Raw genomic sequence first — 57671 nt, 5'->3', positions numbered from 1 at the left:
TAAAAGAGGATTCTTAGGAATCCTCTTTTTTTTGACCATATTTAAACTATCCTCATAGAGAAATAGTATAATTCAGTATATATTTTGTTTTATTAAATGAAGAGATTCAATAGTTGTTTCATTTTTTATATTTTAGCTTTTTTATAAACAGTATAGACAAGTTCCTATTAAAAGGGGAGACTAAGGAACTATGAAATATCAGATATTACCAATTTTCATATCGCCATAAGATACATGGGTGCGTGTGAAAATATAATTTTTACGAAAAGTATTAGATATTAAAAGGGTCGAGATACCTTTTAATAATCGGTCAATTATAAACTACGTATGAAAGAATAGTGAAAAATATGTTGGATATTTGCGTGTTTTACTTGCGTTAAGTTATAAAAATAGCGTAAACTATAGAGAGTATCTACTATTTATGATATTGAGGTAATCCTGTGAATTTACAAATACGAATTTGGATATCCAATGTTGTGCTGTTTGTTGTACCTATTTTAATAGCAATTATTTTATTTTTGCTATATTTTACAGGTTTGCGCATATTGGCCAATGCCGGTTACTATTTGCGTATTGAGCAGGAACAACAGTTTAAAAGTGTTAGTCGAATAACTGAAACCATTACCTTTTATGGGTTAGAAAATGATCTAATTAATAGCTTGGTTAAGCCTAGCTATAGCTTACTTGATCCAAAGGAAGTATATGTTGAAGTACTTGATCAAGGAAGTATGGTGTATAACTACGGTAATCCACAAATCTATAGTGCTTCTGCCATTGTTGGTCTTATTGATGTTAACCCTGAATTACAGGGCATCGTATATCAATCCAATAATACTTTCGTTTACGAAATGAGAAAGTACGATGGACGTCATTCCTATGTATACCATATTGCGATTAGGCGTGCTACTCATGGTAGTGATAGCTTAATGGAATCCGTATCTTTCTATATTATCGTAGTTTCCATATTGCTCTTTATTGTTACATTTTTTGCTATTAACCGATTTGTTACACGATTTATCATGATTCACGTTAAGAACATGACAAAGTCGTTAGAAATGGCAAATCGTCAGATTGAAATGGAACAGGAGCAACAAAAAGAGTTACTCGCTGGTATATCCCATGATATACGAACTCCGTTGACGGCTATTAAAGCGTATGCTGAAGGCGTTCGTGACGGTATTGCACCAATGGAAGAGCAACAAAAAAGATACATGGGGATTATTTTGAAACGGGCCAATGATTTAGATTCTATGTTAGAGGAACTATTCCTCATAACAACATTGAATTATAAAAAAGAATCTCGTCCATCTGAGCGAATTGAATTAGGTCAGTTTGTACGTGACTTTGTAGAAGATCATTTAGCTCCGTATCAATCGAAGGGGCTTGAGATTAAGGCCCGTATAGCTACGGAAACACCTTTTATCAATGCTAACCCACAATTGTTACAACGTGTTTTGCAGAATGTGTTGAACAATAGTGCTAAGTATAAAATGACCGATATTGGTCATTGCGTCATAGATGTAACGAGTGATGATGATTTTGTATACTGTGTCATCAGTGATGATGGACCAGGTGTACCGCCAGAATCTCTAGAGCGTCTGATGCGACCATTCTATCGTGTAGATTCGTCTCGTACGAATCCTCAAGAAGGTAGTGGCCTAGGATTGTCGATTATCCGTCGAATTATGGAAATCTTTGAAGGCCGAGTTATGATTGAAAATGTAAGGCCACATGGTCTACGTATTATATTAGAGTTTCCTAAGCAAGGAGAAGAATCATGAGTGAACATATCTTAATTATTGAAGACGATTTGGATATTGCCAATATTGAGCGTGATTATTTAATGGTGGCGGGCTATGATGTAACGATTATGACTAATGGTACAGATGGCATTGAAGCAGCATTAAATACTCCTGTAGACCTTATTATCCTTGATGTTATGTTGCCAGAAATGGATGGCTTTGAAGTTTGTCGTCAAATTCGTGACAAAGTTCGTGTGCCAATCGTTATGGTAACTGCGCGTCTTGATGATATCGACAAAATCCGTGGCTTAGGCGTAGGCGCTGATGATTATATTGAAAAGCCATTCTCTCCATCTGTATTGATTGCGAAGATCAAAGCTATGTTGGCGCAATATAAACGTTTAACAGAGCGCGATGCAATGGAAACAAACGCTATTCAATCCGGTGAAATCCGTCTCGACCCTAAAATGATGAAAGTATGGGTGAATGAAAAAGAAGTTCATCTCAAAAAGAAAGAATTCCAATTGTTGGAGTTCTTGATGCGTAACCGTGATATTGTATTTAGCAAAGAAGAATTGTATTCTCGTGTATGGGGACTTGACTCCTATGGTGATTATGCAACTGTAGCAGTTCATATTAATCGTTTACGTGAAGAAATTGAGGATAATCCATCCGATAGTAAGCATATTATTACAGTGTGGGGTGTAGGGTATAAATTCGTTTAGTATAGAGAATATGCATTCACATTATACTCACGTTGTTCGTGGCTGTTGATTAGATATGACTTTATAGAGATTTTATTATAGAGATATAATCAAAGGTTTAAGAATTGTTTATATAGTTACTTTGATAGTTTAGATATTCCATGTATACTTATTTAAGTAAGGCTGACTATGACTCTAGATAAGTAATATTTTAACTTCTCTCTCTTAATAAGTTCTCTCTAAAGCTTATCTAGATCACATATACTCTCTCTCTCAACAGTCCTTACACTCTCAAACTATATGCATAAAGGGCATTTGCTAGCGACGGCTAGTAAATGCCCTTTATGTTTTTTAGATTTTAGATATTTGAATACATTCTATACAGCTTCTTTCAGGATTCTAGGTATTTATCTAGTGGAGGATATACGGTTATAATAATTATACTTTCATAAGAAAAGTTATAAATTGATATCTTGCATTGTAAAAGCAGGCGTACTATAATAGGTTCATCAAAATCAATTTTATAAAATTGATTTTGAGATGATTTGAATTAGTGTGAGACGTGGCGTATTTATAAAGTATCATAATTATATGATTTATGATTTGGTTCTTATTTTACCTTTTATAATCATCATTAAGACGTTATGGGTGATGTAGAAGAATATTAAGAAGAATATAAGGAGATCTACATGACATTTTCAAAATATAAGAAAACAGTAATTGCGTGTATTCTTGCTTTGGGTATTGGGGTAGGCGGAGGATACTATTTCTTTGGCAGCCCTGTTAATACGCAACCAACAAACGTGAGAGAACAAACTAAACAGACTAAGCCTATTACTGAAACGCGTAATACCTATGTAGTACAAGCAGCTAAAGAATCTGGGCCAGCTGTAGTAGGGATTACAACACAAGTATTTCAAAAGGATATTTTTAACCGTACTATCTATGCTGGAGAAGGTGTCGGATCTGGTGTGCTTATCGATAATGACGGACATATTATAACAAATAAACATGTGGTAGCGGGGGCTAGAAATGGGGAGGTTACAGTATCATTGTCTGATGGCAGTACGGTGACGGGGACTGTTATAGGTTCAGATTCACAGACGGACTTAGCAGTTGTAAAAATTAAACCTCCAAAAGATATTAAACCTATCAAAATTGGTGACTCTGACTCCTTGCAAGTAGGGGAGCCAGCTATTGCTATTGGCAATCCTTTAGGTCTTGAGTTTAAAGGTTCAGTTACCTCTGGTGTTATTAGTGCCTTAGCACGTACAATTGATGATCAAGGTCAACGATTCCCATTGATTCAAACTGATGCAGCCATTAATCCAGGTAACTCAGGTGGTGCGCTTATTAATGCAGATGGTGAGTTAATTGGTATCAATAGCTCTAAAATCTCTAAAGAGGGAATTGAAGGTATGGGCTTTGCTATTCCAATTAATTCTGCGATGACAATTGTTGATTCTATTATTAAAAATGGTAAGGTCATTCGCCCTTATATTGGGGTGTGGGCTGTAGACCGTCAAACTGCAGCGCGCAATAATGTAACCTATGAAGGTGATGGACTTCTTGTTGTTCAACTTGATTCTAATGGTCCTGCTGCACAAGCTGGTCTCGTAGAAGGGGATACGATTGCACAAATTGATGGTAAAGATATTACTACCTTACTCGAATTAAAAGAACAAATTGATGCTAAGAGCCCTGGAGATACAATTTTGGTATCCTATACTCATAACGGCAAAATGAAGAGCGCACAGCTTAAATTAGGGGAAGCGTCTTCAAATTAGAATCTAGTAAATAAAATTTAATTAAGTATTCCAATAATGCATTACTTTCTTTTGTAGTGTTAGAAAATCCTCATCTTTTAGATGAGGATTTTTAGTTATAATAGGGTGCTTTAATAGATTTTGTATAAAAAATACCATAAATAAGAAAATTTTTTTGAAAAAATTTTTCCTATAAATGCAGAAATTAACTGTGTTTATAGATTAGAAATAGAAAAAAATATATTAAGTTCTAATATTTTTTTACAAAGTACCTTGCGTTCCGAGGTACCTTATGTTATTATGTATTTGTCAGTACATGATAGTGACCGTAAGAGAGCTTTCACATTGGCAGGCAAGTACAGCCTAAAAGGGAGGAACTATGCAAGTTCAATTAAAAAAAGGTGTTATGGACATGCTGGTGCTAGCATTATTAACACAAAATGATCGCTACGGATACGAAATCGTAAGCACCATTTCAGAATATATTGAAATATCTGAAGGAACGATATATCCATTGTTTAACAGACTGAAAAAAGAAAAGTATGTTGAAACGTATTTAAAGGAGTCTTCTACAGGCCCATCACGGAAATACTATCATATCACGAACGAAGGCCGTGCAGCATATAACAAGATGCGTCAAGAATGGGATGATTTTTCTGGTGTTATCAATATGCTGTTGAAAGGAGTCGATAATAATGAACAAAAATAGCTTTTTGGATGCATTGCGTAATATATTTAAAAAAGCACGTGTTGCAGATGTGGAGAGTATTATAGAGGTTTATGAAGAACATTTTGCGGTAGGTTATGAAAAGGGTCTTACCGATAGTGAGATCATTAAATCCTTAGGGACTCCAGAGGAAATATATGCATCCTACGTAGATGCAGGTATCATTACAGACACAATGAATCAAGATGGTAGTGAAAGTAAATCCGTTAATATGCAGGAAATTTATGCACGATTTGATGATTATAAAGAGCGTCTTTTACCTCAATTACCGGGGATGGCTAAAAAAGCATCTAAGACTTTGCTCTCTATTGGAAGTGCCTTATCCTATATTGTAGGTGCTCTTATATTCATTATTACACCGGCTATCTTGTTCTTACTAGGTAGCTCATGGCAACCATTTGAGAATGTTACTGCATTTCCAGTATTGTCCATTGTAACTTTAGTGGCACTTGGTGGTGTAGGTCTATTTGGTGGACTTACATGCGTCTTTGTTGGTACAGAGCTTCGCGGTGTGCGTGAACGTTACTTCCGCAATGTGGACTAAGGAGGATTTATGAGACGAATTATAATAACAGCGATTTTAACCGTAATTTGTGCTGTTGGGGCATGTACATCTTTTGCTGTTAATGATTTACCTAATTTTGGTGAATGGATGAAAACGAATGAACAACAGTTTAGAAAGCCACATAGACATGATGGTCCTAATAAATATATGGATAAACATATGATGGATGGAAATAATCAAATGATGCCTCAAGATGGCATGGGGCCAAATAATGGCGAGCATATGCACCAAAATGGTCAAAACCAAATGATGCCTCAAGATGGTATGGGACCAAATAATGGCCAGCATATGCATTCAAATGGTCAAATGCCTCCACAAGGTCAAATGCCTATGCAAGGCCAACCACCTCAACAAACTAATGGTAATGCACCACAACAACAAAGTGAACAAGGTGTGCCACAAGCTACACAAAACTAACGATACTTTATGAGTCCATTTCTCTTATAAGATTATAGAGTACGTGGTCATGAAAGTGCATTCATGGCCACCATAGAGCCACATACTCTATGTGATACATTCGTATCAGAATCTCTCTCTTACACACAATAACTACACACAAACAAAAAGAGCTCCTCAGTGAAGGAGCTCTTTTTGTATCTATTTATAAATATAGACAGTAGTTGATGGACTGGGAATATTTTATTAACTTCCTAATGAAAAACGACCTATGCATGTATATAGGTCGTTAAAAAATTATTTGATGTGTTTAGAACCGCGTTCTGTCATAGCTACGCCGTCTTTGCAAAGAGGGCATTCTTCAGGTTTATAAGTTGGAACTTCAAGATTAAGTAATGCTTGTACCTTTTCATGAGGTACACCGAATTCTGCTTTGCCCCCAGAACGGTTAACAAGAAGGCCTACACCTACGATTTCACCACCGGATTGGTTGACAACATTTACTACTTCTTGTACAGAACCACCAGTTGTTACGATATCTTCTACGATAAGGACACGAGTGCCTGGCTCGATTTTAAAGCCACGACGCAATGTCATTATGCCTTTTTCACGTTCTGTGAAGATAGCACGAGTGCCAAGAGCTTTACCTACTTCGTGAGCAAGTAAGATGCCGCCAGTCATAGGTCCAATAACAAGTTCCACATTTTGATCGCGGAAGCGTTCAGCTAATTCTTTACAAAGTTTTTCAGTATATTTTGGGTGTTGTAATACATTGAATTTTTCAACGTACATTGGACTGTGGAGACCAGATGTCAAAAGGAAGTGACCTTCTAAAATAGCTTGAGTGTCGATCAGTAATTGTTTTACTTCTTGTTCTGTCATCATTTGGATACTTTCTCCATTTCTTCAATAATTAAACGAACCGCTTCACGAGGGTTTTCGGCTTGTGTAATAGGTCGACCGATAACAAGGCGAGATGCTCCATCTTGTAATGCACTAGCTGGTGTAGCAACCCGTTTTTGGTCGTCTGTTGTTGCAAAGGAAGGGCGAATACCAGGGGTAACGATGAGGAAGTCATCGCCACATGCTTCCCGAATCATTTTAGCTTCTAATGCGGAACATACAACACCATCCATACCACAGTCCTTAGCGAGTTTTGCAAGTCGAATGACTTGGTCGGAAATTGGTAGCTGACCACCAATAGCAGTCCAAGATTCATCGTCAAAGCTAGTTAATGCGGTGATGGCTAATAATTTTGGGCGTTCCACGCCTAGTTCTTTGCCACTCTCACGAGCTGCCTCAACAGCAGCTTTCATCATGACAGGACCACCTTGACCATGTAAAGTAATTAAACTAGCGCCGAGACGTGTTAAGGAAGCTACGCCATGGGCTACGGTATTTGGAATGTCGTGCAATTTCAAATCAAGAAATACTTGTTTGTTTTGCTCCTGTAAAAAACGAATTGTTTTTGCTCCTTCGGCGTAGAATAGCTCCATGCCGACCTTGTAAAAGCTAACCGAATCACCGAGGGATAATACGATTTCTTTCACTGCATCCATCGTGGATACGTCAAGGGCAACGATTAATCTGTCATCTGCCATGTTGCAACCTCCATACTACATACATATCTAAATAATTTTCACATACTGAGGGCCTATCTGTCAATTAAAATTGGTGTGAATGAGGTGATTATTGGTCACCTTTGAACAGTAGATTATAGTCTATTTCATGCTATAATAAGTAGAGTAAATGAATATAATTCTTATATATAGATTTTGAAAGGAGTCCTATGTTAGATTTTGTTGCATTAGACTTTGAAACAGCAAATAAATTTAAAAATAGTGCGTGCTCCTTGGCGGTTATTACCGTAAAGGACGGACAAATTACCAAAAAGGCATATAGCCTCATCAAGCCTCCGTTTATGAGTTTTGATGATGAATGTATTGAAATTCATGGTATCCAACCGAAGGATGTTATTCATGAAAAGACCTTTGATCAGTTGTGGAATGCCATTTATGAAAATCATTTAAAAGGGAATATTATGGTGGCTCACAATGCGAAATTCGATATGAACGTATTGCGTGCTACTTTAGATTATTATAAAATCCCTTGGCCAGAACTAGATTATGCATGTACAGTTAAACTTTCACGTGCGGTATGGCCTGATTTGGTTAATCATAAGTTGAATACAATGGCCGCATACATTGGAGTTGAGTTTAAACATCACTATGCACTGGATGATGCAGAGACTTGTGCAAAGGTTGTATTAGAAGCTGCTAAGTTAAAAGGCGTTAATAGTTTACCAGATTTATTAAAGATTACAGGCGTACCATTAGAACCATTCATTGATGATAAAAATCGCTCTGCTCAAGATGCATTACATAAAGAGCCAGAACCAGAACAAATGTCGTTCTTTTAGTAAGGAGAGGTACTATGTTGGGGAAAGAATTATTAGCTTATGTAGATCATACATTATTGCGTCCTATAGCCACATGGGATGATATTAAAGAAGTTTGTGAGGATGGTTTAAGGTATAAAACTGCATCTGTTTGTATTCCTCCAGATTTTGTAGCATCCGCCCATGAAGCATATCCAGAACTTAACATATGTACCGTTATCGGGTTCCCTTTAGGATATGAAACAACAGAGGTAAAGGTGGCCGAAACGAAACAGGCTATTGAAGAGGGCGCTTCTGAAATTGATATGGTTATTAATCTTGGAGATGTAAAGCAAGGTGATTTTGAAGCGGTAACTAGCGAAATTGAGGCGCTTAAGAAGGCTTGTGGTGATAAGATTTTAAAAGTTATCATTGAAACTTGTTATCTTACAGATTCTGAAAAGGTAGCGCTTTGCAAATGTATTACAAATGGTGGCGCAGACTATATTAAAACATCTACTGGATTTGGTAGCGGCGGTGCAAGCCTTGAAGATATTAGACTCTTTAAAAAGCATATTGGTCCTAATGTACAGATTAAGGCCGCAGGGGGTATTCGCTCTATTACGGATATGAAAGCCTATATTGCAGAAGGTTGTAGCCGAATTGGAGCCAGTGCAGCTGTAGAGTTATTAAAGAATCACTTGAACGAAGAAGTATAATAGAAAACCACCTAGGCTATGCTTAGGTGGTTTCTTAGAATGGCGGTGTAACTATGCGTATGTATGATATTATTCTGAAGAAAAGGGCGGACTTGCCGTTATCAGATAAAGAAATCCGCTTTGTCATAGATGGCTATGTAAAGGGGGAAATCCCTGATTACCAAGTGAGTGCGCTCTTGATGACCATAGTTTTTAATGGTATGAATGCTCGCGAACTAGGAACTTTGACCTTGGCTATGGCTCAATCAGGTAATATGGTAGACTTATCGAATATTGATGGGATCACCGTAGATAAACATAGTACAGGTGGCGTAGGAGATAAGACCACACTTATTATTGCGCCTCTCGTAGCCGCTTGTGGAGGCAAGGTGGCTAAGATGTCTGGACGTGGACTTGGTCATACAGGTGGCACTATTGATAAGATGGAATCTATTCCAAATTTAAAGGTATCTTTAGAGCAAGATGCTTTTATCAATCAAGTTAATAAAATTGGTCTTGCTGTTATTGGTCAGTCGGAAGGGCTTGCACCTGCTGATAAAAAGCTATATGCTTTGCGCGATGTGACGGGAACTGTTGATAGTATCCCTCTTATTGCATCCTCTGTTATGAGCAAAAAATTGGCTTCTGGTGCTCAAGCAATTTTGTTAGATGTAAAGGTTGGCAGTGGTGCCTTTATGAAAAACATAGAGGATGCTAGTGAATTGGCTAAAGCAATGGTAGATATTGGAAAGGAAAATGGTCGTTCAGTTAAGGCTATTTTGACGGATATGGATCGACCGCTAGGCCATGCTATTGGAAATGCTTTGGAGATTCGCGAGGTTATTGATACGTTGAAAGGTCATGGTCCAGAGGATTTAACGCATGAATGTATTATCATGGCTGCTCATATGCTCGTATTGAGTCATATGTGTGATTATGAAACTGCTCTTAATCGTGTGCAACAAGCATTAGATTCTGGCGTAGCCCTAGAACGATTACGTTTAATGGTTGATGCTCAAGGAGGAGATAGCCGCGTTATCGATGATGAAAGTATATTGACAATCGGCCAGTTTACCTATGATGTGATAGCGCCTCAAGACGGTTATATTACCCATATGAATACAGAACAATGCGGGATTGCATCCGTTATGCTTGGAGCTGGTCGGACCGTTAAAGATGGCCCCATCGATTATAGTGCAGGTATTGTAATGCACAAAAAAACTGGGGACGCTGTCAGAATGGGTGAAAGGATAGCTACACTATATGCTTCTGATGAAAGCTTATTCACTAATGCGGCCCAGACCTATTTAGCGGCGATTACTATTGGTAATACTGCACCTAAAGTAGTGGATACTATACTAGATGTTGTAGAGTGAGGAGTGCAATATGAAAGAAAAGGATATTCAAAAGCTCATCAATCGTGCTATTGTGGCTCGCGACAAAACCTATAGTCCTTATTCACATTTTGGTGTGGGCGCAGCCCTTCTTTGCGAAGATGGAACCATCTATGAAGGGTGTAATATAGAAAACGCTTCTTATGGATTAACTAATTGTGCGGAGAGAACTGCTATATTTAAGGCTGTGTCGGAAGGGCAAACAAAATTTAAAGCCCTTGCCGTAGTTGCTGATACGGAAGGGCCTTGTGCACCATGTGGTGCTTGTCGTCAGGTGATTTCTGAATTTGAAATACCTCGTATTATAATGGCGAATTTAAGAGGGGACTATACAGTTGTTGAATTAGAAGGTTTATTACCTTTTAGATTTGGGGCCGATAACATATAAAAAAGAGACCACGTTGATGTGGTCTCTTTTTGGTATACCTTAGAATGCAGGAACAATAGCACCTTGGTATTTTTCTTGGATGAATTTGATAATTTCAGGACTATGAAGTGCAGCCATCAATTTTTTGATGCGAGGGTCATTTTCATTGCCTTTAAGTACAGTTACGATATTTACGTAAGGGGAATCGTTATTTTCAATTGCCAATGCATCTTTGCCAGGGTTAAGACCTGCGTTTAATGCAAAGTTAGTGTTGATAGCGGCTAAGGCTACATCGTCAAGGGAACGAGGTACTTGTGCTGCTTCTAATTCTACGAATTGATATTCGTTAGGGTTCGCAGTAATATCTTGCACTGTAGATAAGATGTTTGTAGAGTCTTTTAATGTAATTAGACCTTGTTTTTGTAATAACAATAATGCACGGCCACCGTTTGTAGGGTCATTAGGAATAGCGATTTTAGCGCCTTTTGGAAGATCTTTCAAATCTTTGATTTTACGGGAGTATAAACCCATTGGCTCAAGATGAACACCACCGGCAGATACTAAGTCAAGTTTGTGAGCTTTTGCGAATTCCTCCATGTAAGGTACGTGTTGGAAGAAGTTGGCATCAATTTCTTTGTCCCCTAAAGCCAAGTTAGGTGTGTTGTAATCAGTAAATTCAGTGATTTTTAATTCGATACCATCTTTTGCTAAGATTGGTTTAACTTGTTCCAAAATTTCTGCGTGAGGTACTGCTGTTGCCCCAATTTTTAATACTTGTTTGCCATCGCTAGCAGCTTGTTTGTTGTCGTTACCACAGCCTGCGATTAATAAAGCGCCGCCAAGGATTACAGTAGCTGCCAATGCTAAAAATTTTCTCATTAGACACACTCCTTATACAATAATTACATATAAAACATTAAATCTATAGTACTAAATAATTTCCTATCTATCAAGAAGGAATTATTATAGGTTCTCCATAACTAAAAACTATGGAGAACCTATAATATAAGTATGTTCATTTTTAAAATAATTTGCCCATGATAAGTCCAATCGCCCACATTAGTTGATAAATCATAGCTGCCCCAGCGGTAGTACCCATAGCCTTATCTAGTTGGAACTCATCTGTATTGGTAGATAATGTATGAATTGTTTTGAAAGCTAGTGGTGCTGCAAGGAATGCTAATAAGGCGAACCATGTCATATGGCCTACTATAATCCAAGCAATGATCCAAATAAAATTGAAAATATATGAGATACTCATTAAGCTGAGTGCTCTTTCACGACCAAGCACGATTGGCAACGTGTGACGTCCATGGCTTTCATCATTACGAATATCTCGGATATTATTCGTCAACATGATGGAACCAACTAGCAATGTAGATGAAATTGCAGGAATTAACAGGGCTAAGGATAATTCTCGTGTCCAAGCATAGCCTGTAATGAGTACGATAGCAAAACCCATGGCGATACCAGAGGAAATTTCTCCAAATGGTGTTCGAGAAATTGGTTTTGGACCGCCAGAGTAAAGGAAACTAATTAGAATACATAGGAAGCCTACCGGGATGTAGTACCAAGTTATAGTAGCAGATAAATAAAGACCAATAATAATGGGTACAAACATGAGTACTTTAATCATCGTTATAATGAGCTCTGGTGTTATAACGCCACGTGTGATAGAACCAGCATTACCTACCTTTTGACCAGCATCGAGTCCAGATTTAAAGTCTTTATATTCATTCCATAAATTAGCTACAATTTGGGCTGTTACAACAGCTAAAAATATGAGCATTGTATGGAAAATGGCAAGACCTGTACCCTGAGCAGCACCAAATGCATAATAACTAAAGGCGGCACCTAAAATGGTAGGCCCCAATGCAGCAGCTAATGTGCGAGGCCTAGTGAGAGGAATTAATTCTTGTATCATGTTAAAAGCACACCGAGTGTGCACTCCTTTCCATTTCTCATACATATATCATCTTTACATGTCTATTTATGTATTGTATAGCAGAAAGGTAAGCTTGTAAATTATACTATACAGTTATATATGTCGATATAGTATAATAATTAATATATGCAGTATAGATTCTCCTTTAAACTCTTAATATATACTGCATAGATTATCTAACAATCTATATATAGTGTATTGTTAAAAAGGTGAGGTGTCTTATGAGAACTCTCAATAAAAAGTTGATGACATTGGCTTGTGCCACCTGTTTAACTGTGGGTATGGGGGCAGTGGCATGTGCTGATACGGTAGATTTAGGTTATGGTATGTACGGCACAACTTCCCCAACTGTGAAAGCTGTAGAAGTTGTGCATATTTCTACTGATGCAAGATTGCGTAATCAAGAACAAGATAAATTTCTCAAAGTAGCAAATAAATCTGCTGTTGATACTATTAATAATGTTGTGAAAGTACAGACTGGTGTAGCTGTTGAACCAGTGAAGGGGGATTTTCTTGATGGTTACTCCTTCTATCAACTGCAAGGTACTGATAAACAAGGACATCATATAGGTGGTTTAATTGTTATTAACTATTCTAAAAATGCAATTGATCAAGTTATAGGTATGAATAAGACTATTTTAGAGAAGGGGTCAGATGCGGAAAAAGCTGCATTAAAGCATTCTATCTCTAAATATGTAGAATCTTACTCCAAAGAGACGGCCCAACAACAATTACAAGGCCTGAAGAGCAATACTATTGAAGGTGCTAAATTATCTAAAGATCTAAAAACGATAAATGATAAGTTACCTTCTCAAATTATAGGTGTCTTTGATAAAATGCTTGCCACAGATAAGAAATCATCTCCTAAAAGTATAGAAGAGGTCCGTTCTTATGTAGACTTTATGGCAAAACAAGTAAGCCTAGATGCAACGCATGTGGCCTATAAACCTGTTCAAACACGCTATGGTACAGCTGTGACAGGCGATTTACGCGGTAGTCTAAAATATGATGGCTTTAGAAATACCTATTCCTTAATTGGTTATGCTGTTCCTACAGATAAAGGTGTATCTTTACAGCTTTTAATGTCTGATGACTCTAGCCATGATTATTGGGCTAATGAGTTGAATCATATGTATCAAACACAATCTCTCAAGGGAGGAAAATAATATGAAATCTTTGAAAGTATTGGCTTGTGCAGCTTGCCTAATGGGTACTGTATCTGGCGTAGGTTTTGCTAAGGATGTACAAACAATTGCAGGATCCATGATAGTGCCTAACAATGTAACTGTTGTTTCTGCATCCAAAACAAATACACGTGATTTTGTAGAAAAACAATTAAATGAAGAACCTTCAAAATCTACGATGTCGAATATGATGGCAAAGGAATTTTTCCAAAACTTTGGTACTAATTTTGATATATACCAATTGCAAGGGGCAGATAAAACTGGTCAAAAAGATGCATTCGTAGTGGCTGTAGATGTTAAACAAATAGCGCAACAAGTGGCTAAAGAAAAGGCTAATGACCCTATGTTTATAGCGGCAATGGCCGCTCTTGATAAAGGTCAAATTGATCCTGTAACAGAGCAACTTCTATTAGGAACAATAAATAAACAGATTCCCACTAGCACAACGGTAGTTCCTTTAAATGGACCTATTAATGTATCTAGTCGTGATCCCCAAAAAGCAACGATTATGCCTAAAACACTTAAAACTCTAACCGTAGAAAATGCAGAACAAGTACATCCGGTGGCTGGTACAAAATATCAAACATATGCAGCAAGCTCTCGCTTGTTATATGCAGATGGAAATGTACAAACTCCACTCTATGCAAATGCTGCATTTGTGTTGAAGCCAGGAAAACCAGTGTTGTATGTAGGTATAACAACTGATGTACAACGTGATTATTTCAAACCAATATTTGACAATGCATTCAAATCAATTAAATAATTGGTTATATACGTACTTTTATTTTATATGTGATATATTGAGGTAAGTCATATATATTGAGGCATCAACATGAGTTTCTCGCCTTAAATATAGTCATATTAATTTATATTTATTTATAAAAGGAGATTTATCATGAAAACAATTTCTACAGACAAAGCACCAGCAGCAGTAGGCCCTTACTCTCAAGCTAAAGTGGTTGGCGGTTTATTATTTGCTTCTGGTCAAATTCCACTCAATCCTGCAACTGGTACAGTTGTTGAAGGGGGCATTGTAGAGCAAACTGAACAAGTATGCAAAAATATTGAAGCCGTATTGACTGAAGCTGGTACAGACTTTTCCAAGGTTGTTAAAACAACTTGCTTCTTAGCTGATATTGGTGATTTCAAAGCATTTAATGAAGTGTATGCTAAATATTTCACTTCTAAACCAGCTCGTTCATGTGTAGCAGTAAAAGACCTTCCATTAGGCGTTATTGTAGAAGTGGAAATTATTGCGGAAGTATAAGATGGATTATATTTCTTTGTTACAGTCAGAGATGCGTCCTGCCTTCGGTTGTACTGAGCCAATTGCATTGGCTTATGCGGCTGCGAAGGCAGTCTCTGTTTTAGATGAGTTTCCTAACCATATTCACGCAAGATGCAGCGCGAATATTATCAAAAATGTAAAATCTGTAGTCATTCCAAATTCTGGGGGGCGAAAAGGACTAACGGCGGCCGCTACACTGGGTGCTATTGTAGGTCATCCAGAGCGTGAACTTGAGGTGTTGGAATCTGCTACAGACGAAGATCGCAAATGGCTTGGTACATTGCTTGATGCTAACTTCTGTACCGTTTCACTTGCTGAAGGCGTAGATAATCTATATATAGAAATCACTGCAGAAACAGATGAACATACAGCGGTTGTTCGCATTGAAAATGACCATACGAATGTAACCTATGTATCAGTAGATGGCGAGATTGTCTCTGAAACAGTCAATGAAATCAAGAAAGCGGCTAAAACAGAATATGCCATGACCTTCGATAGCATTTACGAATTTGCTTTAACAGGTGATATTTCTGGTATCCTACCTCAAATTAAACAGCAAGTTGAGTATAATACTGCAATTTCTAAGGAAGGTCTATCCAATGATTATGGATCTAATATTGGACAATTGTTATTGTTAGATGAAGAAAATCCATCTCTCGAAACGAAATGTAAGGCTCGTGCCGCAGCTGGCTCTGATGCGCGTATGAGTGGTTGTCCTTTGCCTGTCGTTATCTGCTCTGGCTCTGGTAATCAAGGTTTAACCGTGTCTGTACCAATCATTACGACTGCCGAGGAACTTGGTAAAAGTGAAGATGAATTGTATCGCGCTCTCGTCTTTGCTAACTTGCTAACTCTTTACGTTAAATCTGGTATTGGTAAATTGTCTGCATACTGTGGCGTTGTATCTGCCGGTGTGGTAAGCGTAGCAGGCATAGCCTTTTTGAAAGGTGATAGTAAAGATATCATTGAGAATACCCTTGTAAATGGTCTTGCAAGTCTATCTGGTATCGTATGTGATGGTGCGAAACCATCCTGTGCAGGTAAAATTGCAATTTCCCTTGATGGCGCCTTTATGGGATATAAACAAGCTCGCCTTAACAAAAACTACCAAAAAGGCGATGGCCTTGTAGCATACTCCGTTGATGAAACTATCCGCAGTATTGGTGCTGTGGCACAAGGTATGAAAGAAACGGACGTAGTTATATTGAATGAAATGCTAAAACACTAAGTTTTAAAATAAATTAACCCCCGATGCAGAAAAATTTTTGCAAAGGGGGTTGTTTTCTTAGCCTTACTAAGGATATGATGTATAGTTGGTGATATATAAAGGTATATTAGAATAAGATATTCTAATTATAATCTAGATAGTTTGAGGTGTGTTTATATGAGTGTGTTATTACCTAAAAAAGCTAGCTTTCCCCAAAAGTTTGTTTATTTTTATCATAAAGTATTTCCGAGTGCAGATAAAAGATATTGGCGTACATACAAATTGAAAATTTGCGATGAGATAAAAAATCTTTCAGTGCGTGATTTGAGCTGGGAAATAATTAAAGGACGAGCAGAATTAGACAGTAAGTTTACTTTTATATGGAGTTCCGTTGTATTTGGTGTGATAAGTGCGGGAATTTTCACTTATGGATTAGATTTAGCTACTCAAGTAATTGTATTAGGACCAGCCACTAAAGAGTTTATGATTACTACTGTTTATTTTGATTTTTTATCTATGATTTCTTTATTTACTCTTGTTGTCTCTTTTGCTGGATGGTTAGTAGCTTTATTTATGGAGCTTCCAGGAGGGCGTGCTTGGTGGTTTTACGGAATTTTCTTTGTGATTAGTGTTTTCCTTGTCGTAATAGGATATTTAAAGCATACAATAATTATTGATTTTGTTTTTTTGTTGTTAAATACATTTTGCATAGCTATATTACTGGGAACTGTAGCAGATTTAAAGAAGCAAAGGGCATTGATTAAAATATCTATTATGGAAGATAGACTGAAAGAACTAGATAAGGTATAAATATATAATTTGGCAAAAATTCAAATATTTTGATACTAAAAAACCGTTGTTTCCAATTTAGAAACAACAGCCTTTTTTATTGTAATTTTTTAGGATCTTTAAGTATCAATGAAGCCCCAAGACCTACTACTAGGAATGGTACGAGTGTCATCATAGCGGCAGGTAAAGAATAGGTATCCGCAAGGTTACCTACTACAGGTGCGATGATACCGCCGATAGTTTGGCTCACCCCGAGGGTAATACCGGACGCAAAGCCGATGCTTTTAGCAAGGTAGGTTTGGCCTAGTACGATAACGGGGCTGTAGCTAAGAGCTTTAGCAGCGCCAATCATGAGTAGTAACATATAGGCTATAGGCATCATGATAACAGGGGAGAAGGTTGGCACTTCTGTTAATAGGAACATGGCTGGCAACCAAATCAATAGGGATAGTCTAATGATTTTAATGGGACCATATTTGTCGCCTAATAGACCGCCAATATATGTCATGAAGATACCGATACTAAAGAATATGGTTAATGCAAAGCTACCTTGCTCTGGGCTAGTGCCGAGTTCACGAGTCCAGAAGATAGGAATAAATGCATTGATAACGCGGAAGTTTACTGATTGGCTTAGGATGATAATAAACAAGATACCAAAGTATTTCCAGTAATTCTTTAGCGGCTTAGCCACTAGTGTAGGGTTTTCCATAGCTACCGCTTGGTCGATAGTGCGTGCTTGAGTTACTATGCACGGCATGAGGACGAACAAAACCGTTGAGATAATAAGCCCCACTATGGTGAAAGCTGCCAGTCCATGAGGTCCTACTGTATAGGCAATAGAGCCCGCAAAGAGTGGACCGATGGCAAAACCAGAGCTACCACCGATGGCGAAGGTACCCATGGCTTTACCTTTTTTACCACCTCCCAGGCGATTCATGATTTTCGCTCCTTCAGGGTGGAAGATAGAGGAGCCTACACCAGCTAAGGTAGCACAAACAAGCAAGCTTTCATAAGAGGTTACAAAACCCATGGCACCTGTGCTACAAGCTGAGAGCAGAACACCTAAGGCGATTAGCCGTGGCTGATTGATCTTGTCAGAGACATAACCTAATAATGGCTGTAACAATGAAGATAATGCTGTATTGGCTAATATGAGAAAGCCTGCCTGCTCTAAACTAAGTCCATAAGTGTAGATAAATAATGGCAAGAGGGCAGGTAATACACTTTGACAGGAGTCGTTAATCATATGACTCACCGTAATGAGATAAGGGTAATATTTTTTCATAGTAGTGGTCCCTTCGCAAAAAAGCGCTAACCATGGTTAGCGCTTTATATATTTTATATGGCAGAGGAGGAGGGATTTGAACCCCCGCGCCGGTTGCCCGACCTACCGCATTTCGAGTGCGGACCCTTCAGCCTCTTGGGTACTCCTCCGTGTTTTACGGCGCTCTTTAAAAAAGTCTTTCATGATTTGACTACATTCATCACCAAGGACACCCGATGCTAATTCGGGTTCATGATTTAAACCAGGGTGAGAGAGTACATTGAAAAGAGACTCTACAGCGCCTCCTTTGTAATCACTTGCACCATATACAACACGGTCAATACGACTGTTGATGATGGCTCCAGCGCACATCGGACACGGCTCTATCGTAACATACAGGGTACAACCAGTCAACCGCCAGCGCTTGAGTACATCGCATGCTTCGCGGATGACGAGCACTTCTGCATGAGCTGTTGCATCGTGATCTAATTCACGGCGATTATGGTGGCGTGAAATGATTGTATTGTTTTGCACTAAGATAGCGCCGATAGGAATTTCTCCTAGGTTATAGGCCTTGCGAGCTTCCTCTAGAGCAAACGCCATGAAATACTCGTCACGGCTACGCTCATCCATATTTTTAATCTCTATAGGTGTAATGTTCTTTGTCATTCTCATACCTCTTAATGTATAATATCTTACATAAAGTCTATCATAGTGTGCGAAGTTATGCGAATAGATTGTGTGAGGGTATTATGGATATTATTTGGTATATATTTGATATGATTGGCACTATTGCCTTTGCTATCTCCGGAGCACTTGTTGGGGTGGCGCGGAGAATGGATATATTTGGTATGGCTGTATTGGCACTGGCTACGGCAATCGGTGGTGGAATTGTACGTGATGTTCTCTTGGGGTATTTTCCGCCGAATTCGTTACGCAATATTGTATATGTAACTGTGGTTATTTCCGTAACAATTATCGTATTTATTATCTATAACAGCCGTTATCGCAAGCATGCTATGGGCCCTCGTAGCCGAGCAAGCTATTTATTAGCCGATGCAGTCGGGTTGGCATCTTTTACTGTAACCGGAGCATCTGCAGGATTTAAACTATATCCTGAGTTGCCAATTTTCATTGTTTTATTAGGAACTATTACTGCTGTTGGTGGTGGTATTATCCGAGATATGCTGGCTCAACGGATTCCGTCTGTTTTAAAAGAAGATGTGTATGCTCTACCTAGTGTTATTGGGGGCATCGTTTATTACTTAATGGTTATTTCTAACTGGGTTGGAGAGGCTGTATATGGTGCGTTTACCGTTGTACTAGTTATCCGTTTACTAGCTATTAAATATAATTGGAGCTTACCCAAAGTGCGCTAAAGCTAAAGGCACTGCATTTGAGAAATAACAGGTAAATGATATAATTATACTATTAAGTATTTCATAAAAGTGTCAGAAAAAAAGAGTATTATATAAGAGTTAATTTTCGAGTCGAGAGTACTCGTGTACACAGAAGGAGATTTGCTTTATGACAAATAAATGGTTGAAAGTAGCATTAATGGTTACAGCCATTGCTACAGGTACATCCATCAAAATTGATGCAGAAACCGTATTATATGTACCTCAAGATGATCGTCCTGTAAGTTTGCAATATACAGTTGATACAGCTCGTGAGGCGGGTATGACTGTGTTGACACCACCTCAACACTTGATTTCTGGTAAGACGTACCAAGGTCAAGCTGATCAAATTATGGCTTGGGTAGAGCAAAATGCAGGTCGTGCTGATGTTATGGTATTAAGTACAGATACTCTTATTTATGGAGGTCTTGTAGATTCTCGTAAACATAATATTCCTCTTAGCACATTGCAAAATCGCTTGAAACGTATTGAAGGTTTAAAAGCGCGTAATAAAAATGTACGCATCTATGGATTTGGTACCGTAATGCGTTCCCCACGCGCGAGTGGTGGTGGTACTGAACCGGCCTACTATGCGGAATATGGCCCAACTATCTTCCAAATCGCTGCATTACAAGATAAATTAGATTCTGGCTCTTTAACGCAAGAAGAAACTCAAAAATTGATGAGCCTACAAGCCTCTGTTCCTGTGGAATACTTGCAAGACTGGTTTGACCGCCGTCAAAAAAATATGAAAATCAACAAAGAGTTGATTGATGAAACTCGCAGTGGTGTATTCGACTACTTTGCATTAGGTCATGATGATACATCTCAATTATCTCAATCCGCTCTAGAAGGTCGTTACCTTAACAAATATTCCAAGGATATTTCTGTTGAAAAATACGGTAGCTTCCCTGGTGCTGACCAACTTGGTCTCTTATTGATGGCGCGTTCCCGTACCGATGTGAGCACAGAAAAACCTACATTCTCCGTAATTTATCCACTCGGTGGCGGAGGTAAAACATTACCAGGTTACGAAGATCAAACGATTGATAAAACAATTGCTCAACACGTTGAGGCTGTAGGTGGCACGATGGTGACACAAGGTAAACCAACTGTATTATTGGCTGTTAATACACCTCTTACTACGAGTACAGGCGAGTCTGAAAACTTCGAAAACTTCCCAATGATCTCTAACTCTACAAATGCTTTCGTAGATCGCATTCAACAAGCTGTTGACTCTGGTGTGAACGTAAGCGTTGCAGATATTGCTTTCAATAATGGCGCAGATAATACATTGGTATCCGCTATGTATAAACGAGATTTGTTGTACAAAATCGGTGCGTATAATGGTTGGAATACAGCAAGTAACACAGTAGGTTACGCTATTGCTCAAGGATTATTGCTTAAATCTATGAGTCCAGAAGGTCATCGTGATATGTTGACGCAACAATATTTGGATAACTGGGCATATCAAGCAAATATCCGCAAAGATATTTATCGTATGCAAGATTCTATCAGAACAGACAATGTTCGTTACTCTGGTGAATTAAATGAACGTCTTGAAAGTTATTTAGGTGAACGCATTCAAGATTTCGCTGAAAAATACCTTAAAATCAATCCTCGTACAGTAAAAGCTACATTCCCATGGGGACGTCTATTTGAAACGGATATCACTGTTTATGACAAACCAGTGGTACCACTTGAAAAAGAATTACGCTTGAAACGAGAAGCTGAAGCAAAAGCTAAGGCTGAAGCAGAAGCTAAGGCTAAGGCAGAAGCGGCTGCTAAAGCAAATGGTCAGGCTGTACCAGCTCAACCGGCACAACCTGAAAAAGCTGCAACACCTCAACCCCCTACATCTACATCTCCGGTAGTTAAACAACCAGCTACAGAGTCTCAAGGTCCACGTGTGGTACCGACACCTGCAGTGGCACCTGGTCAATAGTGAATAGGCAATGGCTATGAAAAAAGCGTTTTTACCGGAAATTACTTATATGCGAGGCCTCTGTATGCTCGGTGTTATCGGCATTCATGTAGGATCTTACGCATTGCAAAATCCTTTTGTAAATTTAGAACTCATCAGCGTGTTAGAAATTCTCTCTCGCTTTGGAGTGCCTGCGTTTTTCTTCCTCTCTGCATTTGGCTTGTTTTATCATACCTCGGTAGAGGGACCATTCTCATATAAGGAATTTATGCACCGCCGCATTCAGGTGGTGCTATTTCCATATATTACGTGGTCCATCTTTTACTTGCTATATACAGGGATGACAGCTCATAACCTTGGCAATTTACATCCAGGGCCGTTGGCGATAAATCTACTCTTTGGTACCTCTATGTATCATCTATATTTTATGGTTATTTTGCTATGGTTCTACGTGATGATGCCATTATGGCGGGCCATGGTGAAAGTCATCTTAAAACGGCCTGTATTTTGGTTGGTGTTACTATTTGTCATCCAAGTTGGTATCGATTATGTTTCGTCTTACATGCTTGGCCGTTGGGTAACAGAAAATCTAAGCAATCAGCCAGTTCTTAAATATCTTTTTGATATGCGACTCAACTATTGGGTTATTCATTATGTGTGGATTTTCCTTTTAGGTGCCGTATGTGCTGAACGATATGAACCCGTCTGCGAATATATGTGGCGTTATCGTTACCTTTTAGGCGTCAGCGCGGTAAGCTCCATATTGTTGATGCTTGGCTCCTATTACTATGTCATGGACGTATGGCATTACACTGTGTTAGAAGCAATTTACACGGTACATCAAATGAGTCCTATGGGCGTTCTTTATACAGGATTGGGAACGATGTTTAGTTTGTTCCTATTCCAAAGGCTACCTATGAATGTGACGATGGAGTCCATTTGGTCTGAGATAGGCGATAAATCGTATGGTATTTATTTATCACATCCATTTTGGTTGTTAATCATTTCGGGTGTGATGGCTAAATATAATCTCTTGTATACGGTGTCCAACGTGTTAATTATGTATATTATGGCGTTGGGATTATCCTATTTGTCTACGGTGGCTCTTAATTATATGCCTAAATCTATCCGTAAATTTATACTGGGGCATTAGTCTAGTATGGGAACTATTGTATAGAGAAACCTAATTGGTACTAGTACTCTAATGGTGTACCTAGTTTTAGTTATTTCTGTAGTGCTGATTTAGTATTAAAATAATATTTGTTATACATCCGCTAGGATATAGTTTTTAACTATGGTATCCTAGCGGATTTTTGTATATCGAATTAATATCTTTCACAAAGTAAAGTGTGAAAATTTGAAAGTAATTGTGTTATAATAAGTCCATGATGATTACCACTTGATAGAGTAACGAAATAGAAAAAGAGGTGCTCCTATGCAAGAATTAACATATTTTAACGGTGAATTCGTCGAACCAGGTGCCAAAGTTATCAGCATTGATGACCGTGGCTATTTATTTGGTGACTCTGTATATGAAGTTGTTCGCGTCGTAAAAGGCCGTTGCTTCGCTTTGTCTTACCACCAAGATCGCTTGTATCGCTCTATGCGTGAAATGGATATCCCTGTAAAAATGACCCCTGATGATTTGACAGAATTGCACGAAATTTTGATCGAGCAAAGTGAAATCAAAGAGGGCTATATTTATTTACAAATCTCTCGTGGTGTAGCACCACGTCATCATGCTTATGATCGCTCTAAATTAGAACCACAAATGCTTATGTCTATCCGTACCTTGGATTTAGATGAAGTCAATAAATTGGGTGAAGGTGTAAAAGCGATAGCTTTGCCTGATGAACGTTGGGAACATGTAGATATTAAGACCACTAACTTGATCCCGAATATTTTGGCGCAAACAAAAGCAGAAAAGAAATTTGCCTATACAGCCATCTTGTTCCGTGATGGCATTTGTACAGAGGGCGCTACATCTAATGTGTTTGCTGTTAAAGATGGTATCTTGTACACGCATCCAGCAGATAATCATATCTTAAAAGGTATTACGCGCCAAATGATCTTAACCCGTGTAGCACCATCTTTAGGTATTACCATTATTGAGAAAGAATTTGACCGCACCTTTGTAGATGAAGCGGACGAACTATTCTTTACCGATACAATTGGTGGTGTCATCCCAATTACTAAGCTAGACAGAAATCCAGTATCTGGTGGTAAACCAGGTGCTATTACACTTCGTCTACGCGAAGCACTAGAAAAATTGATGGAAGAAGGACTACCTTGATAGATAAGCTGCTTTCATCAAATGTTAAACATTTACCTTAAGAAAGGAAATTATTTTGATACAATTAGAACACATTAGTAAAGTCTATGAAGGCGCTACTCGTGTGGAAGCGTTGAAAGATATTAGCCTAAATGTGAAAGAAGGCGAAATCTTTGGCATTATCGGTCAATCCGGTGCCGGTAAATCCACATTGATTCGTTGCATCAATATGCTCGAAGCACCTACATCTGGCTCTGTTATCGTAAATGGTACAGACTTAACTACACTTAGCAAATCTGATTTGCGTAAAGCGCGAAAAGATATTGGCATGATTTTCCAACATTTTAACCTATTGTCTTCTCGTACCGTATATGACAATGTGGCATTTCCGTTGGAATTACAAGGAATGAGCAAATCTGAAATCAAGGAACGCATTACGCCAATTCTTGATATCGTAGGCCTTACAGACCGGATGAACAACTATCCATCTCAATTGTCTGGTGGTCAAAAACAACGTGTTGGTATTGCTCGTGCTTTAGCGTCTAATCCAAAGGTTCTCCTTTGTGACGAAGCTACATCTGCCCTTGATCCTCAAACAACAGATTCTATTTTGAAATTGTTGAAAAATATTAACGAGAAGATGGGGCTCACTATTGTGCTCATTACACATGAGATGCACGTTATCCGTGAAATCTGTGATCGCGTGGCGGTTATTGAAGGCGGCATAATACTTGAAGAAGGTAGCACGGTTGAAGTATTCACACATCCTCGCGAAAATACGACAAAAGAGTTTATTAGCTCTGTAGTGAGTGATAACTTACCTCCAGAAGCATTGGAACACTTGGAATTACATGATCAATGGATTGCAGGGACAGCACCTTTAGTGCGCCTCAAATTTACAGGACAAGCAACAGATGAGCCTGTAGTAGCAGGCCTTGTGAGACGCTTTAATTTAGATGTAAGCATCCTTTTTGGCGGCATTGATTACATCCAAAATACGAGCGTTGGTCGCCTCATCGTTATCTTGAATGGTGACCCAGAAAATGCGCAAGAAGGTTTGGACTACATCAAAACGTTACCAATTGAAAGCGAGGTGATCGGTTATGTCAGAGCAAATCATTAATCTACTCATAACTGGTACCCTTGATACATTGCAAATGACGATAATTTCTACTGTAATGGCAATGTTATTAGGTATTCCTCTTGGTGTTGTTCTGGTCGTTACTTCTAAAGGTCATATCTTGGAGAATGTAACACTCAATAAAGTATTGGGTGCCATTGTCAATGCCACGCGTTCTGTACCTTTCATCATCTTGATGGTTGCCATCATTCCGTTTACTCGTATGGTGGTAGGTACCTCCATTGGTACAACTGCAGCATGTGTGCCGTTGACCATTGCGGCAATTCCGTTTTTGGCACGCCTAGTAGAAACGTCTATTAAGGACATCAATTTTGGCGTTATCGAGGCGGCTCAATCCATGGGGGCAAGCCCATTACAAATCATTTGGAAAGTATTATTACCAGAAGCATTGCCAACAATTATTGACAATGTAACGGTGCTTATCGTTAACCTCATCGGTTACTCTGCGATGGCTGGTGCTATTGGTGGTGGTGGTCTTGGGGATATTGCTATCCGATATGGTTACCAACGTTTCCAAGCCGATATTATGATCGCTACAATCATCATCTTGATTGTATTGGTACAAGTTGTACAAATGATTGGTGATGCTTGGTCTAAAGCGATGAATAAGAAGTAGGAGGATCCTATGAGTATCAATGAAAAATTGAGAAGTCAACAAAATGACGAATTGTTCACCGCCATTTTAACGCTTGAAAATACAGAGGAATGCTATGCATTTTTTGAAGATATCTGTACGATTAACGAATTAAAAGCATTATCTCAACGCTTACAAGTAGCAAAAATGCTTCGCGCAGGGGATAGCTATGAGAAAATCGTAGAAGAAACGGGCGCGAGTACTGCTACGATTAGTCGTGTAAAGCGCTGTTTAGTATATGGTGCGGATGGTTATACATTGGCTCTCAATCGTCTAGGTGCAAAATAAAATAAACTAGCATGACAACGGTGGCCTTTGGCGACCGTTGATGTGCTATCTGTAGGAGGTTTATTATGGAGTGGCTCATTGCGGTAACAGGTTTACCATTTGATATCCTTATACTCGTTTTACTCGCCGTAGCTGGTGCGTTTGCTGGCTTTGTAGACTCCATTGTAGGCGGGGGAGGCCTCATTTCTGTACCTGCCATGTTATTAACAAATCTTCCACCTAGTGTGGCTCTAGGCAGTAATAAATTATCCAGTATCTTTGGTGCTGGCAGTGCATCGATTACATTTTTGAGAAATCACATGGTTGATTTTTCCCTAGTTCGTAAATTACTGCCTTTTACCTTTGTGGGTTCTATGCTTGGTACCTTGGCGGTTGTTTCTTTACCACCGCTATATGTAAAGCCTATTATTATCATATTACTTGTTTGTGTAACACTCTTTGTGGTGTTCAAAAAAGACTGGGGTGAAATCAATCGTACATCTCAGGTAGCAGGAAAAGCGCTATATATTTGTATGGCTTTTGCTCTTGGCATTGGTATATATGACGGCTTTATTGGTCCTGGTACAGGTACATTTCTGATTATGGGCTTTATCTTTACAGGCTTTGATTTTTTACATGCATCTGCTAATGCAAAAATATTGAATTTTACTAGTAATTTGGCGTCTTTATTGGTATTTTTATATTTAGGACACGTCAATGTTAAGTATGGTCTTGCCACCGGGGCAGGTCAAATTATAGGTGCTTATTTAGGCTCGCATTTGGCAATTGCGAAGGGCTCATCTTTGGTGCGAGTTGTATTCTTGTCGGTAACGACAGTTATGTTGTTGAAATTAGTCTATGACTATATTTCAACATTATAGGAGGGCAAGGTATGCCTCATAAAAGTGATGTTCAAGTGGCCTTGATTAGTGGTGGTACATCGGGTATTGGATTTGCTACGGCAAAGCTTTTACTTAAAGAAGGTTGGTGTGTAGTCATCAATGGTCGAAATGAAAAAGTTGGTCAAAAGGTTAAAACTAAGCTACGTCGCTATTCCTCTAAGGTGCAATATATTCAAGGTGATGTATCTAAAATTGAGGACTGTCAGCGAATTGTAAAAGAAACAGTAGATTTATTTGGTGGGGTGTCTGCTCTTGTAACAGCTGCAGGCTATTATGAAGAAGAGTTACTAGCTGATGTTACAGAGGCAGCTTTTGATGAAATGTTTGGAACCAATGTAAAAGGTACTGTATTCTTATGCCAAGCGGCGCTTCCCTATTTACGGTCTTCAAAGGGCAGTATTGTAACGATTGCTAGTGATGCGGGTTTACAAGGTAATGTAGCTTGTTCTGTATATGGTGCGTCAAAGGGAGCTGTAGTGAGCTTTACAAAATCTCTATCCCTTGAAATGGCACCTCACAGTGTTCGTGTAAACTGTGTGTGTCCTGGTGATGTAGATACATCATTAGTAGATAAACAGATTGCTAATGCCCACCAAGATGCGGCGGCTGCTAAGGCTGAAATGGGCCAACATTACCCATTAGGTCGTATTGCTAAGCCTCATGAAATTGGAGAAGTAATTGTATTTTTGTTGAGTAATAAGGCGTCTTTTGTGACAGGTGCAGCCTGGACAATCGATGGAGGACTCACAAGTTGGTAATATAGAAAATATTAGAAGCTATTATATATGGATAATTAGAAAAATTCATTTCACTTCTATCAATAGAATGGTATAATAATACTAATAATAAGACCTATAGTTGGTTCACAACAAAGGAGAATACTTATGGCAGAATATAATGGCGTAACACTTGAGCCCCTTACGGATGGATCTCAAGATCGTGACTATCAAGTTGAACAATTTATCTTCTGGGGGGCAGGTCGTGCGGCAGCATTGGCATTATCCTCTAAATTCAGCAGTGTCGCTTTGTGCGCCAATGCTACGTACATGGTAACTCGCATTGCTCATCTTTATGATGTAGAATTGCAAGCAGGTGCTGTAGTTGGTTTAGTAGGTGGTCTTAGCACAGCTGTAGGTACAGCTGCAGTATCCCTTCTAATTCCAATTAAAGCTGTTCGCGTTCCTGTAGCTATCGGTTTAACTTATGCTATTGGTAAAATTGCAAATATTTGGATTCAAGATGGCATGCCTTCTGATATCGAACGTTACAAACCGATGGTTGCTGAATTCCTTGAAAATGGCAAAGCTATTGCTTCTGAAATCGTTCGTGATGCAAGTGCTAGCATTCCTTTCACTCAAGGTCAACGTGACGTATGGGCTGGGATTGCTAACGAAACAGGTCTTGCTAAAGAATCTTTAAAGCAAGTTTACGATGAAAAAGTAACACCTGCCATCAATAAATGGAATAATGAAACAAAATACCAAATCCATGATAACGCAGCAGAGGTTGTAGCAAAGGTTTCTGATGCAGCGAAAGAAAAAATTGATTCTGCTAAAGAAGGTATTGAAGTAGCCAAAGAATTCGCAAAAGGTGGTGTAGAAGTGGCAAAAGCTTCTGCACAAGTAGCAGTAGAAACTGCAAAAACTAAAGCTTCTGATGCCGTAGAGACAGCAAAAGATGTTGCTACAAACACTGTTAATACAGCGAAAGAAAAAATTGGCGGTTTGCGTAAATAAACGCTGAAGGATTATTATTACTATGAATCCATTTAATATTATTAAATATGGTAAGTATTTTAGCGAATCAAGATTTTTAGGGTTTCTTGGTCGATATGGTAAGAAACTTGCCTTTGTACAACAAGCAGTAACCTTGTTCCTTTGTTTTCGTGACAAGGATACTCCCAAATATGTAAAAGCGGTCATTGCAGGTGCCTTAGGGTATTTGGTATTACCTATTGATATTGTGCCGGATGCGATTGCTGTATTAGGTTGGGTAGATGATGTGGCAGTACTCGGATTAGCCTTTAAGATTGCGAATCGTTATATCAAAACGAGTCATCAAGAAGAGGCAAAAAAATTCTTTCCATTTGGTAGCAGTCGCTAACTTTTACCATTTTAGGCAGTTTGATCCACAGTGATTGAACTGCCTTTATTTATTTGACACACTAAAGTAATAGATATAGAATAAAAATTGTATACTATTTAAAAAGGACAGAATTTATGCATATTGCTTCAGTAAATGTACGATTTTATGAAACTGATATGATGGGGATTGCTCACCATAGTAACCATTTTAGATGGTTTGAAATGGCGCGCATTGAATTCCTTCGTAAGATCGGTGTCACTTTGTGGGATATGATGAATGAGGATATTGTATTTCCCATCATGAATGTATCTTGCAATTATAAAGAACCTGCGAATTTCGATGATGAACTTCACATCGAAACGTATTTGGTTAAGATGACGAGGGCTCAAATGGTGTTTCGCTATCGTATGCGCCGTGCTAGTGATGGTGTGTTACTTGCTACGGGAGAAACTAAGAATGCCTTTATGTCAAAATTAACAGGAAAAATTGTGCGATTAGACGATACTTTTTATCTGCCTATGTTAGCAGCTGTTGAGGAGATGCCGCATGAGTAATGTACAACAATTGCCTATCGGTGTATTTGACTCTGGTGTAGGCGGATTATCTGTGTTAAAGGTGTTACAAGAACAATTTCCTAACGAAGATTTCATCTATATCGGTGATAATGCGAATAATCCTGTAGGTAATCGCAGTGATGATGAAATCACTTATTTGGCGTGTCGTATTGCGGAGACGCTAGAAAGGCAGCCTGTTAAGTTGATGGTGATTGCCTGTAATACCTTCACCGTTGTGGCTCTTGATGCGGTACGTGAACTTGTATCTGTGCCAGTTATTGGTGTATCACAAGGTGTGAAAACAGCCATTAATAAAAGTAAAAGCAAGACTATCGGTATTATGGCAACCGTAGCCACTGTAAATAGTCATATTCATAAGCATGTGGCTTTAGAAGTTGATCATGAGGTTTTGGTTTGGGAACAACCTTGTCCAGAGTTGGCGGGGCTTATTGAACAAGGTCATTTAGATGATTACTTTGTTCGTGAAGTATGTAAGGAGTATTTAGAACCTTTATTATCTCGAGAAATTGAGGTAGTCGTTTTGGGTTGTACTCATTTCCCATTTGTACAACCTTTACTAGAGGAACTAACGTCATGTCGCATTCAGTTCATTGATCCTGCTTTTGAAACAAGTGAATTGGTTCGTCACAGACTTGAGAGTAAAAATCTTTTCAATCCTCAAGATACTGTAGGCACCGTGACATTGTGTTTTACAAAGGATGTCGAACTTGGTGATGCATTGAGTGCATCCTTTCTTGATACAAGCCGTCGTACCATTGAACATATTACATTATAAAGGAGATACCCTATGTGGTTTTATAACATCCTCAGTGCAGTAATAGCTATTATTGTGGCTGTTGCAGCTCTGTACTTATTATTCCGTTTGTTTGTATTGAAACAAGGTAATGAAAATATTGTCTTATTAGCGAAACGAGCAACGAACTTTCAAGTATCTGATCGTAATTTTGAGTCCATTACGTTGTTCTGTGATATACCATTTGTAAATAAAGGGCGCCAATTAGGCACAATAATGGACTTATTTCCACGTCCATTATTACCAGAAGAACATTTTGATGCTATTAAGGTAAATGCCTGGGCTATGGATATTAATCGTCCGCGTCAAGATGGATACTTTGAAGCTATAATTATCAAACCACGCAAAGGTGGCACAATTCGTGTATATGTTACATTAACAGGTAAAACTGGCAATATTCGAGAAGATATTAAGGGATTCCCTTATATGGACATCGATATTTACTACCAAATCGTAGGTCGGACAGACTATCATATCGATAAACAGCGTATTCGTTTGACTGCTGAAGAAGTTCAAGCAGCAATGGTTCAATAAGGAGGCATAACAATGGCAGAATTAGAGTTAGTATGTGTGCCAACACGTATTCTTACAGATAATGATGACATCGTTGATGCTATCGTTGAATTTGGGGGTCATAATATTGGACCTGAAGATATCGTATGCGTTGCTGAATCTGTAGTGGCTATTACGCAAGGCCGTTTTACACGTCCTGAAGAGCTAGATGTATGCTGGCAAGCTCGTTTAATTAATCGTTTTATTCATCCAGATGGCTCCATGGCATCTATTTATGGTATGCAATCGGCTATGAATTTGGACGGTAAATGGAAGGTGTTAGGTGCTTTTATTTTAGGTGCTATTGCTAAAATTTTCCGTAAACCTGGCGTGTTCTATGCAATTGCTCGTGCTGCATCCTTAACAGATGATGTAACGGGGACTATGCCTCCATTTGATAAGCATATTGTATTTGGTCCAAAGGATCCTGATAAAGTGGCTGAGAAAATTGTATCTCGCACTGGTTGTTATGGTGCCGTTGTAGCTGACGTTAATGACTTGAAACGGTCCGCTATTTTAGGTACAAGTCGTGGCATTGACGCTAAGAAAATTGCACAATTGTTGATTGATAATCCATTTGGTAATGATAGCCAAATGACTCCGATTGTTATCATCAAAAATTACGCATCTGTATCTGGTAAATAACAGAAGGCTGTACTCATCACATAGAGATGGGTACAGCTTTTTTATATAATGAGCCTGAATATGGACTATACGTAGGTTTGAATAGGAATTGTATATTAGTTCAAATAGAGAGTATATGCTAGCTTAAATGGAGTTTTCTTTACCTTGTTTTGAGTTTGTATAGATTCTTTATTAATACTAATTAAGGAGGTTATATGTTACTAGGGTTAGACGTAGGTGGTACTTTTACCGATGCTGTTATCATTGATGGCCATCGTGTAGTGGCAACTGCCAAGAGGCGGACTACAAAGGATAATCTAATGAATGGTATAGGTGAGGCCTTAGATGCGGTTTTGGAGGGTTATGATACATCAAATATTGAACAAGTAACCTTATCTACTACCGTGGTGACGAATACCATCGTAGAAGAGAAGGAGCAAGTAGTAGATCTCTATGTGGTTACAGGTCCAGGCCGTAATGTAGATGATATATTCCCTGTGAAACCTATATACCTTCAAGGTTATACAGATCATAGAGGTATCGCTGTAGAGCGTACCCCTGCTGATGCTGTACATGGTATAGTCAACATGGTTCAAACACGTAGTGGTAATGATTTGGCTGCTGTGTCCGCTAAATTTGGGGTGCGGAATCCTCAAGAAGAACTATCTATTACAGAGGAATTGAAAAATACGTATCATACAATTTCTAATGGCAGTTTATTAAGTGGTTCTTTAAATTTCCCTCGTCGTACTATTAGCGCTTATTTTAATAGCGCTGTGACACCCGTATTTACGGTGTTTAAGAAAAATGTTGAAGTTGCTCTCAGTGCACGGAATATATTGGCTCCACTTCACATTTTAAAGGCCGATGGTGGTTCTCTACCTATGGAGCATATGGTGAGCCGACCTGTAGAAACGGCTTTTACGGGACCTGCTGCAACAGTTCTTGGACTATCGGCTCTCGGTGTTATAGGAAATAAGCATACAGTGGCTCTAGATATTGGTGGTACTACAACGGATATATCCCTTTGGAAGCATGGTAAACCATTGATGACAAAAAGTGGTGTATCTATCCGTGAGTATCCAAGTGCAGTGCGATCCTTTGCCGTTACCTCTGTCGGCATTGGTGGGGAATCTGTAGTTCGCTTTAAAAATGGTAATCTTACCGTAGGTCCTGAACGAGTGGGACCATTGGTAGCTCTAGGTGGTGTAGAACCTACATTAGGGGACGCACTCATCGTGCTCGGTCATGCAACCTATGGTGACTTTAATTTGGCAACGCAAGCTTTACAAGATATGGCGGATGCTATACAGGCTACCTTGCTAGATGATAATGTAAATATTTCAAACAAACGACTAGCTCATATCAAGACCGCCTCTGATGTAGCAAGACTAATCTTACAAAATGCGTTGGAAACGATTCAACGTGGCGTAGATGCGGTCGTAACGGTTGAGAATAAACGCCCTATTTATGTGGTGGCAGATATTGTAAATCCTGATATATTTGTGCCTGAAAATATTGTTGTAGTTAGGGGGCACAGCGCCAAGTCTCGGAGCGAGCATTGGCGAATATATGGATTTACCTGTTACGATTCCGGAAAATGCAGCCGTAGCGAATGCTATTGGTGCTGCGCTAGCTCTATCTACTATCGAACTCACTGTTCATGTAGATACAAAACGTCGTTTACTTGTCATTCCTGAATTAGGTATTAAACAGCAAAATTGTACTTTAAAACGAGAGGAACAAGTTGTAGAACGAGCTAAGGAGGCTCTTAGTGAAGAGGCTTTACGTTTAGGTTTAGATACGGCGCAAGAAATCGAGATCATTAGCATTGAGGATTTCCCTGTGGTAGAGGGCTGGCAATCTATGGAGCGTTTAATTACGGTGAAAGTACAACTAGCGGCGGGGGTGAAACATTATGTGGAATAAAGGACTATCCTATCGTGAGCGTCATGGACTTATAGAAAAGGATATAAACACGAAACTGAATGACGACGTGAATCCTACTATTGATAAAGCTAAATATCATCACAGTTTAGGTCTTGTCTTTTTCCCTGCATTTGACTGGAAAATTTCTGAAACACATCCTGAACGACAAGAGCGTTTACTCTATACGCGTGATCAAATTGTAGAGGAAGGTTTGTTAGATATACCGAATATTAGAGAATATAATCCAATAGTAGCTGATTGGGATACAATAGAGCGAGTTCATGTTGGTGCTCCAGATTTAGAGTCTTGGGTGACGGAAGCTCATCGAGTATCTGCTGGAGGTGCTATTGCGGCAGCTGATGCGGTCATGCGCGGTGAAGTAGATCGAGCCTTTGCGTTAGTAAGACCACCAGGTCACCACGCAATGGCTATGGTTCATGGTATTCGCGGCTTCTGTACGATTAATATTGAAGCTGTTATGATTCAACACATACGTCAAACCTATGGAATCAAACGCGTTGCCGTAGTAGATACCGATGTACACCATGGTGATGGTTCTCAAGATGTGTTTTACCATGATCCTGATACGTTGTATATTAGCTTCCATCAAGATGGACGTACTTTATATCCTGGCACAGGCTTTATGGATGAATTTGGTGGACCTCAGGCCATCGGTGGTAATATAGATATTCCACTACCGCCAGGTACCGGTGACGAAGGCTTGATGAAGGTTATGCGTGAGCTTGTATTGCCTATCCTTGCAGAGTTTAATCCCGATATCGTCATTAACTCGGCCGGGCAAGATAATCACTTTAGCGATCCATTAGCCAATATGCAGGTAACTGCAAAGGGCTATGCAGAGCTAGTCGATTTATTACAAGCCGATATAGCAGTCTTAGAAGGGGGATATTCCGTACAAGAAGCGTTGCCATATGTAAATACGGGTATCATTTTATCCATGGCAGGCCTTGATTACAGCAAAGTTGTAGAACCTGCCTTTGATCCTGTTAAATACAAACAGAGTCAAAATGTAACTAGTTACATAGATGATTTAATCGTTAAGTGGAAGATACAATGGGCTAACCGTCATAAGATGGCCGAAGACGAGCGCGTAGGTGCAGGGGATGTTTGGTCTAATCATTATAACGTGTACTACGATGAAACAGGCGTACAAGAGGAGCGCCTTGAAAAGGTGCGCATGTATAAAGACAAGGTAGGCTGGCATAGCGTGCTCTCGCGAGGACAATACGGACCATATGGGCCGCAAAGTGTATATGCTATGTTTATACCTTGGCAAGCAGATGAAGGGACGCGTCAAGATGCTATTGTAGAAGCAAAACGAGCCAAAACAGAAGGGGGAGCAAGCCGTTACGTTGTGGTAGATCCACTCGGCAACGGCCAATATGAACTATAATGTTAATCTCCGTAAATGATAACGCCAGTTATCATGTTAGAATCGCGAATTACAATATAATTCGTAATGCTAAAAAATAGTAAAATTGTGATATAATATAAGAAATAACGCCCCTTTATGTAAGGGGCGTTCTAATATTTACTTTTAGAATGATGAGGTTCCTATGCGCAGCGATAATAGAACAGCCGGTCAATTGCGACCTATTAAAATAACACGGAATTTTACAGAGTATGCAGAAGGTTCTGTACTTATTGAGTGTGGTAAGACCAAGGTTATCTGTACGGCTACTGTTGAGGATTCTGTGCCACGCTGGTTAAAAGGTTCGGGACAAGGATGGGTAACTGCGGAATACTCATTATTGCCACGCTCTACGCAAACTCGCGTGAGTCGTGAGGCCGCAAAGGGGAAGCAAACTGGTCGTACCGTAGAAATTCAACGTCTTATCGGCCGTGCATTGCGTGCTGTTGTAGACCTTGAAGCATTAGGAGAACGTTCTATCACTATCGACTGCGATGTGATTCAAGCGGATGGTGGTACACGAACAGCCTCTATTACGGGTGCCTTTGTAGCCCTCGTTGATGCGGTGGACTTCACCTTTGGCGGAGCTGACAAATTTCCAATTACTGACTTCTGTGCAGCCATCTCCGTAGGTATTGGTCCAGATGGTCCTATTACGGACCTTTGTTACGAAGAGGATAGTGCCGCCATTGTAGATATGAATGTAGTCCGTACCGGTTCTGGTAATATGGTTGAAGTACAAGGTACAGGTGAACACGGTACATTTAATCGTGATGAGCTCAACGCTTTACTTGATTTAGCAGAGGCTGCTACAGATGAGCTCATGGCTAAACAACGTGAAGTACTTGGTGCGACAGCAGATAAAGTAGGTAAAGAGTATCCTACAGCTCCGGAGGTATAAAATGGAACAAATTGTGCTTGCTACAGGCAATAAAGGAAAAATTCGTGAGTTCTCTGAGGCTTTTTCCCATTTATCTATCGATTGTGTACCTGTAAAAGCTGTGATTTCCATTGAGGAGCCTGAGGAAACTGGTACAACCTTTATGGAAAATGCTCTGTTGAAGGCTCGTTACTATGCGAGGGCTACGAATCGCCCATGCCTTGCTGATGATTCTGGCATTACTGTCGATGTCCTCAATGGTGCACCAGGTGTATATTCTGCGCGTTATGCAGGTCGTCATGGTGATGACAATGCAAACAACGAGAAGTTAATTCGTGAACTACAAGGGAAAAGTAACCGTACAGGTCATTATGTATGCGCTTTAGCGCTTGTTTATCCTGATGGCCGAGAAGTTACTGCGGAAGGCTATTGTGATGGACTCGTTCAAGATGAGCCAAAAGGGGAGAATGGCTTTGGCTATGATCCGTACTTCTATGTGCCTGAGTTTAAAAAGACGATGGCAGAGCTAAGTATAGAAGAGAAGGAAACGATTAGTCATCGTGGCCGTGCATTACGTGAATTAATTAACAAACTTTGATATTTTCGAACTATATGGTATAGTTCATATAAATATATAATATAGTGGCATTAGAGATTAAATACAATGAAACGAATTGGCATTTTAAGTGACACTCATGGGTATCTAGAGGATATCGACCTCGTCTTGGCTGCTACCGCTGATCAAGACATTGATATGTGGCTTCATGCTGGCGATTTTGGAGATGACGCACGCTATATGCAGGAACATACTGATATTCCTGTATATGCTGTGCGTGGGAACAACGACCGGGTGCAACCGCTTGAACCACGAGAGCAATTAATTCCTCTTGAAGATACCTATATTTACATGACACATGGTCATGAGGTATCATATTATAATCGAATACAAAAACTGATTGAGTTAGGAACTGACATGGGTGCGCGACTCATCGTGTCCGGTCATAGCCATCATCATGGGGAGGTTCGTGCCCGTGATGCGGTATTTGTAAATCCTGGTAGTATTTCTTTGGCTCGTGATCGCTCCGGTGGTACCTTTGCCATCGTTACCTACGATAATGGACAGTTTGATGTAGAGTTTGTGTATAAACAAGATATTGTTTAGTTATATGGTGAAAGCTTCGGTTTTGAAACTTTCAAAAGGAATAGTAAGTCTATGCATGGAAAGGGTTATGACATATCATGGATACACCAGTTAAAGCAAAGCCTAAAATGAAGTTATATGGTTTTAACAATCTCACGAAAACATTGAGTTTTAATATTTATGATATTTGTTATACTCGTACGGAAGAAGAGAAAAAACAATACATTCAGTACATTGATGAAGTATACAATGCGGATCGTTTAACGGCTATTTTGACGGAAGTTAGCCATATCATCGGCGCCAATATCCTTAATGTAGCGAAACAAGATTATGATCCACAAGGTGCTTCTGTTACGATTTTAATTTCTGAAGAGGAAATTGAAAAAGAAGATGTAGTTATGCATTTAGATAAATCGCATCTTACTGTACATACGTATCCTGAAAGCCATCCGCACAAAGGGATTAGTACATTCCGTGCCGACATTGAAGTGTCTACATGTGGACAAATCTCTCCGTTAAATGCACTTAATTACTTAATTCAAAGTTTTGACTCTGATATTCTTACCTTGGATTATCATGTACGTGGCTTTACTCGGGACGTGTCTGGTAAGAAAATTTATATTGATCATCGTATCAATTCTATTCAAAATTACATCAGTGCAAAAACTCGCAATATGTACAACATGATTGATGTAAATGTATATCAAGAAAATATTTTCCATACTAAGATGATGTTAAAAGAATTTGATTTAGATAATTATCTTTTTGGCATTACTGAGTCAGAGTTGAGCGATCGTGAAATCAAGCAAATTAAACATCAATTAAAACAAGAAATGATGGAAATCTTCTATGGACGCAATTTGCCATCTGTAAAAGCTTAAAGACAGCTTTTATAACATTGTTGTTATAGCTTTTATCGTATAATACGAAGATAGATTTGAAGTAGATAAGCCTTATATGGTTTATCTACTTTTTTATAATTTACTTTATTACTACTGGAGCTTAATCTTTATTATTATGGGAGCTTAATGATAGTTGTTTTTAAAAAAATCGAAAAACTATATCGAAAAAACTTGAATTATGATTTAGCATTTTGTATAATACAATTAGTTAAAGGTATAAATTACCGACTCTAAAGAGTCCGAGTGTATCCACAAAGGAGAATTGTTATGGACGTACGTGAATTAGCTGTACAAAAAAAACGTGAATTAAAAGGTTTCCTTACTGTAGGAACTAAATATGAATTAAAAGACGCTCATGATTTATCTGTAGCTTACACACCAGGTGTAGCAGAACCATGTTTGCGTATTAAAGATAATGAAGCAGAATCCTTCGAATTAACTTGCCGTTCCAACATGGTTGCCGTTGTATCTGACGGTACTCGTGTACTTGGCCTTGGTGATATTGGCGCTGCAGCAGCATTGCCTGTAATGGAAGGTAAATCCTTATTGTTCAAAAAATTCGGTGATGTAGACTGCATTCCATTGGTTGTAGATACAAAAGATGCTGATACATTGATCAATACAGTAAAATTGTTGCAAAAAAACTTTGCTGGTATTAATTTGGAAGATATTTCCTCTCCTAAATGCTATGAAGTTGAAAATCGTTTGAAAGCAGAGTTAGAAATCCCTGTATTCCACGATGACCAACACGGTACTGCTATCGCATGCTTAGCAGGTGTAAAAGGCGCTCTTCGTTTGGTTAAAAAGGATTTAGCTACTGCTAAAATCGTTGTAAACGGTGCTGGTGCGGCAGGTGCTAATATTGCTCGCTTATTATACCTTGCAGGTGCTCGTGATATTACATTATTGGTATCCTCTGGCGTATTGCATAAAGACTACAAACGTCTTGACTCTTTACAAGCTGAATTAATCGATTTACTTAAACTTGAAGAAAAACATGGTGATTTGGCTGAAAATGCTAAAGGTGCTGATATTCTTCTTGGTGTATCTGCAGCGGGTGCTTTCACAAAAGAAATTTTGGAAAGCTTAGCTGATGATGCAATTGTATTTGCAATGGCTAACCCTAATCCAGAAGCAACATATGCTGATATGAAAGCTGCTGGTATCCGTGTTGCTGGTACAGGTCGTTCCGATGCTCCTAACCAAATCAACAACGTAGCAGTATTCCCAGGTGTATTCCGCGGTGCTATCGACGTTCGTGCGTCTCAAATCACTGACGAAATGAAATTAGCTGCTGCTGACGCTTTGGCTCACTTGATTCCTGATAGTGAATTGAACGAAGAAAACGTAATGCCATCCGTATTCGATCCTCGCGTAGCTCCAGCTGTTGCTAAAGCAGTTGCTGAAGTTGCTGTAAAACAAGGTATTGCTAAAAATCCTCAAGCAATAGAAGATGGTAGCTACGAAGGTTAATTTATTTGCTTTACTAGCATTTTATAATCTTATATAACCATAGAACAATACAACATGCACCTCGAAAGGGGTGCATGTTTTTATATGATCGATTAAGTATATGATTGGCTTTATACTATTAGGGCGAATAATCTATAGATTAAAATGATATAGAGGCGTAGGCGTATAGGATAATAGAAGTAAGGATAGATATATATTAAAGAATGTATTAATGTATCAGTAAAAAATTAATGAAGTTGTAAAAAAGTACTTGTCACTAGTTTCTATCAATGATATAATAATTTTCGTTGCAGAGCGATACTCAAGAGAGTAAGAACTCAGCAAGAGTAGTGGTTGACATCAACTACCGGGTTTGCTATAATAGCAAAGTAATTAATGACGGGGCATAGCGCAGTTTGGTAGCGCACCTGGCTTGGGACCAGGGGGTCGCAGGTTCGAATCCTGCTGCTCCGACCATTTTTTATTTGCGGGTGTAGCTCAATGGTAGAGCCCCAGCCTTCCAAGCTGGTCGCGAGGGTTCGATTCCCTTCACCCGCTCCATTTTTTTTTGCCTTTTTTAGGGTATACTAAGATAGGGTGTAGTTGACGATACATAGTACATAATTTATACTATAATAGATAATTACATATATAGGTAATCCACATGGTTCAGTAGCTCAGTTGGATAGAGCAACGGCCTTCTAAGCCGTGGGTCGGGGGTTCGAATCCCTCCTGGATCACCAAAGAAACGTAATAGCCGTAAGGGTTTCAGCCCTTACGGTTATTTTTATTGTACGCCGAATAGGCATGACTAAACCCCCAGTTAAACTGGGGGTCAGTAAAATTTCTTAGAGAAAAGGAAAGAACCTCCTAGTGCTAAAATGGAGTTGGTCTGGCAACCACAATATTTCAACATAGGAGGTTCAATGTCAATGAATGACGTAAAAAGCTTATCACATAGTAAATGGAGATGTAAATATCATATTGTTTTTGCACCAAAGTATAGAAGACAAATAATTTATGGTCGGATAAAAGCTGATGTAGGTAAAATTCTAAGAGATTTATGTAAGAGAAAAAATGTAGAAATTATCGAGGCAGAATGCTGTCCGGATCATATACATATGCTAGTAACAATTTCACGACATTTAAGCGTATCAAGTTTTATGGGATATTTAAAGCAAAAGTAGCCTCATGATATTCGATAAACACGCAAATTTAAAATATAAGTATGGAAATAGACATTTTTGGTGTAGAGGAAATTATGTGGATACGGTGGGACGATATGCAGGAGCGATAAAAGAGTATATTCGCAATCAGTTACAAGAAGATATAGTACAAGATACATTAAACTTTAAAGAATATACCGACCCGTTTACGGGTGAGCCGGTAAAATAGGCAAAATAAAAGCCCCCGAGTAGGGGGCAGCCAGTGGTAATAGAGTGGTTGTCAGATCATTCAATGCCCTCTTTAGAGGGACACCACTAGAGAAAGACCCTTATAGGGTCAGAGCAAACCACCCGTTTTACGGGTGGTTGATTCTTTTGGTATTGCATGAGCTTATACACTAATTATTATAGCAGTATTTTCATGACCTGCTAACTTTGCAATCTCTATGTAAGGAACATTTTTTGAACCATATAAGAGATAAATGTATGCTTTGCTACATGACTAGAAATATGCTTGGTAAAGCCTAGTATTTTACCTACTTTAGTAAAATAACATTTAGTAAAGTTGTGCTTGTCTAGATGCATCAAACCTGTTTTATTTTCCGCCACCCTTAACTTGCCTTTAGAGTCAGTCTTAGATTTCTTTAAGACAGTTATGGTATAGTTATCATTGATTGTGATGACTCGCTTACTACTTGCTCTCTTAGGCCCTTTTCTAGCCATACCTTTTTTAGTTTCCCCAAAAAAATATCAATATGGATTTTAGCTTTACACTCATCAATGAATTCTATTTCATTCCATTGTAATACAAGTAGCCTTTTGGTGCGTAATCCTCATTGTAATAGCAACTTTATGCAATATTCTAAATAATGTTTTTCGTAATAAGCTAGAAATTATTTTCTTCTTCAATTGTTTATGTATCTTTAGAGGGCTTAGATAAGATAGATTGTGATGATGCTTTATTACAAGAATTGGACGATAAATAGTACAAAAATTAATATAGTAACTTAATAGTGTTTTTTTGCTTGAACTCCCTGTAGAAATAGCAATTTTTAGAACGGACTAAGATATTGCTGGTAATAGAGATGTCTTTAATGAATCTTCTAAGTTAAAAATTTGTTCTAAGGTAATTTTTGCTGTGATGAAGTAATTATTAAATTAAATTGTTTCCAAGTGGACCATGATGAAATAAAACTACTTAACTTGAATAAATTTGTTATATAGAAACCTAGTATATTCTATAATTGATTAATCCATAATGAATACATTCCTATATTTATATGAGGAAAAGGTATAATATATTTTTACTGTATCATAATATATAGTATATTTTAAGAAGATAATATATGACCTGAATAGTTTGTGATATATCATATGGATGTAAATTAAGGAGATGATTTAATGTATACGGTATTTATTGATACGAATATTTTTATTAAGTTAGGAATGAAATTTACCTCAGGAATTTTGCTTGAACTTGAACGATATTGTGAGCAAGGACTTATCACATTAGTTTTTACTGATGTAGTAGTTGCGGAACTAAAAAAGCATAAGCGAAAACCTACTATAGACGCTATTGAACGATATATAGCTGCAAAAGAGAATCTTTGCAGTAAATACGATGCAAAACTTGTGGATAATTATTCGAATGAACAACTTCAAAAACAGATTTTAAATGGTGAATATTCAAAGATTGATCAATTTTTTAAACTTTGTAGTGCTAAGAAAATACCACTTGATAAGCTACAACTTGAACAGATTTTGGATGATTATATAAATATTGTTTCTCCATTTACTAATAAAAAGCAATATGAGTTTAAGGATGCTATGAATATAAGTTTAATTAAATATCAAAAAGGACAGGAAGATGATGACAATAATTTTATTATTATTAGTGAAGATAAGGGCTTTATAGAGTCATTTGATTTACATGATGGATATACTATTTATAATAATCTTTTTGAATTCATTTCTCTTGTTCGAACTGATACAGATTATTTTGCTCATTCAATTAGCCCATTACAATCCTGTCTGAATGGAGAAAAATTTAATAATTATATTATCGACGTGCTACAATCTCTGGAGTATACAGTTTTTTTAGATGGATATGATGATTCAGATGTAATAGATGTATCAAATATAGATATTAAAGATATAGATTTTTCTATTAATTCAATGAATGGAATGCCATATTTAGGTGAATTATATTTAACTTATAGCTTAGATGCAGAATATGAGTTCTTTGATCCATATACATCTCCATATGATTCTGAAGATAAAGTTTTTGTTTACGAAAATATTGTTCGTGGTAAGAATACTTTTTTGGTGCGCATAGAATTGCCGTTTAGTTTTAGTTTTGATAATCAGAATATAATAGATAGAAATATTGATATTGACGATTATAAGGTACAAAAAGAACTTACCGATTCGATAGAATTAGAGGTGCAATATGATGATGTACAGGTTGAATTAACCGAGCACGATATTGACTTTGATAACTATTTTGTCTCTTAGAATGGGTATTTTCTATTATTTGTTATTTTGGTATGAGAAGAACAGATTCCTTTATACAAGTAAAAAATATATTTATGCTTATATACTTATAAATATATATCAGACTATATTTGGTTACATACTTCTAAGTCGTGGGATGGGGAAAATCCCTGCTTGGATTGCCAAAGAAAAGAGGGGCTTATAGGACCAAAAGTGTGGGTAAAAACATCAATTAACCCTTGTAATTGCTGACTAAAATGATATTATATCTTCCTATATATAAACAAATATGGATGAAGAGTTTATGCGACAAATAAAATGTCCTGATTGTAATGAAAAATGTGTTAAACATGGTGTTTTAAAATCTGCTTCTCAGCGTTGGTTTTGTAAACATTGTAAGGTGGCATTTACCGTCAAAATTAATAATCTAAGTAAAGAGTTAAACCTATTCTTGAATTGGTTATTCAGTACCAATATTCAAGCTGATATGCCTGGCAAAGGTCGTACATTCAGGCGTAAAACTGCCAAATTTTGGCCCATATGGCCATTGCCACCAAAAGTAGAAGAAAGTATACATGATGTGGTATATCTTGATGGAATATACTTATCTAGGAATGTATGTGTGTTGATTTGTTGCAATGATACTCATGTTCTAGGATGGGATGTCTGCCGTTATGAGCATGCTGGAGCTTGGCAATATTTAATGTAACGGATTGCTGAACCTAAAGCCGTTGTGTCTGATGGGGCTAATGGTTTACCTAAAGCATTACGGAAAGTTTTGCCTTATAGTAGTCACCAAAGATGCCTATTTCACATTTTTTGCCAGAAATGACGGTTGATGAGTTTGGAAACAAACGCTCTACACATGAGCGTTTGCTTAAAGCCGAATCATCACTATGGCGTTTGATTAGGCAACAAACTTTATTTACATTTTTAGAATGTACTGATATTACAGTACCTACAACAAATAATCGTATTGAAGGTGGAGTAAATGCTCAACTAAGAAGTATGTTACGAGTTCATAGCGGTCTTTCGCTTGAAAGAAGACTAAAAGCGGTCTATTGGTAGTGCTATATGCACTCACCAAGACCGCTTTCTGTTTTAGATATATTAAATTGTATGCTTACAGATGAATCGATTGCTGTTATATACAAACGGTTATCTGGTTATTGCTAAATACATCGTTCAATTCCTCAATGGGGCGATGCTCTTGTTTGGAATGAACTACATATGGCTACAGATTTTCCAACTTATTGGGATTAGTCACCCACACTTTTTGTCCTACAACCCACGTTATCGCTTATGGCTTTACGTAGCAGTAGGTACTATTTATTATAAATAATATTATTGCACCAAGATACCTATTTATAATATTCATAAGACATATGGTGTTATGAATATATTATCGTATTTAATAAGATAATGTAGGTTGATGTGACTCTAGATAAGATAGGAATGCTCTTATCATGGCTTGACCTTCAGGTGTAAGTTCACTAACATATGTTGGTTGACCATTTACATAAAACACATCGTAAGGGGTAAAGAAGGAGGCGATACTACCAGTAAATCTTGCAGATTCCCCGGTAGTATTAGATACAACTGCATAAGAAAATGTATAGGTATTATTGAAATGAGCAATACTAGAATCATCAATGTAAATTTGCATGGATGCATTGTCATTTGACATAGTTGTTACATATACATCCTTAGCAGATGCTAATCCAGTAGTTGCTAAAAATATAAAGAGTAATAGGGCAATTTTTTTCATATAGTTATACCTCTTAATTAACTGATATGTAAGCAGTATAAGTTGTATTTAGTGATAGATTAACTTTTTCTTACAACCGATTCAATAGTAATACCATTTCCATTTGAGTGAGATGAGATAACTTGATTTCTGGCATCATAAGAGCTATCAGCTGTAACTGTTATAGTATTGATTCCACCACGATTGGTTGTACCTGTTGATTTGTATCTAAATTTTACTTCAAATCTTGCCATTATAACGACTCCTTAATATCGAACATAGAATTCGCCATCACGACGACCAATAGTACCGCGTTCTTTAGCCGAAAGCATATAAGCATTTTTCTTTTGACACGGAAGATAGTTATTTAGCATGCGGACTAGTTTTTCATCATCCATCATATCAGCTTCCTGTTTCCATTCATTCGTTGTGCTTGATTAATTACAGATTTCCCAATGTTTTTTGCTAAGTTTGTTAAAAATGACATAATAACACTCCTTAAAAATCTAAATCGTAGGAACAATATGTTCATACTATAAAGCATCTCTAATATAATATAGAGATATAGTAATATAAAATTTTAATCAGTGAGGTCCCTTGTGCAGAATCATTAAAGGCACTATATACTATTAGTATCATATTCTCCATATCTACTGTTTTTATATGTGATTATCTGATAGCCGCATATATAGTATTATAATTTGAGGAACTGAAACTGCTATATATTACTAATACTTATATTATTACACTAATTACAAAAAAAATATAGGGATAATTTCATTTAAAATTCATTTTTATAAAATTAATAAAGAAGTAAGAAGGGGCTGTAACAAAACAGCCCCTTCTGTTATTGCCTTTAGACTGGTTTGCGACGTAATCGTGAATCATAAAACCACTCACTATGCGGGTGCGACAACGAAAGTTATACAAAAAAATCACCTTGCTTAAGTATAATGTAGGTGTTTAAGCCATATTATATGCAAAAGAAAGGTGATTTTTGTAAGAGTGATAATTATTCTATTTCAACAGTATTATTTTGTAACCATTGTGATAATTCTATATTATTCATTTTTCCAGCGGCTATATTAATGATTACATTTTCTACTTCTTGTTCGGATGCTGTGATATCCAATCCATTAATAATCAAATATACATACATACTATGAAGTGCAGTCCGTTTATTACCATCTATAAATGGGTGATTATTTGCTATTCCGTAGCATAATTGAGCAGCTTTGTCATAGATAGAAGCATATAAATCTTCTCCCATGAAGGTTTGAAATGGAGAATTTACAGCTGATTCTAATAAGCTGTTATCTCTTGTTCCAGAAAGTAGGACTAAGTTTTTCTCCAATTCTTTATGAAAATCATAGATATCTTGTAAGATAAAATGAATAATACGTTCACTCATTTATTTTCTAAAGCCTTATATAACTTATAATTTCTTTCCATAACTTGTTTGGATACTTTTTTTATTTTTTCTGCTAATTCTTTACTATTAGCGCTAGTGATAATTATAGGCTGATTGTGATTTTTTTGTATTGCTTGTGACATTGAAGTGGACCTCCTTTTGATTTTCTTTATGGCTCTATTATATATTGGATAGATTAATAAGCAAAGGTTTGGTTACTAATGTCTTAAAAAGTTAAACAATTTTGTTTGTTTTGGTATCCTCAAATACAAAAGTCAAAAAATTTTAAAATTTCATTTTTGACCTATTGACTTTTTGACTTTTAGGGGCTATTATAATGTCATAGGGTAAATAAACCCAGTAAAAATAGTATTAGTCAAATAGTTAAACTCTATGATGTATGAGGGGGTAAAATATATGAACAACAACTTTAATAACTTTGGTAATGAATTTTCTAGTATGAATGATTTGTTTAATCAATTGATGGGTAATATGGGTGGTTACTCCACGGAACGACGTAGTTATAAGATTAATGGTCGCGAAGTAACTCCAGAAGAATTTGCGTTTTATCGTCAAACTGGTCGATTACCATCTAATGAGGAAATGCAAGCTGCTCAAGCTGCGCAACAAGGTAAAATTAAACAAGATGGCATCCTTGCTCGTTTGGGGACAAACTTAACTCAACAAGCTCGTGATGGTAAACTCGATCCTGTAATTGGTCGTAACAAAGAAATCCAAGAAACAGCAGAAATCTTAGCACGTCGTACTAAAAATAATCCTGTACTTGTAGGTGATGCTGGTGTTGGTAAAACTGCAGTAGTAGAAGGCTTGGCACAAGCTATTGTAAATGGTGACGTTCCAGCAGCTATTAAAAATAAAGAAATCATTTCCATCGATATTTCCGGATTGGAAGCTGGTACTCAATACCGTGGTTCCTTCGAAGAAAACATTCAAAACCTTATTAAAGAGGTAAAAGCCGTAGGCAATATTATCTTGTTCTTCGATGAAATTCACCAAATTTTGGGTGCTGGGTCCACAGGTGATGGTCAAGGATCTAAAGGCTTGGCAGATATCTTGAAGCCTGCTTTGTCCCGTGGTGAAATGACAGTTATCGGTGCTACAACACAAGATGAATACCGTAACACAATTATGAAAAATGCAGCTCTTGCTCGCCGTTTCAATGAAGTTAAGGTCAATGCACCATCTGCAGAAGATACTTTCAAAATCTTACAAGGCATTCGTCCATTGTACGAAGCGCATCATAACATTGAATTGCCAGATGCGGTGTTGAAAGCCGCTGTAGATTATTCCGTACAGTATATTCCACAACGTAGCTTGCCAGATAAAGCTATTGATTTAATTGATGTAACAGCAGCTCATTTGGCGTCTCAACATCCTGTAACAGATATTAAAACTTTGGAAGCAGATATTGCTGATGCTAAAGCAAAACAAGAGGAATATGCTCAAAAAGAAGACTATGAATCTGCGATTAATGAAAAAATGCGTATTCAAAAGTTACAAGCAGAGCTTGATAACCATACAGAAAATCAAAAGGTGGTAGCTCAAGTAAACGACGTAGCAGAAGCCGTTGAAAGAATGACTGGTATTCCTGTATCTCAAATGGGTGCATCCGATATCGAGCGCTTGAAAGACATGAAATCTCGTTTAGAAGCTCATGTAATTGGTCAAGATAAAGCCGTAGAAGCTGTATCTAAAGCAATTCGTCGTAACCGCGCAGGCTTTGATGAAGGCAACCGTCCAATCGGTAGCTTCTTATTCGTAGGTCCTACAGGTGTTGGTAAGACAGAATTAGCTAAACAATTAGCTCTAGATATGTTCGGTAACAAAGATGCAATCATTCGTTTGGATATGTCTGAATACAGTGATCGCACAGCCGTATCTAAATTAATTGGTGCTACAGCTGGTTATGTTGGTTACGAAGATAACTCTAATACATTGACTGAACGCGTACGCCGTAATCCTTATTCCATCGTATTATTCGATGAAATCGAAAAAGCAGATCCTCAAGTTATTACATTACTTCTTCAAGTATTAGATGATGGTCGCTTAACAGATGGTCAAGGTAACACAGTAAACTTTAAAAATACTGTTATCATCGCTACATCCAATGCAGGTTTTGGTTATGGTAGTGACAATGATGATGAAAATAAAGTAGATGTAATGGAACGCATCGCTCCATTCTTCCGTCCAGAGTTTTTGAACCGTTTCAACGCAGTTATCGAGTTCAATCAATTGAGCAAAGAAGATTTGAAAAAAATTGTAGATTTGATGCTTGATCAAGTGAATAAAACTTTAGCTAAAAAAGACATCACTCTTGATGTAACAGATGCAGCTAAAGAATTGTTGATGGAACAAGGGTATGACAAAACTATGGGCGCTCGTCCATTACGTCGTGTTATCGAATCTGAAATCCGCGATAATGTAACAGATTTCTACTTGGATCACATCGATGCTAAACACTTGCTTGCCGATGTTAAGGATGGTCATATTGTAATCTCTGAAAAAGCAGATTCCGATGATAGCAAAGACCAAGATAAGGCTGAGAAATAAATAATAGACGTAAAAGTGTCGGAATAATCATTTGACAAATCTGAATAAAGTAGTAATATTAATAGCATAATTATATAGTGAGTATGCAAGGGAGCCTATTATATAGGCTGAGAAAGGGCTGCGAGCACCTGACCTTTATACCTGATCGGGATCATGCCCGCGTAGGAAGCACGCTAATACTTAATACGGGTATCGATCATTTTGTTCGATACCCGTTTTTGCATACCTAACTATATATGTCTTTTATATAGGAGGATGTAAAAATGTTTATGACACAATTGGAATCGGCTGTGGCTGGTGTAGTTACGAAGGAAATGAAAGTCGTCGCGGAAAAAGAACGTATGGATGAAGACGTATTACGCTCCCTAGTGGCCTCAGGCAAGGTTGTTATTCCTTGTAACAAGCAACATACTAGTATTTCGCCGGAGGGGATTGGCAAACGCCTTAGAACGAAAGTCAATGTTAATTTAGGTACATCAAAAGACGTCACTGATTATGATAGTGAAATTGAAAAGGTTAATCGAGCTATTCGACTTGGAGCAGAGGCAATCATGGATCTTTCCACTCATGGTGATACCCGTATTTTCAGACGTAAATTAATCGAGACATCGCCAGTAATGATTGGCACAGTACCTATTTATGATAGTGTCATTCATCATCAAAAAGATTTGGGTGAATTAACGGCTCAAGACTTCTTGGACACTATCCGATTACACGCTCAAGATGGTGTAGATTTTATTACTATCCACAGTGGTATTACGAGAAAAACAATAGATCAAATCAAGAATCATAAACGGTTGCTCAATATTGTTAGTCGTGGAGGCAGTTTGGTATTTGCGTGGATGAGCATGACAGGTCATGAAAATCCATTCTACGAATACTTTGATGAAATCTTAAAGATTTGCAAAGAATATGATGTTACTTTGTCTTTAGGTGATGCTTGTCGTCCAGGTTGCTTAGCGGATGCAACTGATGTGTGCCAAATTGAAGAGCTTGTAAGGCTTGGTGAATTGGCAAAACGAGCGAAACAATATGGTGTACAAGCTATGATTGAAGGACCTGGACATGTACCTTTACATCAAATACAAATGAATATGGAAGTTCAAGAATCCTTATGTGATGGAGCACCATTCTATGTGTTGGGGCCGCTCGTAACAGATATTGCTCCTGGCTACGACCATATTACGGCTGCCATTGGTGGGGCTGTAGCTGGTATGCATGGGGCGTCATTCTTGTGCTATGTTACACCAGCGGAACATTTAGCCTTACCAAATGCAGATGATGTAAAAGATGGAATTATGGCTTTCAAAATAGCGGCGCATGCTGCAGATATTGCTCGTGGTATTTCTAATGCAAGAGATATAGATGACACCATGGCTAAGGCACGTCAAGTTCTCGATTGGAAGGCACAATATGCTTGTGCCATTGATCCTGAACGGGCTCGTTCTATTCGTGAAAGTAGAGCACCGGAGGAAGACCATAGTGAAACCTGTTCGATGTGTGGCAAGTTTTGTGCTGTACGCAGTATGAATAAAGCTTTACAAGAAGAATATATTGATATTTTATAAGCTTTTTCATATGGGAGGTCATTATGGATTTGATTGTTAATGGAGAGCCAAAGTATGTTGTAGGTGAGCAACTTCATTTGATTCTTGATGAATTAGGCTATTCTGGTAAATACTTTGTAGTTGAGCTTAATGGAGAGATTCTTAGTAAGGAAGCATATACAACCACTAAATTAACGGCTGCTGACAGATTAGAAATCGTTAGCTTTGTAGGAGGTAATTGATATATTGGATACATTTACTATAGGTAATATTGGGGTAGGGCCTATTTTTTCTACACAGACAAAACCCAATGCTAATCCTGTAGGAATTTCTTATGTATATTGGGCAAAGCAATTTAGTAAGTTTCCTATTGTTGCTATTGGGGGGGATTAAAACGACAAATACTGATATCGTTTGGCAAGCGCATCCCGATTTTATTTGTGCCGTTTCTGAAATAACAGAGTCGGACAATATACAAAATACGGTTTATGAGCTTATGACTGGATATAGTAGAGTCAGATAAAAAATTGAGTTTACATACAAACCACAAGATTAAAATCTTGTGGTTTTTTTGGTTATAAAAGAATTTTGTATACATGATAAAAATCATTGCTAACGTATCGATTTGTTTAGTATAATCGTATCATTAAATTCGATATTCTATAGAATTTATAAAATAAATGAAGATGAAGAGGTAATAGTATATGTCTCATTATGTAGATTTAAATAGTGATTTAGGCGAAAGTTTTGGTAACTATACATTAGGCATGGATAGTGAAGTATTAAATCACGTAACAAGTGCTAATATTGCTTGTGGTTGGCACGCTGGAGATCCTCTTATTATGGATGCGACTGTCCGCATATGTAAAGAAAAAGGAGTTGCCGTAGGGGCGCATCCTGGTTATCCAGATTTGATGGGATTTGGTCGTCGTGCGATGGCAGTAAGTCCTGCTGAGGCAAAAGCCTATATGATGTACCAACTAGGTGCACTTCAAGCTTTTTGTGATAGTTATGACATTACTTTACAGCATATGAAATTACATGGTGCTTTTTACAATACAGCCTGTGTTACGCCTGTACTAGCCGATGCAATTTTAGATGGTTTACAAGCGGTAAATCCTAATATCGCGGCCATGGTATTGAGTGGTAGCTATATTGCTCAAGAGGCACAGCGACGAGGCATTCCTGTTATACAGGAAGTGTTTGCCGATCGTGGCTATACAGAGGAGGGAACATTGGTCCCTCGTACAGAAGTAGGTGCTTTCATCAAAGACCCGCAAGAGGCTTTAGACCGAGTTCTCATGATGGTTACAAAGGGTAAGGTTGTTACTAATACGGGGAAGACCATTGATATTGTGGCTGACTCCATATGTGTTCATGGAGATAATCCTGAAGCGATAGCTTTCACAAAGTATATTTGGGAAGAGCTATCAAAAGCTGGTATAACGGTGGCGAATTTTCAAAACCGATAACACTATTAAGAACATTAAAATAAATGCTTAATTAATACTAACAGAAAATACGAATATAAGTATTAAAAGCAAGTATGAGCTTTAAGCAATAAGTATGACATAGATTAATTATTATTTTGGAGGTTCCTATGAAACCAATTACAGGTAAAGCGAGTTTCTCTGTCCTATTAGGGGCAGCTTTCTTAATGGCCACGTCATCTATTGGGCCTGGCTTTATGTTGCAAACAGCAGCGTTTACAAATGAGTTGAAAGCAGACTTTGCATTTGCTATCGTTATATCCGTTATTTTCTCTATTATTGCACAGCTTAATGTGTGGACAATTATTGGTGTATCCCAAATGCGCGGTCAAGATATTGCGAATAAGGTATTACCAGGCCTTGGGTATATAGTGGCATTTTTAATTTCCCTTGGTGGATTAGCCTTTAATATCGGTAATATTGGTGGTGCTTCTATGGGCCTCAATATTATATTTGGTATCGACACAACAACAGCAGCCGCTATTAGTGGTATTTTGGGCATCTTACTATTTACATCTAAGAAGATGGGTGGTGTTCTAGATAATACGGCTAAAGTACTCGGTACGGTTATGCTCGTCCTCATTGCTTATGTAGCATTTTCAACGAATCCCCCAGTAGGGACAGCAGTGACTCATGCGATAGTACCTACGAATTATCCGTGGCTTGCTACGATAACTCTTATTGGAGGGACCGTAGGTGGATATATAACATTCTCTGGTGGTCACCGCCTTATTGATGCTGGTATTACAGGTCAAGAACATTTAAAGGATGTACGTCGTGCAGCTATTATGGGCATGTCTGTTGATGCGCTAGTTCGTATATTATTATTCTTAGCTGTTCTTGGTGTGGTATCTATGGGATTTGTACTAGATGCTAAGGATCCAGCTGGTTCTGCTTTTCTTTTAGGAGCTGGTGAAATCGGGCATAAATTATTCGGTATAGTGTTCTTCTGTGCCGCATTGACCTCTGTAGTAGGGGCTGCCTATACATCAGTATCCTTTTTAAAAACATTGTTTAAGGTGGTAGAACGAAATGAAAAATTGACTATTATGGCATTTATCTTTATTTCCACATGTATCCTGATTTTTATTGGTAAACCAGCATCTCTATTGATTTTAGCTGGTTCTGTAAATGGGTTAATATTACCTGTTACATTGGCAGTTATGCTTGTCGCAACTCATAAATCTGAAATCGTAGGAACATATAAACACAATAAACTTTTATATTATACAGGGTGGATTGTAGTGCTCGTAACATCTTACATTGGTGTTACATCTTTAAAAGGTATTGCTAAGTTACTAGGTTAATTAATTATCTGTGAAAGCACCATTACGTTCGTCTTGAATGTGATGGTCCTTTCTAGTTATAGCAGGAGGTACATATGAAACCTACAATTTCACCTGTAGGGGATTGCGCTATCTCTATTGATTTTGGTCAAGCAATCGATCCAAAGATTAATCGACAAATCCGACAAGTTATAGAGCAGATTAAACTCTTACAGCTAGATGGAATTATTGAACTAGTTCCTACATACTGTGCATTGCTTATTCAATATGATGCAATGGTATATACGTATTCCGACATTTGTGGAACTCTTAATCCAATATTACAAGAATCTGTAACAGACAGCGGAAATGAACGTGTTACGATTGTTGAAATCCCGACCATATACGGTGGCGAGTATGGTCCAGATCTAGGTTTTGTAGCCTCTCATAATCATATAAGTGAAGCTGAGGTTGTATCCATTCATAGTGGTACTGATTATTTGGTTTATATGTTAGGTTTTATTCCTGGTTTTACTTACTTAGGTGGGATGGATTCTCGCATTGCAACTCCGCGCTTGTCTTCGCCAAGAACTTTGATTCCTGCCGGGTCTGTAGGTATTGCAGGAGAACAGACTGGCATATATCCATCAGATTCTCCAGGGGGATGGCAAATCATTGGGCGCACACCTGTGACTATGTATGATATGTCTAAAAAACAAGCTGCATTATTAAGAGCAGGGGACTACGTTCGTTATGTGCCCATCGATGATACTGAATTTTATCGCATCAAATCTTTAGGTTCAGCTTATGTTCCTGTTGTACATGAAGTAGAGGTAGGTGATTTGCGTGGCTTTAAATAGTTTTAAGAAAGCTTCAATCCACGTAGATGGACCAGGAATGTATACAACGATTCAAGATGCAGGACGAGTCGGCTATCAACAATATGGTATGCCTGTAGCGGGGCCTATGGATAGTGAAAGCTATCTATTGGGGCAGGCTTTAGTAGGAAACAAGGAGCCTTTAGGTGCTTTAGAATGCACCGTGCTACCGCCTACACTAACGGTTCAAGGTACATGTATTGTTGCTTTTACAGGGGCTGATATGCACCCCACTATTAATAATATAGTCGTGCCTCGATACATACCTTTTATATGTCATGAAGGAGATATTATTTCTGGTAGCTTTAGCCAATGTGGCGTGCGTATGTATATTGCTTTCTCAGGCGGTATTGATGTTCCTACTATTAATGGTAGCGTATCGACTCATACAAAGGCTAAGATAGGTGGCCTTGAGGGGAGACCGTTACAAGCAGGTGATCAGTTTGGCATTAAAGCATTTACTAGAGACGAAGTGAATGTGTGCGACTTCTATGATGGTCATAACTTATTCAATGTCGCCCTATATAACCGCGGCGGCCGTGAGTGTCACGAACCTTTGCGTGTTGTTCTCGGAAATCAAGCAAAGTATTTTACAGAGAAAGGGATTAAGACCTTTGGTAGTAAAATATATACATTGACTGTACAATGTGATCGCATGGGCTTTCGCTTGGATGGCCCTGTTATAGAGCATATAGATGGTGCGGATATTATCTCCGATGGAGCTGTATTTGGTTCTATCCAAGTTCCTTCTGATGGAAACCCTATAGTGCTCATGGCAGATCGGCAAACAACAGGTGGCTATACAAAGATTGGTACTGTGATTACGGCAGATTTACCTAGGTTAAGCCAATTACCAGTGGGGGATGGAATTCATTTTGATATCGTATCTGTCGAAGAAGCACAAGCGATATATCGTACATATATGAAACGCTTACATAAGCGTATACAATTAGCATACGAACAAAGTGTATATGCCTTTAATGTAACTTAATTGGTTTTCCCTATTTAATTATATAAACTAGCAATAAAGCTATCTTGTAGATTGTTATTTCTATGAGATAGCTTTTTGTTATGTAATGTAAGATGAATTGATGAGGTGGTGGGAAAATATAATCTTATAAAACAAGTTTAAAATAATGATTATGAATTTATATTCATTTTATCTCTTCGTTATGGTATAAAATAAGCCCGTATTTTATATAAAATTGTGATATGAATCACTATGAAACGCATTAATGCTGCATTTGTGCGCCGTGTAGAATTATGAATAAAAAATGAAAAAGCTTGATAGTGTATTAAAGGTTTTGATATACTTATAATATTGAAAATTTTGGAATTCTCGTATGATTTACCATATGATAAAACATCGAGGGAGCATTACTATTACTATAGTTTATAGGAGAAAGTATGAATAAGATTTTTAAAGTGGTTTGGAGCAAATCAAAAAGCTGCTACGTAGTAGTATCTGAGTTCGCTAAAAATAATGGTGGCAAGAAGAAAATTGTTGTAGCAGCAATCTTGGCTGCATTAGCAATGACTAATGCTAGCATCACTATGGCGGCAAATACTTTGCCTACAAATCTGCATGCAACAGCAGTAGGCTTGGGGGCTGGTGCTTCTATTACTGGTGATAAAGCTGTAGGTTTCGGTCAAAATGCAGCAGCTGCTGGTGGATATTCTATTGCAATAGGTTCTAATTCTAGTACCAGTGTTAACAGTCCACAAGGAATCGCTATTGGTGGTGGTAATACTGCTAATGAAGGTGCAAGAGTAATTGGGGAGCAAGCAATTGCCATTGGGGGAAATACAATAGCTCAAGGTAACTCTTCTATTGTTATTGGTGGCGATGATGTAGTTAAAGCCGATAGTGTAAAAGTTATTTACACTACGAATAATGGTGAGAATAAAACTGGGGATTTGCGTAGTGCGGTTCAAAGCTTAACAGGATTTGATATGAGAAAACCACTATATACATCGGCAACGGCTGGTGAATCTGGTATCACATTAGGGATGAAAGGTCAGTCTGGTAATGTCGGTATTGCCATTGGTACAGGTGCAAATGCGAAGGATCGTTTGGCGGGAACTGATACTGGAGCTACTGGCCAAGACAATAAAGATGTAACAAATGCTATTGCTATTGGTACAGGCGCTAGAGCAAATCGTGATAATGCTATTGCCATCGGTGGTGGTTCTAACACTGATGTAGGCGGTACAAAACAATCTAGCTATACTTTGCCAAATAATGTTGTTGCTTCCTGGGCTGGTGGTGATAAAACATTGCCAGGTGACGTTGTATCTTTTGGTTCTAAAGGGTATGAACGTCAGTTGAAACATGTGGCTCCTGGCGAAGTAAGTGCTACTTCCACAGATGCAATTAATGGCTCTCAACTTAGCGCTATTGTAGACCAAATCGCTTATAAATATATATCTATAAAATCTTCTGATGCTGCTAATAAAGATAATACTGGTGCTACGGCCGATAATTCTATTGCTATTGGCCCAAATGCTGCAACAGACGCATCTGCAAGTCGTTCTGTGGCTGTTGGTGATGGCGCCAGAGGTAAAGTAGTAGATGGTGTAGCTGTTGGCTCAAAATCTATAGCTGATATTGCTTCAGGCGTAGCGGGATATAATGTTAATGCTAGTCGTACAGATATATATGCTGGTTTAAGTGGTGCCGCCCTAACGTCTAAATTAGGTGGTGTTGCTGTTGGTACGATAAACCAAACACGTCAAATTAACTATGTTGCTGCAGGTACTGCTGATACAGACGCAGTAAACGTGGCGCAATTAAAGAGTGTTAATCTAGCTTTTACAGGTGATACTGGTACAGGCGATGTGAACCTTGCTAATAGTAAATTGGCTGTAAATGGTGATAATACATACATTAGCACTACAGCTAATGGTAAGAAAATTACAGTTTCTGGTAAAAAGCAAGACATTACTGTAGCAAATGGTAGCGCTACAGCCTCGGCTGGTATGGCGGATTCTGCTAATGTAGCTAATGCGATTAATCAAGCGATTGATCAAAACAAATATGGTTGGAATCTTTCTGCTAATGGTGAAGCTACACCAGTAGCGGTTGAAAAAGGTAATACAGTAGATTTTTCTGGTGGCGATAATGTTGCGGTTGCTAGAAATGATAAGAAAATCTCTGTAGCTTTGAAAAAAGATCTTTCTAAATTAAACAGTGCTTCTTTCAATAATGCTAGCGGTAATGAAACTGTAAAAATTGATGGTGATAAAGGTATTAATGCTGGCAATTTGAAAGTTGCCAATGTAGCAGATGGTGTTGCTGATAAAGATGCTGTCAATGTATCCCAATTGAAAAAAGTTGACGATAAAGCTGAAGCTAACAAAACTGCTATTGATACAAATAAAACCGCAATTGCTAAAAATGCAGGCGATATTGCAGATAATAAGCAAAAAATAGCTGATAATAAAACTGCAATAGATAAAAATACTGCTGATATTGCAACAAATAAAGGAGATATTGCAGCCAATAAACAAAAAATAGCCGACAATAAAACTGCAATAGATAAAAATATTGGCGAAATTGCAACAAACAAAGCTGACATTGCAACTAATAAGGATAACATTGCAACCAATAAAGCTAACATTGACAAAAACACTACAGCTATCGCTCGTAAGATTTCCTTAGGTGGTAATAATGGCTCTACCGATGAAAAATCCTTGAGTACAGGTGATGTAAAATTCAATGTGAAAGGTGAAAATGGTCTTACTACGGTTGCTAATGGCGACGATGTGACAGTTAAACTCGATGATAC

Annotated in this window: 58 protein-coding genes, 4 tRNA genes, 3 pseudogenes and 1 riboswitch; of the genes and pseudogenes, 52 read left to right on the top strand and 13 right to left on the bottom strand. The window is 38.0% G+C overall.

What is annotated here, in order from left to right:
• The first annotated feature begins 440 nt into the window (after positions 1–440).
• The 6 genes from AAAT26_RS04250 to AAAT26_RS04225 all read left to right on the top strand — a co-directional run bounded on the left by AAAT26_RS04250 (position 441) and on the right by AAAT26_RS04225 (position 5921).
• The gene (locus AAAT26_RS04250) at positions 441–1781 is read left to right on the top strand and encodes a sensor histidine kinase (RefSeq protein WP_349208913.1); all 1341 of its coding nucleotides are present in this window, start codon (positions 441–443) and stop codon (positions 1779–1781) included.
• Positions 1778–2467: a response regulator transcription factor gene (locus tag AAAT26_RS04245; protein ID WP_004693664.1), complete on the top strand. Its 690-nt coding sequence runs from the start codon at positions 1778–1780 to the stop codon at positions 2465–2467. The genes AAAT26_RS04250 and AAAT26_RS04245 overlap by 4 nt, the downstream gene beginning before the upstream one ends.
• A gap of 668 nt (positions 2468–3135) precedes the next feature.
• Entirely contained in the window at positions 3136–4233 is a 1098-nt protein-coding gene (locus AAAT26_RS04240; RefSeq protein WP_004693659.1) for a S1C family serine protease, read from the top strand.
• Positions 4234–4591: 358 nt separating this feature from the next.
• On the top strand, positions 4592–4921 hold the full coding sequence (locus AAAT26_RS04235; RefSeq protein WP_004693657.1) for a PadR family transcriptional regulator: 330 nt from the start codon (positions 4592–4594) through the stop codon (positions 4919–4921).
• Positions 4908–5483 (top strand): DUF1700 domain-containing protein, encoded by a 576-nt coding sequence (locus AAAT26_RS04230; protein ID WP_008602778.1) that lies wholly within the window; start codon positions 4908–4910, stop codon positions 5481–5483. The genes AAAT26_RS04235 and AAAT26_RS04230 overlap by 14 nt, the downstream gene beginning before the upstream one ends.
• Positions 5484–5492: 9 nt before the next feature.
• Positions 5493–5921 (top strand): transcriptional regulator, encoded by a 429-nt coding sequence (locus AAAT26_RS04225; protein WP_128114153.1) that lies wholly within the window; start codon positions 5493–5495, stop codon positions 5919–5921.
• Between the two features lie 276 nt (positions 5922–6197).
• Here the strand turns inward: AAAT26_RS04225 and pyrE are convergent, their stop codons facing one another.
• Both pyrE and pyrF read right to left on the bottom strand, forming a co-directional pair.
• Positions 6198–6785 carry an orotate phosphoribosyltransferase gene (gene pyrE / locus AAAT26_RS04220; protein ID WP_004698369.1) on the bottom strand — a complete coding sequence of 196 codons (588 nt, stop codon included), beginning with the start codon at positions 6783–6785 and terminating at the stop codon, positions 6198–6200.
• Entirely contained in the window at positions 6782–7501 is a 720-nt protein-coding gene (pyrF, locus tag AAAT26_RS04215; protein WP_004698328.1) for an orotidine-5'-phosphate decarboxylase, read from the bottom strand. The genes pyrE and pyrF overlap by 4 nt, the downstream gene beginning before the upstream one ends.
• Before the next feature lie 188 nt (positions 7502–7689).
• Between pyrF and AAAT26_RS04210 the strand changes: the two genes are divergently transcribed.
• From AAAT26_RS04210 to AAAT26_RS04195, 4 genes are read left to right on the top strand one after another with little or no spacing between them, the layout of a single operon-like run.
• Positions 7690–8319, top strand: coding sequence for a 3'-5' exonuclease (locus AAAT26_RS04210; RefSeq protein ID WP_128114152.1), 630 nt, complete (start codon positions 7690–7692; stop codon positions 8317–8319).
• A 14-nt stretch (positions 8320–8333) separates the two neighbouring features.
• Positions 8334–8996 carry a deoxyribose-phosphate aldolase gene (gene deoC, locus AAAT26_RS04205; protein ID WP_278470455.1) on the top strand — a complete coding sequence of 221 codons (663 nt, stop codon included), beginning with the start codon at positions 8334–8336 and terminating at the stop codon, positions 8994–8996.
• A gap of 53 nt (positions 8997–9049) precedes the next feature.
• Positions 9050–10351: a pyrimidine-nucleoside phosphorylase gene (locus AAAT26_RS04200; RefSeq protein ID WP_278470458.1), complete on the top strand. Its 1302-nt coding sequence runs from the start codon at positions 9050–9052 to the stop codon at positions 10349–10351.
• A gap of 10 nt (positions 10352–10361) precedes the next feature.
• Positions 10362–10757 (top strand): cytidine deaminase, encoded by a 396-nt coding sequence (locus AAAT26_RS04195; protein WP_004698320.1) that lies wholly within the window; start codon positions 10362–10364, stop codon positions 10755–10757.
• A 39-nt stretch (positions 10758–10796) separates the two neighbouring features.
• Here the strand turns inward: AAAT26_RS04195 and AAAT26_RS04190 are convergent, their stop codons facing one another.
• A complete protein-coding gene (locus AAAT26_RS04190; protein ID WP_004698373.1) occupies positions 10797–11615 on the bottom strand; it encodes a MetQ/NlpA family ABC transporter substrate-binding protein in 819 nt (272 codons plus the stop codon).
• A gap of 142 nt (positions 11616–11757) precedes the next feature.
• The gene (gene menA / locus AAAT26_RS04185) at positions 11758–12660 is read right to left on the bottom strand and encodes a 1,4-dihydroxy-2-naphthoate octaprenyltransferase (RefSeq protein WP_278470461.1); all 903 of its coding nucleotides are present in this window, start codon (positions 12658–12660) and stop codon (positions 11758–11760) included.
• Positions 12661–12902: 242 nt separating this feature from the next.
• Here menA and AAAT26_RS04180 point away from each other — a divergent pair, with 242 nt between their 5' ends.
• The 5 genes from AAAT26_RS04180 (at position 12903) to AAAT26_RS04160 (ending at position 17170) form a co-directional block, all read left to right on the top strand.
• Positions 12903–13847: a hypothetical protein gene (locus AAAT26_RS04180; protein ID WP_278470464.1), complete on the top strand. Its 945-nt coding sequence runs from the start codon at positions 12903–12905 to the stop codon at positions 13845–13847.
• 1 nt (position 13848) lies between these two features.
• The gene (locus AAAT26_RS04175) at positions 13849–14628 is read left to right on the top strand and encodes a hypothetical protein (protein ID WP_278470466.1); all 780 of its coding nucleotides are present in this window, start codon (positions 13849–13851) and stop codon (positions 14626–14628) included.
• Positions 14629–14760: 132 nt separating this feature from the next.
• Positions 14761–15132, top strand: a complete 372-nt coding sequence (locus tag AAAT26_RS04170) for a RidA family protein (RefSeq protein ID WP_004698345.1) — start codon at positions 14761–14763, stop codon at positions 15130–15132.
• 1 nt (position 15133) lies between these two features.
• Positions 15134–16381 carry an L-cysteine desulfidase family protein gene (locus AAAT26_RS04165; protein ID WP_008602759.1) on the top strand — a complete coding sequence of 416 codons (1248 nt, stop codon included), beginning with the start codon at positions 15134–15136 and terminating at the stop codon, positions 16379–16381.
• A gap of 156 nt (positions 16382–16537) precedes the next feature.
• Positions 16538–17170 carry a hypothetical protein gene (locus tag AAAT26_RS04160; protein ID WP_278470468.1) on the top strand — a complete coding sequence of 211 codons (633 nt, stop codon included), beginning with the start codon at positions 16538–16540 and terminating at the stop codon, positions 17168–17170.
• Positions 17171–17246: 76 nt separating this feature from the next.
• Here AAAT26_RS04160 and AAAT26_RS04155 read toward each other — a convergent pair whose 3' ends face one another.
• The 3 genes from AAAT26_RS04155 to tadA form a co-directional block, all read right to left on the bottom strand.
• Positions 17247–18434: an MFS transporter gene (locus tag AAAT26_RS04155; RefSeq protein ID WP_278470471.1), complete on the bottom strand. Its 1188-nt coding sequence runs from the start codon at positions 18432–18434 to the stop codon at positions 17247–17249.
• A gap of 58 nt (positions 18435–18492) precedes the next feature.
• Positions 18493–18583 (bottom strand) — tRNA-Ser (locus AAAT26_RS04150).
• Positions 18537–19082 (bottom strand): tRNA adenosine(34) deaminase TadA, encoded by a 546-nt coding sequence (gene tadA / locus AAAT26_RS04145; RefSeq protein WP_278470555.1) that lies wholly within the window; start codon positions 19080–19082, stop codon positions 18537–18539. Before tadA ends, AAAT26_RS04150 begins: the two co-directional genes overlap by 47 nt.
• An 83-nt stretch (positions 19083–19165) precedes the next feature.
• On the opposite strand from tadA, the gene AAAT26_RS04140 reads away from it, so the two are divergent.
• From AAAT26_RS04140 to tnpA, 26 genes and pseudogenes are all read left to right on the top strand, one after another.
• Positions 19166–19792 carry a trimeric intracellular cation channel family protein gene (locus tag AAAT26_RS04140; protein WP_004693621.1) on the top strand — a complete coding sequence of 209 codons (627 nt, stop codon included), beginning with the start codon at positions 19166–19168 and terminating at the stop codon, positions 19790–19792.
• Positions 19793–19940: 148 nt separating this feature from the next.
• Positions 19941–21755: a DUF4127 family protein gene (locus AAAT26_RS04135; RefSeq protein WP_278470473.1), complete on the top strand. Its 1815-nt coding sequence runs from the start codon at positions 19941–19943 to the stop codon at positions 21753–21755.
• A gap of 10 nt (positions 21756–21765) precedes the next feature.
• Complete coding sequence (locus tag AAAT26_RS04130) at positions 21766–22887, top strand: acyltransferase (RefSeq protein ID WP_221741310.1); 1122 nt, start codon at positions 21766–21768, stop codon at positions 22885–22887.
• Between the two features lie 282 nt (positions 22888–23169).
• Positions 23170–24027 (top strand): aminotransferase class IV, encoded by an 858-nt coding sequence (locus AAAT26_RS04125; protein WP_008602746.1) that lies wholly within the window; start codon positions 23170–23172, stop codon positions 24025–24027.
• Positions 24028–24082: 55 nt separating this feature from the next.
• Complete coding sequence (locus AAAT26_RS04120) at positions 24083–25129, top strand: methionine ABC transporter ATP-binding protein (RefSeq protein ID WP_039965347.1); 1047 nt, start codon at positions 24083–24085, stop codon at positions 25127–25129.
• Positions 25110–25763 carry a methionine ABC transporter permease gene (locus AAAT26_RS04115; protein ID WP_008715638.1) on the top strand — a complete coding sequence of 218 codons (654 nt, stop codon included), beginning with the start codon at positions 25110–25112 and terminating at the stop codon, positions 25761–25763. Before AAAT26_RS04120 ends, AAAT26_RS04115 begins: the two co-directional genes overlap by 20 nt.
• Before the next feature lie 9 nt (positions 25764–25772).
• Positions 25773–26069 carry a YerC/YecD family TrpR-related protein gene (locus tag AAAT26_RS04110; protein ID WP_278452056.1) on the top strand — a complete coding sequence of 99 codons (297 nt, stop codon included), beginning with the start codon at positions 25773–25775 and terminating at the stop codon, positions 26067–26069.
• Positions 26070–26134: 65 nt separating this feature from the next.
• Positions 26135–26929 (top strand): TSUP family transporter, encoded by a 795-nt coding sequence (locus AAAT26_RS04105; protein WP_349208912.1) that lies wholly within the window; start codon positions 26135–26137, stop codon positions 26927–26929.
• An 11-nt stretch (positions 26930–26940) separates the two neighbouring features.
• Positions 26941–27708 carry an SDR family NAD(P)-dependent oxidoreductase gene (locus AAAT26_RS04100; protein ID WP_118090942.1) on the top strand — a complete coding sequence of 256 codons (768 nt, stop codon included), beginning with the start codon at positions 26941–26943 and terminating at the stop codon, positions 27706–27708.
• 126 nt (positions 27709–27834) lie between these two features.
• Positions 27835–28686, top strand: a complete 852-nt coding sequence (locus AAAT26_RS04095) for a hypothetical protein (protein WP_349208911.1) — start codon at positions 27835–27837, stop codon at positions 28684–28686.
• A 22-nt stretch (positions 28687–28708) separates the two neighbouring features.
• The gene (locus tag AAAT26_RS04090; protein ID WP_004693603.1) at positions 28709–29053 is read left to right on the top strand and encodes a YkvA family protein; all 345 of its coding nucleotides are present in this window, start codon (positions 28709–28711) and stop codon (positions 29051–29053) included.
• A 116-nt stretch (positions 29054–29169) separates the two neighbouring features.
• Positions 29170–29589, top strand: a complete 420-nt coding sequence (locus AAAT26_RS04085) for an acyl-CoA thioesterase (protein WP_008602735.1) — start codon at positions 29170–29172, stop codon at positions 29587–29589.
• Positions 29582–30385: a glutamate racemase gene (gene murI, locus AAAT26_RS04080; RefSeq protein WP_039965340.1), complete on the top strand. Its 804-nt coding sequence runs from the start codon at positions 29582–29584 to the stop codon at positions 30383–30385. Before AAAT26_RS04085 ends, murI begins: the two co-directional genes overlap by 8 nt.
• Before the next feature lie 12 nt (positions 30386–30397).
• Positions 30398–30937 carry a hypothetical protein gene (locus AAAT26_RS04075; RefSeq protein WP_004698324.1) on the top strand — a complete coding sequence of 180 codons (540 nt, stop codon included), beginning with the start codon at positions 30398–30400 and terminating at the stop codon, positions 30935–30937.
• A 12-nt stretch (positions 30938–30949) separates the two neighbouring features.
• Entirely contained in the window at positions 30950–31600 is a 651-nt protein-coding gene (locus tag AAAT26_RS04070) for a coenzyme F420-0:L-glutamate ligase (protein ID WP_004698361.1), read from the top strand.
• A gap of 194 nt (positions 31601–31794) precedes the next feature.
• Positions 31795–33508 (top strand): annotated as a pseudogene (locus tag AAAT26_RS04065) (hydantoinase/oxoprolinase family protein).
• Complete coding sequence (locus tag AAAT26_RS04060; protein ID WP_024061434.1) at positions 33498–34922, top strand: histone deacetylase family protein; 1425 nt, start codon at positions 33498–33500, stop codon at positions 34920–34922. The pseudogene AAAT26_RS04065 and the gene AAAT26_RS04060 overlap by 11 nt, the downstream one beginning before the upstream one ends.
• Positions 34923–35085: 163 nt before the next feature.
• On the top strand, positions 35086–35841 hold the full coding sequence (gene rph, locus AAAT26_RS04055; RefSeq protein ID WP_221741302.1) for a ribonuclease PH: 756 nt from the start codon (positions 35086–35088) through the stop codon (positions 35839–35841).
• A gap of 1 nt (position 35842) precedes the next feature.
• Positions 35843–36418 carry an XTP/dITP diphosphatase gene (locus AAAT26_RS04050; RefSeq protein WP_221741301.1) on the top strand — a complete coding sequence of 192 codons (576 nt, stop codon included), beginning with the start codon at positions 35843–35845 and terminating at the stop codon, positions 36416–36418.
• A 66-nt stretch (positions 36419–36484) separates the two neighbouring features.
• Positions 36485–36982: a metallophosphoesterase family protein gene (locus AAAT26_RS04045; RefSeq protein WP_004693585.1), complete on the top strand. Its 498-nt coding sequence runs from the start codon at positions 36485–36487 to the stop codon at positions 36980–36982.
• Positions 36983–37059: 77 nt separating this feature from the next.
• Entirely contained in the window at positions 37060–37842 is a 783-nt protein-coding gene (gene speD, locus AAAT26_RS04040; RefSeq protein ID WP_008715652.1) for an adenosylmethionine decarboxylase, read from the top strand.
• 288 nt (positions 37843–38130) lie between these two features.
• Complete coding sequence (locus AAAT26_RS04035; RefSeq protein WP_004693580.1) at positions 38131–39336, top strand: NAD(P)-dependent malic enzyme; 1206 nt, start codon at positions 38131–38133, stop codon at positions 39334–39336.
• Positions 39337–39715: 379 nt separating this feature from the next.
• Positions 39716–39792 (top strand) — tRNA-Pro (locus AAAT26_RS04030).
• 10 nt (positions 39793–39802) lie between these two features.
• Positions 39803–39876, top strand: a tRNA-Gly gene (locus AAAT26_RS04025).
• A 105-nt stretch (positions 39877–39981) separates the two neighbouring features.
• Positions 39982–40058 (top strand) — tRNA-Arg (locus AAAT26_RS04020).
• Between the two features lie 189 nt (positions 40059–40247).
• A pseudogene (tnpA, locus tag AAAT26_RS04015) lies at positions 40248–40710 on the top strand (IS200/IS605 family transposase).
• 215 nt (positions 40711–40925) lie between these two features.
• On the opposite strand, the gene AAAT26_RS04005 reads toward tnpA, so the two are convergent.
• Positions 40926–41204, bottom strand: a complete 279-nt coding sequence (locus AAAT26_RS04005) for a hypothetical protein (RefSeq protein WP_349208910.1) — start codon at positions 41202–41204, stop codon at positions 40926–40928.
• A gap of 678 nt (positions 41205–41882) precedes the next feature.
• Here AAAT26_RS04005 and AAAT26_RS04000 point away from each other — a divergent pair.
• Positions 41883–42995: a PIN domain-containing protein gene (locus tag AAAT26_RS04000; protein ID WP_349208909.1), complete on the top strand. Its 1113-nt coding sequence runs from the start codon at positions 41883–41885 to the stop codon at positions 42993–42995.
• 283 nt (positions 42996–43278) lie between these two features.
• Positions 43279–44237: pseudogene (locus tag AAAT26_RS03995) on the top strand (transposase-like zinc-binding domain-containing protein).
• Positions 44238–44385: 148 nt separating this feature from the next.
• Here AAAT26_RS03995 and AAAT26_RS03990 read toward each other — a convergent pair.
• From AAAT26_RS03990 to AAAT26_RS03970, 5 genes are all read right to left on the bottom strand, one after another.
• Positions 44386–44742 (bottom strand): hypothetical protein, encoded by a 357-nt coding sequence (locus AAAT26_RS03990; protein WP_302943593.1) that lies wholly within the window; start codon positions 44740–44742, stop codon positions 44386–44388.
• 59 nt (positions 44743–44801) lie between these two features.
• Positions 44802–44975: a hypothetical protein gene (locus AAAT26_RS03985; protein WP_349208908.1), complete on the bottom strand. Its 174-nt coding sequence runs from the start codon at positions 44973–44975 to the stop codon at positions 44802–44804.
• Between the two features lie 12 nt (positions 44976–44987).
• The gene (locus tag AAAT26_RS03980; RefSeq protein ID WP_349208907.1) at positions 44988–45122 is read right to left on the bottom strand and encodes a hypothetical protein; all 135 of its coding nucleotides are present in this window, start codon (positions 45120–45122) and stop codon (positions 44988–44990) included.
• A 611-nt stretch (positions 45123–45733) separates the two neighbouring features.
• Positions 45734–46132, bottom strand: coding sequence for a type II toxin-antitoxin system death-on-curing family toxin (locus AAAT26_RS03975; protein WP_349208906.1), 399 nt, complete (start codon positions 46130–46132; stop codon positions 45734–45736).
• Positions 46129–46275: a hypothetical protein gene (locus AAAT26_RS03970; protein WP_349208905.1), complete on the bottom strand. Its 147-nt coding sequence runs from the start codon at positions 46273–46275 to the stop codon at positions 46129–46131. Before AAAT26_RS03970 ends, AAAT26_RS03975 begins: the two co-directional genes overlap by 4 nt.
• 274 nt (positions 46276–46549) lie before the next feature.
• Here AAAT26_RS03970 and AAAT26_RS03965 point away from each other — a divergent pair, with 274 nt between their 5' ends.
• The 9 genes from AAAT26_RS03965 to AAAT26_RS03925 all read left to right on the top strand — a co-directional run.
• Positions 46550–48703 carry an ATP-dependent Clp protease ATP-binding subunit gene (locus tag AAAT26_RS03965; protein WP_349208904.1) on the top strand — a complete coding sequence of 718 codons (2154 nt, stop codon included), beginning with the start codon at positions 46550–46552 and terminating at the stop codon, positions 48701–48703.
• A 77-nt stretch (positions 48704–48780) separates the two neighbouring features.
• A riboswitch (TPP riboswitch) is annotated at positions 48781–48888 on the top strand.
• Positions 48889–48966: 78 nt separating this feature from the next.
• Positions 48967–50271, top strand: a complete 1305-nt coding sequence (gene thiC, locus AAAT26_RS03960) for a phosphomethylpyrimidine synthase ThiC (RefSeq protein WP_349208903.1) — start codon at positions 48967–48969, stop codon at positions 50269–50271.
• Between the two features lie 23 nt (positions 50272–50294).
• Positions 50295–50492: a sulfur carrier protein ThiS gene (gene thiS / locus AAAT26_RS03955; protein ID WP_349208902.1), complete on the top strand. Its 198-nt coding sequence runs from the start codon at positions 50295–50297 to the stop codon at positions 50490–50492.
• Between the two features lie 4 nt (positions 50493–50496).
• On the top strand, positions 50497–50643 hold the full coding sequence (locus AAAT26_RS03950; protein WP_287526835.1) for a thiamine phosphate synthase: 147 nt from the start codon (positions 50497–50499) through the stop codon (positions 50641–50643).
• Between the two features lie 311 nt (positions 50644–50954).
• Positions 50955–51722: a LamB/YcsF family protein gene (locus tag AAAT26_RS03945; protein ID WP_008715691.1), complete on the top strand. Its 768-nt coding sequence runs from the start codon at positions 50955–50957 to the stop codon at positions 51720–51722.
• Positions 51723–51850: 128 nt separating this feature from the next.
• Complete coding sequence (locus tag AAAT26_RS03940; RefSeq protein ID WP_008602694.1) at positions 51851–53047, top strand: NRAMP family divalent metal transporter; 1197 nt, start codon at positions 51851–51853, stop codon at positions 53045–53047.
• A 74-nt stretch (positions 53048–53121) separates the two neighbouring features.
• Complete coding sequence (gene pxpB, locus AAAT26_RS03935) at positions 53122–53865, top strand: 5-oxoprolinase subunit PxpB (protein WP_287518166.1); 744 nt, start codon at positions 53122–53124, stop codon at positions 53863–53865.
• Between the two features lie 37 nt (positions 53866–53902).
• Entirely contained in the window at positions 53903–54874 is a 972-nt protein-coding gene (locus AAAT26_RS03930; RefSeq protein ID WP_432049348.1) for a 5-oxoprolinase subunit C family protein, read from the top strand.
• 416 nt (positions 54875–55290) lie between these two features.
• The coding region (locus AAAT26_RS03925; protein ID WP_349208900.1) for an ESPR-type extended signal peptide-containing protein at positions 55291–57671 on the top strand (2381 nt) is incomplete at its 3' end.

This window comes from Veillonella parvula, assembly GCF_040094895.1.
Classification (GTDB): Bacteria; Bacillota; Negativicutes; order Veillonellales; family Veillonellaceae; genus Veillonella; species Veillonella parvula_L.
The sequence above is the reverse complement of the archived record's forward strand: the minus strand, read 5'-3'. Positions and strand labels throughout refer to the sequence as shown.

Bases quoted from the DNA above. Each gene is read 5' to 3' on its own strand.
- AAAT26_RS04245 (WP_004693664.1), top strand. From the start codon at position 1,778: ATGAGTGAACATATCTTAATTATTGAAGACGATTTGGATATTGCCAAT.
- AAAT26_RS04240 (WP_004693659.1), top strand. From the start codon at position 3,136: ATGACATTTTCAAAATATAAGAAAACAGTAATTGCGTGTATTCTTGCT.
- AAAT26_RS04235 (WP_004693657.1), top strand. From the start codon at position 4,592: ATGCAAGTTCAATTAAAAAAAGGTGTTATGGACATGCTGGTGCTAGCA.
- AAAT26_RS04230 (WP_008602778.1), top strand. From the start codon at position 4,908: ATGAACAAAAATAGCTTTTTGGATGCATTGCGTAATATATTTAAAAAA.
- AAAT26_RS04225 (WP_128114153.1), top strand. From the start codon at position 5,493: ATGAGACGAATTATAATAACAGCGATTTTAACCGTAATTTGTGCTGTT.
- pyrE (WP_004698369.1), bottom strand. From the start codon at position 6,785: ATGATGACAGAACAAGAAGTAAAACAATTACTGATCGACACTCAAGCT.
- pyrF (WP_004698328.1), bottom strand. From the start codon at position 7,501: ATGGCAGATGACAGATTAATCGTTGCCCTTGACGTATCCACGATGGAT.
- AAAT26_RS04210 (WP_128114152.1), top strand. From the start codon at position 7,690: ATGTTAGATTTTGTTGCATTAGACTTTGAAACAGCAAATAAATTTAAA.
- deoC (WP_278470455.1), top strand. From the start codon at position 8,334: ATGTTGGGGAAAGAATTATTAGCTTATGTAGATCATACATTATTGCGT.
- AAAT26_RS04200 (WP_278470458.1), top strand. From the start codon at position 9,050: ATGCGTATGTATGATATTATTCTGAAGAAAAGGGCGGACTTGCCGTTA.
- AAAT26_RS04195 (WP_004698320.1), top strand. From the start codon at position 10,362: ATGAAAGAAAAGGATATTCAAAAGCTCATCAATCGTGCTATTGTGGCT.
- AAAT26_RS04190 (WP_004698373.1), bottom strand. From the start codon at position 11,615: ATGAGAAAATTTTTAGCATTGGCAGCTACTGTAATCCTTGGCGGCGCT.
- menA (WP_278470461.1), bottom strand. From the start codon at position 12,660: ATGATACAAGAATTAATTCCTCTCACTAGGCCTCGCACATTAGCTGCT.
- AAAT26_RS04180 (WP_278470464.1), top strand. From the start codon at position 12,903: ATGAGAACTCTCAATAAAAAGTTGATGACATTGGCTTGTGCCACCTGT.
- AAAT26_RS04175 (WP_278470466.1), top strand. From the start codon at position 13,849: ATGAAATCTTTGAAAGTATTGGCTTGTGCAGCTTGCCTAATGGGTACT.
- AAAT26_RS04170 (WP_004698345.1), top strand. From the start codon at position 14,761: ATGAAAACAATTTCTACAGACAAAGCACCAGCAGCAGTAGGCCCTTAC.
- AAAT26_RS04165 (WP_008602759.1), top strand. From the start codon at position 15,134: ATGGATTATATTTCTTTGTTACAGTCAGAGATGCGTCCTGCCTTCGGT.
- AAAT26_RS04160 (WP_278470468.1), top strand. From the start codon at position 16,538: ATGAGTGTGTTATTACCTAAAAAAGCTAGCTTTCCCCAAAAGTTTGTT.
- AAAT26_RS04155 (WP_278470471.1), bottom strand. From the start codon at position 18,434: ATGAAAAAATATTACCCTTATCTCATTACGGTGAGTCATATGATTAAC.
- tadA (WP_278470555.1), bottom strand. From the start codon at position 19,082: ATGACAAAGAACATTACACCTATAGAGATTAAAAATATGGATGAGCGT.
- AAAT26_RS04140 (WP_004693621.1), top strand. From the start codon at position 19,166: ATGGATATTATTTGGTATATATTTGATATGATTGGCACTATTGCCTTT.
- AAAT26_RS04135 (WP_278470473.1), top strand. From the start codon at position 19,941: ATGACAAATAAATGGTTGAAAGTAGCATTAATGGTTACAGCCATTGCT.
- AAAT26_RS04130 (WP_221741310.1), top strand. From the start codon at position 21,766: ATGGCTATGAAAAAAGCGTTTTTACCGGAAATTACTTATATGCGAGGC.
- AAAT26_RS04125 (WP_008602746.1), top strand. From the start codon at position 23,170: ATGCAAGAATTAACATATTTTAACGGTGAATTCGTCGAACCAGGTGCC.
- AAAT26_RS04115 (WP_008715638.1), top strand. From the start codon at position 25,110: ATGTCAGAGCAAATCATTAATCTACTCATAACTGGTACCCTTGATACA.
- AAAT26_RS04110 (WP_278452056.1), top strand. From the start codon at position 25,773: ATGAGTATCAATGAAAAATTGAGAAGTCAACAAAATGACGAATTGTTC.
- AAAT26_RS04105 (WP_349208912.1), top strand. From the start codon at position 26,135: ATGGAGTGGCTCATTGCGGTAACAGGTTTACCATTTGATATCCTTATA.
- AAAT26_RS04100 (WP_118090942.1), top strand. From the start codon at position 26,941: ATGCCTCATAAAAGTGATGTTCAAGTGGCCTTGATTAGTGGTGGTACA.
- AAAT26_RS04095 (WP_349208911.1), top strand. From the start codon at position 27,835: ATGGCAGAATATAATGGCGTAACACTTGAGCCCCTTACGGATGGATCT.
- AAAT26_RS04090 (WP_004693603.1), top strand. From the start codon at position 28,709: ATGAATCCATTTAATATTATTAAATATGGTAAGTATTTTAGCGAATCA.
- AAAT26_RS04085 (WP_008602735.1), top strand. From the start codon at position 29,170: ATGCATATTGCTTCAGTAAATGTACGATTTTATGAAACTGATATGATG.
- murI (WP_039965340.1), top strand. From the start codon at position 29,582: ATGAGTAATGTACAACAATTGCCTATCGGTGTATTTGACTCTGGTGTA.
- AAAT26_RS04075 (WP_004698324.1), top strand. From the start codon at position 30,398: ATGTGGTTTTATAACATCCTCAGTGCAGTAATAGCTATTATTGTGGCT.
- AAAT26_RS04070 (WP_004698361.1), top strand. From the start codon at position 30,950: ATGGCAGAATTAGAGTTAGTATGTGTGCCAACACGTATTCTTACAGAT.
- AAAT26_RS04060 (WP_024061434.1), top strand. From the start codon at position 33,498: ATGTGGAATAAAGGACTATCCTATCGTGAGCGTCATGGACTTATAGAA.
- rph (WP_221741302.1), top strand. From the start codon at position 35,086: ATGCGCAGCGATAATAGAACAGCCGGTCAATTGCGACCTATTAAAATA.
- AAAT26_RS04050 (WP_221741301.1), top strand. From the start codon at position 35,843: ATGGAACAAATTGTGCTTGCTACAGGCAATAAAGGAAAAATTCGTGAG.
- AAAT26_RS04045 (WP_004693585.1), top strand. From the start codon at position 36,485: ATGAAACGAATTGGCATTTTAAGTGACACTCATGGGTATCTAGAGGAT.
- speD (WP_008715652.1), top strand. From the start codon at position 37,060: ATGGATACACCAGTTAAAGCAAAGCCTAAAATGAAGTTATATGGTTTT.
- AAAT26_RS04035 (WP_004693580.1), top strand. From the start codon at position 38,131: ATGGACGTACGTGAATTAGCTGTACAAAAAAAACGTGAATTAAAAGGT.
- AAAT26_RS04005 (WP_349208910.1), bottom strand. From the start codon at position 41,204: ATGGCTAGAAAAGGGCCTAAGAGAGCAAGTAGTAAGCGAGTCATCACA.
- AAAT26_RS04000 (WP_349208909.1), top strand. From the start codon at position 41,883: ATGTATACGGTATTTATTGATACGAATATTTTTATTAAGTTAGGAATG.
- AAAT26_RS03990 (WP_302943593.1), bottom strand. From the start codon at position 44,742: ATGAAAAAAATTGCCCTATTACTCTTTATATTTTTAGCAACTACTGGA.
- AAAT26_RS03985 (WP_349208908.1), bottom strand. From the start codon at position 44,975: ATGGCAAGATTTGAAGTAAAATTTAGATACAAATCAACAGGTACAACC.
- AAAT26_RS03980 (WP_349208907.1), bottom strand. From the start codon at position 45,122: ATGATGGATGATGAAAAACTAGTCCGCATGCTAAATAACTATCTTCCG.
- AAAT26_RS03975 (WP_349208906.1), bottom strand. From the start codon at position 46,132: ATGAGTGAACGTATTATTCATTTTATCTTACAAGATATCTATGATTTT.
- AAAT26_RS03970 (WP_349208905.1), bottom strand. From the start codon at position 46,275: ATGTCACAAGCAATACAAAAAAATCACAATCAGCCTATAATTATCACT.
- AAAT26_RS03965 (WP_349208904.1), top strand. From the start codon at position 46,550: ATGAACAACAACTTTAATAACTTTGGTAATGAATTTTCTAGTATGAAT.
- thiC (WP_349208903.1), top strand. From the start codon at position 48,967: ATGTTTATGACACAATTGGAATCGGCTGTGGCTGGTGTAGTTACGAAG.
- thiS (WP_349208902.1), top strand. From the start codon at position 50,295: ATGGATTTGATTGTTAATGGAGAGCCAAAGTATGTTGTAGGTGAGCAA.
- AAAT26_RS03945 (WP_008715691.1), top strand. From the start codon at position 50,955: ATGTCTCATTATGTAGATTTAAATAGTGATTTAGGCGAAAGTTTTGGT.
- AAAT26_RS03940 (WP_008602694.1), top strand. From the start codon at position 51,851: ATGAAACCAATTACAGGTAAAGCGAGTTTCTCTGTCCTATTAGGGGCA.
- pxpB (WP_287518166.1), top strand. From the start codon at position 53,122: ATGAAACCTACAATTTCACCTGTAGGGGATTGCGCTATCTCTATTGAT.
- AAAT26_RS03930 (WP_432049348.1), top strand. From the start codon at position 53,903: ATGTATACAACGATTCAAGATGCAGGACGAGTCGGCTATCAACAATAT.